The organism is Pseudomonas sp. NPDC089408, assembly GCF_044749445.1.
In the GTDB taxonomy this organism is placed as follows: domain Bacteria; phylum Pseudomonadota; class Gammaproteobacteria; order Pseudomonadales; family Pseudomonadaceae; genus Aquipseudomonas.
In genome coordinates, this window is the sequence record NZ_JBIVHY010000011.1 from 135,043 (window position 1) to 185,198 (window position 50,156).

Consider the following 50,156-nt stretch of genomic DNA (forward strand, 5'->3'; position numbering starts at 1 on the left):
GCCAACGACTACAACCTGCTGGTGCAGCTGGCCTTGGGCAACCAGGGCGTGGCGCTGGGCTGGCACCACCTGGTTGCGCCACTGGTTGCGCAGGGGTTGCTGGTCAGGCCGGTGCAAGAAGAACTGGTGCTCAAGGACACCTTCCACTTCCTGGCCTTCAATGAAGACAAGGAGCATGAGTCCAGTTGCCGGCGGTTGCGGGATTGGTTGCTGGATGAGTTTCGGCCGTTGCTGGAATCGTTGCGCAGCCGGTGATTTGCGGTTGCCTGGGCGGGCCTCTTCGCGGGTAAACCCGCTCCTACACAGGCACCACCGACCTTCAGGCTGGTGATATCCCAATGTAGGAGCGGGTTCACCCGCGAAGAGGCCCGCACAGGCAACCCACACCTCCCAGAAACAACTTGTTATCAAACCAACCCCGCCATTCGGCCACTTTCATCACAGCAAGCCGCGTACATCTGCTAAAAAAGCCCCCATGCCCACCCTCTTCCTCATCCACCTGCGCCGCCGCTGGCTCGCCTGGCTGTGCGCCACCTTGCTGGTCATCGGCCTGCCCACCAGCTGCGCCGTCCTCCAGCACAAGGAGCGCGAGCTGGTGTTCCGCGTCGAGCCCGGGCAAGCCAGCTGGTTCCGTGGGTTGCCCGGCGATGTGCAGGAGCTCGACCTGCGCCCGCGCAGCTTCAGCGCCAACCAGAGCCTGCACGCCTGGTGGTGGCCGGCCAAGCGCGCCAATGCCCCGGCTATCCTCTACCTGCATGGCGTGCGCTGGAACCTGACCGGCCAGCTGTTCCGCATCGAGCAACTGCATGCCATGGGCTATTCGGTGCTGGCCGTGGATTACCGCGGGTTCGGCCAAAGCCGTGGCGATCTGCCCTCAGAGGCCACGGTGTATGAAGATGCACGCATCGCCTGGGAGCGGTTTGCCCAATTGCAGCCGGATGCCGGCAAGCGCCTGATCTTCGGCCACTCGCTGGGCGGTGCCGTGGCGGTGGAACTGGCCAGTGAGTTGGCGGCTGAAGCACAGAAGAGCGGCGCCGCGGCACCGGCACGAGGTTTGATACTGGAGTCGACCTTCACTTCGCTGGGCGATGTCGCGGCAGCAGTGGCCAACACGTCCCTGCCAGTGCGCTGGTTGATGTCGCAGAAGTTCGACTCGCTGGACAAGATCAAGGATGTCGGCTTGCCCGTGCTGCTGGTGCACGGGCTGGATGACCGCTTCGTACCGCCGCGCTTCAGCCAGCAACTGTACGACGCCGCCCAACAGCCCAAGACATTGCTGCTGGTGCCGGGGGCGAGCCACAACAACAGCATGAGCCTGGCTGGGCAGCGTTATCGGAAGGCGATCCAGGCGCTGCTCTAAAGCATTCACTGGCCCTGTGTGTAGGAGCGGCCTTGTGTCGCGAAAGGGCTGCAAAGCAGCCCCGGCAATGTATCGGTGTGGCTGAGATCGTGGGGCCGCTCTGCGCCCCATCGCGACACAAGGCCGCTCCTACAAGGGACCGGTGTAACAGCTGAGGTCACTGCACAGGCAGGAAATTCATCAGCAGCAGACTCTGGGCATAGTTGAGCCCGATCCGCCGATACCGCTCATCCAGCAACTCGGCCAGCAAATCCAGCCGCGCCACGATCTTGCCGAACTCCACGGCAAAGCTCAGGTTGCTGCCCTCCTCCGAAATCTCGTTGGAGAACAGCAGCAGCACCCCATTGGCATCCTGCCGCTGGCTCAACATCCAGGTGGCTTTCTCGATATTGCGCGCGGCGTTGTTGATGAACAGCGGGTCAAGGGTGTCGGTCATGTAGAACTCGGTACGCCCGCCATGGGCGGTGATCAGCATGCTGCCGATGGCGTAGATGAACGCGCCGACGCGGTCACCGCGAAACTCCGGGCTCAAGGCGTAGCTCAACGCCGCCAGGTCGCGGCGGTTGCCCAGTTGCGGCAGCGGTTGGCGCTGTTCGATGGCGATACGGATCTGCCGCTCGGCGGTGGCGGCGTCGACGTAGCCGGACATCTTCCATTGGTTGGGGTTGCGCAGGTAGAGCTTGTTCATCAGCAGGTACAGGCTTTGCAGGTTGTCACGCATCGACAGCGTGGCCAGGCGGTCGACGCTGGTCTGGAACAGTTCGCTGGGTTTACCGTTGCCGAACTGGTCAAGCATGTCGCGGCCCTGCTCCTGAGTGCAGGCGCACAGGCATGTGAGGGCACCTGTCAGCAGCAGGCGGGAGAGGAAACGGGGGTAGCTTGCAACCATCGGCACCGGGTCGATATTCGGCGGCTGTACTGGGGATCAGAGCAGCCTGGCCAAGCATAGAGCCCGGAAATGGGAAAAAGTGCAGTGGTTGGAGATTCTGGATACCTGTGCGGGCCTCTTCGCGGGTGAACCCGCTCCTACAAAGACCGCCAGTTGCTGGCATATGTAGGAGCGGGTTCACCCGCGAAGAGGCTCGCACAGGCAACACAAAATCACATGGCGTGCCGCAACATCTCCACCACCTGCGCATGCAGCGCCGGGTCACCGCAGGCCACCACACACCCGCCATCCTGGGCACTGCTGCCATCCCAGGCGGTGATCACCCCCCCCGCCCCTTCGATGATCGGCATCAGCGCCTGCACGTCATACGGCTGCAAGCTTGCCTCGACGATCACGTCGACAAAGCCCGAAGCCAGCATGCAGTACGCGTAGCAATCACCACCGTAGCGCATCAAGCGCGCCTTGCCGGCCACTGCCTCGAACGCCGCCTTGCGCTCGGCCGTGTCGAACATGTCCGGGGTGGTGCACATGAGTGTGGCCGCGGCCAGGTCGGCGCAGGCACGGGTCTGCAGCGGCGTACCGCTGCGCCAGGCGCCCTCTGGGGTGCCGACAAAACGCTCGCCGGTGAACGGCTGGTTCATCACCCCCACCACCGGGCGCATGCCATCGTTCAGGGCAATCAATGTGCCCCACAGTGGCAGGCCGGTGATGAAGGCGCGGGTGCCGTCGATCGGGTCGAGTACCCAGGTCAGCGGGCTGCTGCCCACTGCAACGCCGGCTTCTTCGCCAAGAATGCCGTGCGCGGGGTAACGCGCCTGGATCAGCTCACGCATGGCATCTTCCGCGGCCTTGTCGGCCACGGTCACCGGATCGTACAGGCGCCCGCCCTTGTCCTCGACATCCAGGCTGGCGCGGAAATACGGCTTGATCGCCACAGCGGCAGCATCGGCCAGCTGCTCGGCGAAGGCGCGGAACTCGCCGATCTGTTCAGCACTAAGGGACATGGGGCGGGCCTCGTAAAAATGATGGGCCCGCATCATACCCGACACGCTGTGCCACGCCAGCCTGTGTCGGGTGCTCATGCAGCCCAGTGCAGTCTAGACTGAACAGGACCAGATTACCGGGGGGCTGCCACACGTGGAGGTGTGAGATGAGCCAGTTCAAGCGCTTGTTCGTCATGCTCGGCCCGCAGATGCGCCACACGCCAGCGCTGCAACGCGCAGCGGCGCTGGCGGAATCCAGTGGTGCATTGCTGGATATCAACGTGTTCGTCGACGACGTCGACACCTTTGGCCTGATGAGCGAGGACCGTGAACGTGAACGGCTGCTCAGCGACAACCGCCAGTGGCTGGCGGACGAGGCCGAACAGCTGGGCAATGCCGGGCTGGACGTGTCCACCGAGCTGTTGCTCACGCGTGACCCGCTGGGCAGCGTATTAGAGCGGGTGGAGCGGCTTGGGTGCGACCTGCTGGTGAAGGACGTGCAGCACGAACCGATACTCAAACGCCTGCTGGTCACGCCACTGGACTGGCAGTTGCTCAAGGACAGCCCGGTCGCCGTGCACTTGGTCAGCGACATCCGCCTGCCCCTGCCCCGGCAGATTGCCGCGGCAGTGGACCTGAACTGCCTTGGCGCAGGCGAGCACCTGGATGAGCAGGTGATTCACTGCGCCCATGCCCTGGCCCTGCAGTGCAACGCCGAACTGCATCTGCTGCATGTGTGCGACGCCAGCAAGACCCACATGGCCGATTTCGGCGCCGGCACGGTAACCATGCCAGGCTTTGAAGGCAGCGTGCGGACTGCACAGCGGGCGGCGTTCAACCGGCTGGGCGATCACCACCAGATCCCGCTGGAGCGTCGACACTTCATGGAAGGGGCGGCGATCAGGGCGATTGCCCAGTTCGTCGGCCATAGCCGGGCCGATGTGATCGTAATGGGTAGCCATCGACATGATGCGATGCAGACGTTCCTGGGCGGAACTACGGCGCATGTGCTGGAGCATCCGTTGTGCAATGTGTTGGCGATCAAGGCTGCACGTTGAGTACCTGTAACCTGGTCTGGCCTCTTCGCGGGTGAACCCGCTCCTACAAGAATTTGCGCAGCTTCAGGCCATGTAGATCCCCTGTAGGAGCGTGTTCACCCGCGAAGAATCCACCCCCGATATACCTGCTTGGTATCTGGTACACCAGTGCCACTTAAAACTAATGCATTTGATAATGATTCGTAGTAGTTTCACGGCGCTTTTGCACTCTTCCCCTCAGCGCCTTTACTCCAGGATCGTACCGTCGATGCGTCGAACGTTCGTTTCGCTTTGTGTGCTTCATGCTGTCTCCCCGCAGGCCTTCGCCGAGCCTGAACCGATCGGCGACCCTGCCCAGATCGAACTCCAGGCCCTGAGCATCACCAGTACCGCCGACAGCGAACGCGCGGACGGCCCGGTCGATGGCTACAAGGCCAGCCGTTCGGCCAGCGCTACCCGCACCGACACTGCACTGCACGAAACGCCGCAGTCGATCAGCGTGGTCCCCAAGGATGTGCTGCAAGACACGGGCGCCACGCGCCTGCAAGACGGCTTGGACTACGCCGGCGGCGTCGGACGCGCCAACAACTTTGGTGGCCAGGGCCTGACCACCTTCACCGTGCGTGGCTTTACCACCGGCGAGTTCTACCGCAACGGCTTCCCGATCAACCGCGGCTACCCCAACGCCCCGGACGCCAACACCGTCGAGCGCCTGGAAGTGATCCGTGGCCCGGCCAGCAGCCTGTACGGCCGGGGTGACCCAGGTGGCACCTTCAACGTGGTCAGCAAGCAACCGCTGGCAGAGCCCAAGGTCACCCTCGGCAGCCAGTTCGATGACCAGGGCATGCACCGCGCCACCCTCGACGCTACCGGCCCGCTGAACCAGGACGGCTCGCTGGCCTACCGCCTGAATGTGCTCGGCGAAGGCGGTGACAGCTTCCGTGATGACGTGGAGAGCGAGCGTTACGACGTTGCACCCGTGGTCAGCTGGCAGGTCAACGACAGCACGAAAATCGTCTTTGAAGGCGACTTCATGCGCAACAACCACCCGCTGGACCGTGGCCTGACACGCTACGCTACCCAGACCGGCAGCGCCTCGCGCGACACGTATATCTGGGAAAAAGGCAGCGACAACCTGCTGCACAACGACAACAACATGGCCCAGCTGCGTTTCGAGCACCTGCTCAACGACAACTGGACGCTGGCGGGTGGGTTCCAGTTCCTGGAGGGCTCGCTGAAGGGCAATGCCGTTGAAGCCGACGGCGCGCCGACAGATGGCCGCACGCTGCAGCGTAATTTCAACTACCGCAAGCTGGAATGGACCGACCGTGACTGGCAGCTGAACCTGACCGGGCATTTTGATACCGGCAGTTTCAGCCATACCTTGCTGACCGGTGTCGAGTACGAGAATTACGATTACAACTCGATCATCCAGCGCTCCTCGGCGCCCTATCCGATCGACATCTACAACCCGGTACTGGGCCAGCCGCGCCCGGCCCTGACCCGCACCACCACCTGGGACAAGGAAAACCTGCAGACCTGGGCGTTGTTCATTCAGGACCAGGTGGCCCTGACCGAGCGTTTGAAGGCATTGGCCGGTGTGCGCTTCGAGCGTTTCGAGCATGACTACGACAACAAGCTGAACGATGCCGGTGACTTCAGCAAGGGCGAGAACGGCGTCACCCCGCGCTTTGGCCTGATCTACGACCTGACCGACACGGTTGCGGTCTACGCCAACACGGCGCGTTCGTTCAAGCCCAACACGGGCACGCCTGCCAGTGGCGGTGGCTTCGACCCGGAAAAGGGCAAGTCCTACGAGCTGGGGGTGAAATGGGAAGCGCTCGACCGCCAGCTGAGCGTGGACGCGGCGATCTACCATATCGTCAAGGAGAACGTGCTGACGCGCGATCCGGCGAACATCAACTACAGCCTGGCCGCCGGTGAGGTACGCAGCCGCGGCCTGGATGTCAACATCGCGGGCAACATCACCCCTGAGTGGCGGGTAATCGGTGGCTACGCCTATGTCGACGCCGAGGTCACCAAGGACAACCGCCTGCCAAGCGGTACGCGCCTGGCCAACATCCCGCGTAACAGTTTCAGCCTGCTCAACACTTATGAGTTCCAGGGCGGGTTTGCCAAGGGGCTGGGGCTAGGGCTTGGGGTGAAATACGTGGATGACCGCAATGGTCAGACCGAGGCAGTCACCTACAACATGGACCCGTACACTGTGGTTGACCTGCTGACGTTCTACCAGGTCAATGAGCATGTGCGCCTGAATCTGGATGTGAAGAACCTGTTCAATAAAGAGTATGACGAAGGGGCGTTCAACCTCTACGCCTATCCGGGGGCGCCGCGGACAGTGCAGGCAGGGGTTTCCTATACCTTCTGAATGGTTGGGGCCGCTGCGCGGCCCATCGCGACACGAGGCCGCTCCTACAGGGGTATGCGATTCCCTGTAGGAGCGGCCTTGCGTCGCGATGGGCTGCGCAGCAGCCCCGGGTTTCAGAAGCCTTTGCTGTAGAACAGCGAGTAAGACTCGATGCCGTCGTTAGGCTCCTTGAGCCCGGCATTGGAATAGTGCATGGCACGGATTCCCACCTTCTGCTCCCCCGGCAACTTCAGGCCGAAACCGATACGGTCTTCGAAGTTGACAGACGAGCCCAGGCGCTGGTCGCCCACCTCGGTCTTGGAAAACGCCGCCAGGCCAATACCCGCTTCGATGTACGGCGTGTAGGTGAAACCGCTGAACTCATAGGTAAACACCGGGCTGAACGACAGCGAGTGCGCACCACTGGCGTCGCCACCTTCCCAGTAGGTGTAACCGGCCTCCCAGTAACCGGTCACAAAGCCGGTGTTGCTCTCCAGCCATTTCTTGTCCCAGTCGAACGACATGCCAAGACGGTAGGTCATGTCGCCCTGACTGGTGGCGCCTACAGCGCCGGACACCTGCGCAGCCTGGGCCAGGTTGGCTCCGGCAAGGGCCAGCACTGCAGCGGCCAGCGTTGCTGCTAGACGGGTTTTCATCAACGACTCTCCTGATGGTCTACACGGCAAGCGGGGGCTTTGGCCCCTCGACGTTATAAGGTGACCGGTGCATCCCGACCGGTCACACGAAGTAATAGTTTTTTGATTATTGTCCAGATAATCAGAAAGTTGAAAGTGAATTGCCACTATTGGCTAATTCACTGGTTAAAGATGTGCCTTGCCGTGCTTCAGGTTTTCAGTCTTATTCCGGCCCCTCTCGCCATCATCGCCAGTTCAGGTTCACCGTCGCGGGCGATTTGCCGTTCACGGTCACCGCTTGCTGCACGGTCTCCCCCTGGGAGGTGCCAGTGACCTTGTACTGGCCGGGAGGTAACTGCACATACAGCAGCGGCCCGACATCCGTGACACTCAGCACGGGTTGGCCCTGGGCGCTGTGGATGTCGACCGTGGCCCCGCTCTGGAACTTGCCTTCCGGGCCGGTCGAAAGCTCTACGTGCAGGTCATAACCCGGGGTCTTGCGCAGTGCATTGGCTTCGTCCTGGCCAATGCCGCCCTGCAGGTAGCGCACGCCGTTCTGCTCCTGGGGTTGCAACTGCACGGCCTGCATGTCGATGGGGGCATTGAGATCGGCGGCAGCCGCCAAGGTCCATGGCAGCGCCGAGGTGATCAACAATGCAGCGCCGAGGGCATAGTAATGGTTACGCATGGTACGACCCTCCTTTAGAGGATGGCTTACCTATTATCTGATCCTCCCGGCGAAGGGGTGTTCGGGCAGAAGCATGATCAGCTCGATGAAATTCGTTTCAGGAAAACCTTTTCTGATTTAAAACATTATGTTGCGCGCTCTTCCTCAAGCAATTTCACGAACATGCTCAAGCTGCGCGATACCGTACCGCGGCGCCAGACCAGCCAGGTTTTCAGATAGCGGAAGTCCTCCGACATCGGCCAGGCGCTGACCGTGCTGCACCCCGGCATGTTGTCGAGCATGCTGCGCGGCATCATTGCCAACCCGGCACCGGCACTGACGCAGGCCAGCATGCCGTGGTACGACTCCATTTCGTGGATCTTGCCTGGCACCGCCTGGTCCTGCACGAACCAGCTTTCAAAGTGATGGCGGTAGGAGCAGTTGGCACGGAAGGCATAGATACTTTCGCCGTTGACGTCCTGGGCGCGGGTTACCGGCGCGTGGTTGAGCGGCGCGATCACCATCATTTCTTCTTCGAACACCGGCATGCCTTCCAGCGTCGGGTGCAGCACCGGGCCATCGACGAACGCGGCCACCAGGCGGCCAGACAGCACCCCTTCGAGCATGGTCCCGGAAGGCCCGGTAGACAGGTCCAGGTCAACCTTGGGGTAGCGCTGGTTGTACGCTGCCAGCAAGGCCGGAATACGCACTGCCGCCGTGCTTTCCAGCGAGCCGAGGGCGAAGGTGCCCTGCGGGTCTTCGCCGGCAACGGTCAGCCGCGCCTCGTGCACCAGGTCGAGAATGCGCCGGGTGTATTCAAGGAAGTTCCAGCCTGCCGGCGACAGGCGCAGGCGGCTCTTCTCGCGAATGAACAGCTCCACGCCCAGGTCTTCTTCCAGTTGCTTGATGCGCGTGGTCAGGTTCGACGGCACCCGGTGGATGTGCTGAGCAGCGGCGCTGATGCTGCCCTGCTCTGCCACGGCCTTGAAGATCTCCAGTTGCACCAGGTCCACAGCCTTTCTCCAAACGTGAATGTTTCGCTCATTATTATTCAGTTTTCATTAAAGCCATAGCCCACTAGTCTGGCGCCACTGATTAACAACAACGAGAGTGCCCCGCCATGAGTGCGATCAGCAGCCTGACCCACGCCATCTCCCTAGACCCGTTCAGCGGCGAGCAGATTGGCGCCTACCCGTTCGACACCGACGCCGCACTGGAAGCGGCGCTGCAACGTGCCAGGGTTGGCTACCGCCAGTGGCGCCAGGTGTCGCTGGGTCAGCGCAGCGAGTACCTGCTCGCCCTGGCCAGCACCCTCGAAGCCAAGGCCGAAGCCTTTGCGCAAATGATCAGCCGCGAAATCGGCAAGCCGATCGTTCAGGCCCGTGGTGAAGTGGCCAAGTGCGTGGGCCTGTGCCGCTGGTACGCCGAGCACGGCCCGGCCATGCTCGCTGCCGAGCCGACCCAGGTCGAAAAAGCCCGTATCGAATACCGCCCGCTGGGCCCGATCCTGGCGGTGATGCCGTGGAACTTCCCTGTCTGGCAAGTACTGCGCGGCGCCGTGCCGGCGATTCTGGCGGGTAACACCTACGTGCTCAAGCACGCGCCAAACGTAATGGGCAGCGCCTACCTGATGGGCGAGCTGTTCAAGGATGCCGGCCTACCGGAAGGCGTGTTCGAAGTACTGAACGTGACCCCGGATGGCGTCACCCGCGCCATCAACGACCCGCGCATTGCCGCCGTGACCCTGACCGGCAGCGTGCGTGCCGGCATGGCGATTGGTGCCCAGGCCGGTGCCGCGCTGAAGAAATGCGTGCTGGAGCTGGGTGGTTCCGACCCGTTCATCGTGCTGGCTGACGCCGACCTGGATGCTGCCGTGAAGGCTGCGGTCATCGGCCGTTACCAGAACACCGGCCAGGTCTGCGCCGCGGCCAAGCGCCTGATCGTGGAAGAAAGCATTGCCGAGGAATTTACCCGTAAGTTCGTCGAGGCCACGCGCCAGCTGAAAGTCGGCAACCCACTGGAAGACGACACGTACATCGGCCCGATGGCCCGTTACGACCTGCGCGACGAGCTGGATGGCCAGGTCCAGGCGACCCTCGCCGAAGGTGCCACCCTGTTGCTGGGCGGCAACAAGGTCGAAGGCGTGGCCAACTTCTATGCGCCGACCGTGTTCGCCAACGTCACCCCGGACATGACCGCATTCAAGCAAGAGCTGTTCGGCCCGGTAGCCGCGATCATCACTGCACGTGACGCCGACCATGCGGTAGAGCTGGCCAACGACAGCGAATTCGGCCTGGCCTCGACCATCTACACCGCCGACTACGCGCTGGCTGAGCGCATGACTGCGGCGCTGGATACCGGTGGTGTGTTCATCAACGGCTACTGCGCTTCCGACCCCCGTGTGGCGTTTGGTGGCGTAAAGAAGAGCGGTTTCGGGCGTGAGCTGTCGCACTTTGGTGTGCGGGAGTTTACCAATGCCCAGACTGTCTGGCTGGACCGTAACTGATCTGAGCGCTTGGGGCTGCTTTGCAGCCCTTCGCGGCGGTTCGGCGCCCCGATAAACCCGCTCCTACAGGATTATGCGATTCCCTGTAGGAGCGGGTTTATCGGGGCGCCGAACCGCCGCGAAGGGCCGCAAAGCGGCCCCAAAACATCAATCGCGGACTTGGTCCTTGACCCAATCCAACATCCCCCCCGGCACGATCAGTTCATGCCGCGCCCGCGAACAGGCGGTATATAGCCCCGTCAGCATCCGCGCCCGTTCATTGCGGTTACCCGCCACCTGCGGCGCCACCATCAGCTCCGGCGACACCATCACCCGGGCAAACTCCATGTTCTTCACATCCCGCACCCGCCCCAGGAACAGCTTGGGCGCCTTGTCCCAGCGGTAACGGCTCTTGGCCTTGGCAAAGTGCTCCGGCGTGTAGCCCTTGCGCAGCATGCTGGCCACGGCAATAAACGCCTTGTCATCACCCTTGTCCTGCTCCAGCGCCTGCCAGCTGGGGTAACGGAACAGCATTGGGTGCCGTGCCCGGGTGCCATAGCGGTACAGCTCGATGCAGTCCTCGACGAACAGCTCGAAGTCCTTGCGGGCGCTTTTCAGCAGTATGAACGGCACGCCTTGGTGGGTCAGGCGCTGGAACCAGCCAAACAGGCCCCATTCATCATCGACGATCAGCGCCGTTGGCTGCTCCGGCACTGCCACCGCATCGAAGAAGCTGACCCGGGTGTAATGTTCGGCGCTGCCACTGAAGGCTGCCTGGATCGCCGCCGGGTGTGCCTGGATCAGCGGGTTAAGCACGTTGTCCATCGCCGGCCCGGCGCGCAACGAGTGATCGATGCAGCGCTGTCGGATGAAGCTGCCATGGTGCGGGCTGAGGCCGTTGAGGTTCTGCAGTTCGTCCCCCAGGGCGATGATCGACTGCGGGCTGCGGTCGAGCACGGCAAGCATCGGCGCCGACAGCTCGTGGGCCTCGTCGACGATGACGTGGGTGTAACGGTTGTCGATCACGTAGTCGGTCAGCGACAGCAGCTTGACCCGGTGGTAGTCGCGAACCGGCAGCTGGATTTCCCGCGCTGACGGGCGAATCAGCTCTTGCCAGTACAGCCGCGCTTTTTCCAGCAGCACTTCCTGGTCCAGCGGCGACGTGCCGGGCCCGGCCCATGGCAGGTGATGCAGCTGCAGTTGGGCGTCGGCACTGTAGCAAAACGTACGGACGGCGCGGATGCACAAGGCAACCACGTCGCGGGCAGCGAGCGGGCCGATGTCGGGGATGGCCAGCCAGCGCACCACCTGCGCCTCTTGTGGGCGCCATGACAGCTTGGTGCGGTACGGGTCGCGCAGGCGCCAGCCGTTGCTGGTGAGGTCGCGGTTGAGCATCTCGTCCGCCAACTGGCCGAAGGTCAGCGCGGTGTAGTCAGCGGCGTCCTTGACCCGCGCCTGCAGTGCGCGCAACTGGCCCTCGGTCAGGGCCAGCAGCAAGGTGCGCTGTGGTTCAAGCAGGCGGGCGAACTGGTGAATCAGGAAGGTCTTGCCGGTGCCGGCGAAGCCCTGCACGGCCACCGATTCGTCGATGCCACTGAGGAATTCGCGCAGCAGGCGGTTCTGCTGGTCGCTGAGCATCAAGTCACTGGCCAGCGACGGCAGGTACACCGGGTGCAATGGCGTGGCCCGCTGGCGGTAGGTCTCGGCGAACTGGAAATTCCACTGGCCTTCGGCATCCAGCAGTTCGTCAGCCTGGTATTCCACCTCAGCGGTCAGCAAGGCGATGCCGTTCTCGCCGAGCATGCCCAGGCCCATGGCGAAGGCTTCATGATCGAAGTGCTGCGCCACCTGGCCCTGAAAGCGCCCGGGGGCAGCGATTTCGACTTCGTTGGCGATGCGCACGATTTCGGCAAAGCGGCGCTCTTGTGCGTCGGCCGAGGCGGTTGCGGGCTGGCGGGGCAGGTTTTGCACGAACAGTACGGCAGCAGCTTCGAGCAGGTTGGCGGTGTTGAAGAAGTCAGTGGTGGGCGCGCTGGCGAGGCGGTCGGCCTGGTCGCTGGGCAAAGGCAGGTAGAACATCGGCACCTCGGGTGGAAACAGGGTGGCACGATAGCAATTTTCGGCGTTGGGTGCTGGGTTTCAGTGGTGCCTGGGGTGGCCTCTTCGCGGGTGAACCCGCTCCCACAAGGACCCACAATGGCTGAACCTGTGGTGATCCTGTGGGAGCGGGTTCACCCGCGAAGAGGCCGGCAGCCCCACCACCAACCTCAACCCCTACCCCGCTTCAAGGTCTCACTGGGAAACTCCTTGAACAACTGGCGGTAACTCTCTGAAAACCTTCCTAAATGCCAGAACGACCAACGCATCGCCACCTCGGCCACAGTCACCCCGCCACCGCGCAACAAATCACGCCGCGCACCGTTCAGCCGGCGCAAGCGCAACCAGTGCGCCGGGGGCATGCCGGTGAACGCCTTGAACGCTTGCTGCAACTGGCGCAAAGAAACCCCGGCCACTGCTGCCAATTCCACCAGGTTCAACGTCTCCTCCGGGCAATCGGCCGCCCATTCGCTGACCCGGCGCATGATCGCCCGTTCCTCGTCGCGCCGCCCCAACGCCACGCCCTGCAAGCGCTGGCAGGCATTGTCGAGGATGAACAGGCAGTCCTCCAGCAACTGCTCCGCCAGCGCCTGCCCCTGCAATGGGCAATCGGCTTCGCTCAGCCGGGTCAGGGTGGCGCTCAGCCAACTGCCGAACAACGCATTCTGCCCGCTGCCCAGCGGCACCATGAACAAACCGTCGAGCCGTTGCGGGTCCAGGCCATGGCTGGCAAGAAAAGCCTGGTCGAACACCACGGCCACTTCCTGATAGTTCTCTGGGGTGATCCAGATGTTGCGGCTCTGTTCATTGAGCAGATACAGGCTGTTTTCACTCTGGTCGAAGCAGAACGCCAGCGAACCGCGTGGCGCGCGGAAGAACTGCTCGACGCGGGTATTGAGCCGTTCCTCGTAAACCTCCACGCCATCCAGCCCCAGGCAGCGCAGCTGGCCGCTGAAGTGCCCGGGCGACATCTGCCGGTATTGCTGCTGCCAGCCTGGGGTGGCGCGGACTTGCTCGGTCACATCCGAGGTGTGGAAAGCTTGAACCTGCAAGGCATTGGGCGTTGTCACGCTTGGTCCTAGTTGCACTCTTTTGGTGCATTCATTATTGAAGAAAGTGGATAGATGGCTTTACGGGCCTGAGGCCAAGATAGTCGCCAGCGTGTCACCTGGGAAGCGTAATCCTTCGAGGCCCTGCAACGGCCTTCGCGGGTAAATCGGATCGCCGCACCGCCACCCCCCACAAAAAAACCCAACCAAGAGGTCTGTATGAACGCCCCCTTCGATCAGCTGTCCACCTGGCTGAAAGAACACCGGATCACCGAAGTCGAATGCGTGATCAGCGACCTGACCGGCATTGCCCGCGGCAAGATCGCACCGACCGCCAAGTTCCTCCACGAGCGTGGCATGCGCCTGCCCGAGAGCGTGCTGCTGCAGACGGTCACCGGCGACTACGTTGACGACGACATCTACTACAACCTGCTCGACGCCGCCGACATCGACATGGTCTGCCGCCCCGACCCGACCGCTGTGTACCAGATCCCGTGGGCGATCGAGCCGACCGCGATCGTGATCCACGACACCTTCGACAAGCAAGGCAACCCGATCGAGCTGTCGCCGCGCAACGTGCTGAAGAAAGTGCTCAAGCTCTATGCCGACAAAGGCTGGCAGCCGATTGTCGCGCCTGAGATGGAATTCTACCTGACCAAGCGCTGCGAAGACCCGGACCTGCCACTGCAAGTGCCGCTGGGGCGTTCCGGCCGTGCCGAAAGCGGTCGCCAATCGTTCTCGATCGATGCCGCTAACGAATTCGACCCGCTGTTCGAAGACGTCTACGACTGGTGCGAAATCCAGGGCCTGGACCTGGATACGCTGATCCACGAAGACGGCCCCGCGCAGATGGAAATCAACTTCCGCCACGGCGACGCGCTGGACCTGGCCGACCAGATCACCGTGTTCAAGCGCACCATGCGTGAGGCGGCGCTCAAGCACAACGTGGCGGCCACGTTCATGGCCAAGCCGATCACCGACGAGCCAGGCAGTGCCATGCACCTGCACCAGAGCGTGGTCGACATCGCCACCGGCAAGCCGATCTTCGCCAACGCAGACGGCAGCATGAGCCAGCTGTTCCTGCACCATATCGGCGGCTTGCAGAAGTACATCCCTAAGCTGCTGCCGATGTTTGCGCCCAACGTGAACTCGTTCCGCCGCTTCCTGCCGGACACCTCGGCACCGGTCAACGTCGAGTGGGGTGAAGAAAACCGCACTGCCGGCCTGCGCGTGCCCACCTCCGGCCCCGAGGCGATGCGCGTGGAAAACCGCCTGCCGGGCGCCGATGCCAACCCGTACCTGGCCATCGCCGCCAGCTTGCTGTGCGGCTACCTGGGCATGGTCGAGCAGATCGACCCCAGCGCACCGGTGCAGGGCCGCGCCTACGAACGGCGCAACCTGCGCCTGCCGATCACCATCGAAGATGCGCTGCAGCACATGGAAGACTGCGAGACCGTGCAGCAATACCTGGGCAAGCAGTTCGTTCAGGGCTACGTGGCGGTCAAGCGTGCCGAGCACGAAAACTACAAGCGGGTGATCAGCTCGTGGGAGCGTGAGTTCCTGATGATGAGCGTCTGAGTTTTCGCAGTACCTGTGTAGGAGCGGCTTTAGCCGCGAATGCGGTGGCACATTCAATGACGCATTCGCGGGTAAACCCGCTCCTACAGGGAGCGCATCGCGCTCCGAAACACCGAACTCGAAGAACAAGACCAACGAGGTGTCCCCATGCGTCATCTGCAAGCCCTGATCCCCGCTGCACTCACCCTGCTGTTCGCCACCACTAGCCACGCCAACCCCACGGTCAGCGTGTACAACTGGACCGACTACATCGGGGACACCACCCTGGCTGACTTCCAGGCCAGCAGCGGCATCAAGGTGGTGTATGACGTGTTCGATTCCAACGAAACCCTCGAAGGCAAGCTGCTGGCCGGGCGCACCGGCTATGACGTGGTGGTGCCCTCCAACCACTTTCTCGCCCGCCAGGCCCAGGCCGGTGCCTTCCTGCCGCTGGACCGCAGCAAGCTGCCGAACTGGCAACACCTGGACCCCAAGCTGCTCAAGCAGCTTGAACAGAACGACCCCGGCAACCAGTACGCCGTGCCCTACCTGTGGGGCACCAATGGCATCGGCTACAACGTCGACAAGGTCAAGGCGGCACTGGGCGTGGACCATATCGATTCCTGGGCCGTGCTGTTCGAGCCCGAATACCTGAAAAAACTCAAGCAGTGCGGCGTAGCGTTCATGGATTCGCCCGACGAACTGTTCCCCGCCATGCTCAATTACCTGGGCATGGACCCGCGCAGCGAGAAACCGGCCGACTACGCCAAGGCCGAGGCCCGCTTGCTTGAACTGCGCCCCTACATCACCTACTTCCACTCATCCAAGTATGTCTCCGACCTGGCCAACGGTGATGTCTGCGTAGCGTTCGGCTACTCGGGTGACGTATTCCAGGCGGCCAACCGCGCCGTGGAGGCGAAAAACGGCGTGAAGGTTGCGTACAGCATTCCCAAGGAAGGCAGCAACCTGTGGTTCGACCTGCTGGCCATCCCCAAGGACGCCAGCAACCCCGAGCAAGCCCTGGCCTTTATCAACTACCTGCTCGACCCCAAGGTGATCGCGAAAGTCAGCGCCACGGTCGGTTATGCCAACGCCAACCCGGACGCCAAGGCCTACATGGATGCATCGCTGGTGAACAACCCCGAGATTTACCCACCCCAGGCCGTGCTGGACAAGCTGTACATCTCCAGCACCCCGAGCCCGAAGATCATGCGCGTCATGACCCGCTCCTGGAGCAAGATCAAGTCCAACCGCTGAGTCGAGAACGCCCATGTCTTTCAATACCCAACACGCCGCCTCGTACTACGCCGCCACAGCGCGCGATGCGGCACCTTACCCCAGCCTGGACGCTGACCTCAGCGCAGACGTCTGCGTGGTCGGCGGCGGGCTGACCGGGATCAACACCGCCCTGGAACTGGCCGAGCGCGGCCTGTCGGTAGTGCTACTGGAAGGCCGTCGCATCGGCTGGGGTGCCAGCGGGCGCAATGGCGGCCAGCTGATTCGCGGCATCGGCCATGATGTCAGCGGCTTTGCGCGGCATGTCGGCCAGGATGGCGTGCGCTACCTGAAGCAGGCCGGCATCGACTCGGTAGAGCTGGTGGCCGAGCGCATCGCCCGCTACGGCATTGCCTGCGACCTGCGTTGGGGCTTCTGCGAACTGGCCAACACCCCGGCCCAGTTCGCCGCCTTCAAGGATGAGCAGGATGATCTGGCAACGCTCGGCTATCGCCATGAAACGCGCGTGGTCGACGCTGGGCGGCTGCACGAGATTGTCGCCAGCGACCAGTATGCTGGTGGGCTGGTCGACATGGGCTCCGGCCACCTGCACCCCCTTGACCTGGTGCAAGGCGAAGCACGTGCCGCCCACAGCCTGGGCGTACGCATCTTCGAGCAAAGCCCGGTAGTGCGCATCGAACACGGCCCCAGCGTGACCCTGCACACGGCACGCGGCAAAGTCCGCGCAAACAGCCTGGTACTGGGGTGCAACGCTCACCTCGACGAACTGGAGCCGCGCCTGAGTGGCAAGGTGCTACCCGCCGGCAGCTACGTGGTGGCCACCGAGCCCTTGCCCGAAGCCTTGGCCAGCCGCCTGATCCCGCAGAATATGGCGTTGTGCGACCAGAAAGTCGGCCTGGACTACTACCGCCTCACTGCCGACCGCCGCTTGCTGTTTGGCGGGGCCTGCCACTATTCCGGGCGCGACCCCAAAGACATCGCCGCCTACATGCAGCCCAAGGTGCTGAAGGTGTTCCCGCAACTGGCCAATGTGCGCATCGACTACCAGTGGGGCGGCATGATTGGCATCACGGCCAACCGCTTCCCCCAGGTCGGTCGCCTGAACCAGTACCCCAACGTGTATTACGCCCAGGGTTATTCCGGGCATGGCCTGAACGTGACGCACTGGACGGCGAAACTGCTGGCCGAAAGCATCGCCCTCGGCCACAGCCATGGCCTGGATGTGTTCAGTGCCGTACCGCACCTGACCTTCCCCGGCGGCAAGGCACTGCGCTCGCCACTGCTGGCGCTGGGGATGCTGTGGTATAGGTTGCGTGAAGCGTTGGGGTAACAGGTTGGCAATGTCTTGAGCGGGCTCCCATTCACTCGAGCCCGCTGCACTTGAACAGTTAATAAAGTTTTTTTAGTAACACTTCTATAGCGGTGATTTATATCGAGTTTTATGCGTTTCTAATAAACGACTTAAAGAAGAATACTCAAGCCTTTGCTTTGTATAACATTCAAGAGTTTTAAAGCAGGTCCCGAAGGACTTGTCTCGCCCTGTTCCCATTTGCGCACGGTCGATGCACTCGTGTGCAAATGCATCGCAAAAACTGGCTGGCTGAAGTTGAGCGCTTCACGCAAACGGCGTATGTCCAGTGCAGTGAAATCGCGTACTGGCGCAGGACACAATGCTTCATAATCCCGAAGCGTCACCTTGCCGATCGCACCGGCCTGATGCAGGGCTACAAGATCCTCACGTAACGATTCAATCAATTTGCTGCTCACAGCAGACCTCCATAAGCACACCCGCTTGCAACGCCCGACTGAGCGCTAACGTTGATAAATCCAGAAAAACCTTGCCCGCAAACCGCAGTGCTTTCTGCTCTTCGTGGGTGATATTGGCCTTGTCGCTTTTGGCAAAGCCATGCAGGAATACACATCGATTGCCAATACGGACAGACAGCAGCGTTCGATAGCCGCCGCGTTTGCCCGCCCCATGGGCTGCCACTCGCTTTTTGAATAATTCACCGCCAAGGCTTGCGTCGACCAACCCTCTACACATCTCATCCACTGCCTTGCAAAGCACTTCGTCACCGAGCCGGTGAGCGATTTGCCAACGCGCAAAATCCTTGCGCTTGAAGATTTCCATTACACAGCCTCAACTATACCCGTAACGGGCATAGTGTTCCAACGCGGGGCGCAGGTGGAAAGTCAGCGAGATCTCACACGGCTGTAAGACTTTTCGACTGAGGCCACGCATCGCCTGACACCGTTACGCAGATGAACCGCTGCCAGCCAGATAACTGGGCTATTCATGACCACAGATTGAACTCACATACTGGCCAACTGTCGCGCACCTGCTAGCGTTGTTGAAGCCGACCCATCATGGATGCCTCTTGATCATGAAATCATTGCCTCGCATCACCTTGTTGTGCGCCGCGCTGCTTGCCGTGGCCGCCTGCTCCAGCAATCGGGTGGACCCCAAGGATTACTCCGGCTTCCTCAAAGACTACAGCCGCCTGCAGGAAGCCAAGAGCCCGTCGGGTGCCCCGGTAATGCGCTGGATCGACCCCAAGGTCAACATCAACCAGTACAACCAGGTGTTCATCGAGCCCAGCCAGTTCTACCCCAAGCCGCAGCCGACAGCGGTCATCTCGCAGCAGACGCTGGGGGAAATCACCCGCTACTTCAACGAAGCCCTGCGCCGTGAGATGGGCAGCGTACTACCCCTGGCACAAGGCCCTGGCCCAGGCGTGGTCGTGGTACGCCCGGCCATTACGGCGGTGTCGACCAGCAACGAGGGCCTCAAGCCTTATGAAGTGATCCCGATTGCCCTGATTTCGGCCGGCGTGAACACTGCCATGGGTGGCCGTGACCAGGAAGTGGATGTCGGCGTGGAAGCTGCGTTCCTGGATGGCGCCAATCAGAAGGTGCTGGCCCAGGTGGTGCGCAAAGGCACCGGTCAGGAACTGGAGAACGATACCCAGAAGCTGACCTTGAACGACGTCAAGCCGGTGCTCGATGGCTGGGCCAAGGACATGCGCGCGAGCTTCCTGGCAGCGAAGCAGAAAGGCCGCTGACTGGCTGGCCTGCATCACTTTCAAGGCAGGCGCAGAACCTGTAGGAGCGGCCTTGCGTCGCGATGGGCTGCGCAGCAGCCCCAAGGTTTGCGCACAGATGCACAAATTGCCGGGGCTGCTTTGCAGCCCATCGCGACGCAAGGCCGCTCCTACAAGGGCCAGTGCTGATCAGTAAAGATATGCAAGACAATTGCTTCCACAGAACCACCGTATCTGCCGGAGAATTGGCTTAGCACTCGACAAACGCAACTGCCAAACCGCCACGCGAGGTTTCCTTGTAGTTGGCATGCATGTCCGCCCCGGTATCACGCATAGTGCGGATCACCCGGTCGAGCGAGATGAAGTGCTCGCCGTCCCCGCGCAACGCCATCTGCACAGCATTGATCGCCTTCACCGCGGCAATCGCATTGCGCTCGATGCACGGCACCTGCACCAGGCCACCCACCGGGTCGCAGGTCAGCCCAAGGTTGTGCTCCAGCGCAATTTCGGCTGCATTCTCCAGTTGCGGCGGTGTAGCGCCCAGCACTTGAGCCAGGCCGGCAGCAGCCATTGAACACGCCGAGCCCACTTCACCCTGGCAGCCCACCTCAGCCCCGGAAATCGAGGCGTTCATCTTGCACAGGATGCCGACCGCCGCTGCCGCCAGCAGGAAGTCCACGACATCGGCATCGCAAACGGTAGGGTTGAACTTCATGTAGTAGTGCAGCACAGCCGGAATGATGCCCGCGGCGCCATTGGTGGGCGCAGTGACCATACGCCCACCCGCAGCGTTCTCTTCATTGACGGCCAGGGCGAACAGGTTGACCCATTCCATGGCACTGAGGGTCGAGCCGATCACGTTGGGCTTGCCCAGTTCCTGCAGGCTGCGGTGCAGCTTTGCCGCACGGCGCTTGACATGCAGCCCGCCAGGCAGGATGCCCTCGTTGCGCAGGCCGTTATCAACGCAGTCACGCATCGCTGCCCAGATGCGCAGCAAACCTTCACGCACCACGGCCTCCGGGCGCCAGGCACATTCGTTCGCCATCATCAGTTGCGCCACACTCAAGCCATGGGCCTTGCACAAACTCAGCAACTGGGCGCCACTGTCGAACGCGTAGGGCAGTGCCACCGCGTTCATGGCACTGGCGGGTGCATCGATCTCCGCTTGTTCGACAATGAACCCGCCCCCTACCGAGTAATAGGTCTGGCACAACAGGCTGCCCTGCCCGCCCATGGCTTCCAGGCTCATGGCATTGGGGTGGTACGGCAGGTTCTCGTCCAGCAGCAGCATGTCACGGGCATACTCGAACGCCAGCGGGTGGCTGCCATCGAGCATCAGGCAGTGCTCCTGCAGCACCTGGCCAATGCGCGACTCGATGGTGGCCGGGTCGATGCGGTCCGGCCACTGGCCCATCAGGCCGAGCAGGCAGGCACGGTCGGTGGCATGGCCTACCCCAGTGGCAGACAGCGAGCCATACAGCCGCACTTCGACACGCGTCACCTGCGCCAGCAGGCCCTGCACTCGCAGGGCCTGGGCAAACGTCGCAGCCGCCCGCATCGGACCGACGGTGTGGGAGCTGGACGGGCCGATGCCGATTTTGAAAAGGTCGAAAACACTGATAGCCATACTAATGCCTGCCCGTACCCTGATCTGTATCCAACGTACGGTTATCTGGAGAAATTGAGCGTTGTTGCGATTTTGCGCGATACTGACGCTCTGGCTCACGAATGACCAACGAAACTTCCTAAGCAAGGCTTTAGTGGTACTAAACGATGCGACGACAACTCAACGGCCAGATGTTCGTCTGGCTGCATGTATTCGCCTGTGCAGCCCGGCACCTGTCCTTTACCCGCTGCGCCGAAGAGCTGCACATTACCCCGGGCGCGGTCAGCCAGCAGATGCGCCAGCTGGAGGAACGCCTGGGCTACCGGCTGTTCCTGCGCCGGGCACGCGGTGTGGAGCTGAGCGCCGAGGGACAACGCCTGGCCCAGACGGTGGCCGAGGCCTACGGCAGCATCGAGGCCGAGCTGCTGCGCCTGGACGCGGGTGAAATCCGTGGCACCTTGCGGGTGCGCTCGATCCCCTCGTTCCTGGCGAAGTGGCTCACGCCGCGCCTGCCGCGCTTTCAGCAACGCTACCCGGACATCGAACTGCGCCTGGTCGCCGAAGACAGTGCCCAGGCGTTGACCCCAGGCGACTTCGACCTGGCCATTGACCTGAACGATGGCAGCTACCCCGGTATGCTTTCCACGCCGCTGCTGGACGAGCAGATCTTCCCGGTGTGCTCACCCACCCTGCTGCGCGGGCGCCCACCACTGCACGGGCCGGCCGACTTGGCACACTACCCGCTGCTGCACGACATCACCGCCTGGCGTGGCAGTTCGGAATATGCCGAGTGGGAGTTCTACCTGGAGGGTATCGGCGCCAGCGGGCTGGATGTACGCCGTGGGCACACCTTCAACCGCAACCACCTGACCATCGAGGCGGCGATTGCTGGCATCGGCGTGGCCATCGCACGGCGCACGCTGCTCAATGATGAACTGGAGCGTGGCGCCTTGATCGTGCCGTTTGGCCTGCCGATCGCCAACCATAAGCGCTACGTGGTGCATTACCCGCCGGGTGGGCTGAACCAGCCGGGGGCGCGGGCGGTGCATGACTGGCTGGTGGAGGAAGCGCGGGGGTTCAGGGAGTTGCATCCGTTGAGCAAGGACTAACTCGACCTCTGTAATCGAATGCGAACACTGTGGGAGCGGGTTCACCCGCGAATACGATGGTGATTCAACCGGCGCATGCACGGGTAAACCGGCTCCCACAAGGCACCGGCTGCGCCGGTGTTCGCGGCTGAAGCCGCTCCTACAAGGACCGTGGCGCGCTTTCGAACGGCTAATACGCCTGTTTGCCGGTAAACGCATTTAACGTGCGAACCAGGATCACGAAGTCCAGCCACAACGACCAGTTGTTGATGTACTCGATGTCCGAGTCCACCCGCTGGATCATCTGCTCGATGTCCTTGGTTTCGCCCCGGAACCCGCGCACCTGCGCCAGGCCGGTCATGCCCGGCTTGATGTTGTGGCGGGCAAAGTAGTCAACGATATCCTGCGAATACAAGGTGTCATGCTGCAAGGCATGCGGCCGCGGCCCAACCAGTGACATTTCTCCGGTCAGCACATTGAACAGCTGTGGCAGCTCATCCAGGCTGGTGCGCCGGATAAAGGCGCCGACCCGGGTCAGCCGCGGGTCATTCTTCTGCGCCTGCACCACCACGCCCTGCTCCGGCTGGTGCACATGCATGCTGCGAAACTTCCAGATACGGAACGATTCGCCGGTCCAGCCGGTACGTTCCTGGCGGAAGAACACCGGGCCGCGGCTGTCAATCTTGATGGCCAGGGCAACCGCCAGCAGCACCGGTGATGCACACAGCAGAATCAACGCTGCCAGCACCCGGTCCTCAAGGTTTTTCAGGAACAGGCTCATGCCCGTCAGCGGCGTCTCCGACAAGGTCAGTACCGGGATGCCGGCAATTTCCCGCACGCTGTGGTTGATCAGGCGCAACGAGAATATATCCGGTACCCAGTTGACCGCAATGCACTTGTCGAGCAGCTTGAAGTACACATCGTTGATCACTTCGGAACCACCCAGCGGCGTTACCAGGTACACCGTTCGGATACCGTGCCGGGCCACCAGTTCGTCAAGGTCTTCGATATTGCCGAGTACGGGCAGGCGCTGCTTGCCTTCGGCATTCTCGCGTGCCGCCTCTTCGGCTTTGCCGATCTGCACGCAACCCAGCACCCGCTCGCCAAACCAGGGGTTGTTGCTGATTTTCTGGTATAGGAAGTTGGCCAGGTCGCCGTTGCCAATGATCAGCGCGTTGTCCAGGCGCGCATGGGCAGTAAAGCGTTTTTGCAATTCACGCACGGCAAAATGCAGGAACAACTGGGCAACATAGCCAATGACGAACAGCTGCACCATCAATAGCCGCGAATAGGTTTCGCTCTGTTTGGTCAGGAACGCCATGACCACCAAAAAGCAGAACGTCGCCGACCAGGCCTTGAACAGGCGAAAGGCCTTGATCGACAAACCGACGTTGGTGCGGTAGATCGCATAGTGATCATAAATGACTGCCAGTGCGCCAATCAGCAACAGCAGCATGATTACGTAATCGGAGGTGATGTGGCCGAACTGGTCGTAAATCAGGTACCAGGCAATACCGGTCACGGCAATACCATCAAGGCCTGCCTGGATGGCGTTACTGACACTGCTTCTTCTCTGGAGTAAGGAACGACTGCTTCTGGGTTCGAAAACCATTTCAGACCTCATCAATTGGAGCGTAGCAAGTGCCTTCCATCAAACAGCAAGTCTTGAAAACAGCTAAACCATTGATCTCACTGTAGCAGCCACCTGCCACCGGTGTGCCCGGAGTAAGCGCCGCTACCGCTTTTGGCCGATTCACACGGTGCGCCTGGCCGAAACCGCCGCACGCCGATACAACAGGGTGCGCAACAGGAAAAGCGGGTTGCCCACCACATAGCGCATGAACAAGCGCCTGGGCTCGCGCAACAACCGGTACAGCCACTCGCCGCCGATACGCCGCAGCCACCTGGGGGCGCGACTGACCTTGCCACCGAGAAAATCCAGGATCGCCCCGCCACACACGATCAAACAGGGCACGCCCACAGCTGCCAGCTCTGCCGCCAGCGCTTCCTGCTTGGGCATGCCCATGCCCAGCACGATCAGCTCGGGTTGCTGCTCACGGGCCAGCTGCAGATAGGTTGCACTGTTGGCAAAGCCATTGTGGACCGACACCGGCACCACACCGAACGCGTCGGCACAGCGCTGCACGGCCTGGTTCAAGTGAGGCTGCCGAGTGCCCCAAAACGCGACCCTGCGCCCACGGTAGGCATGCATGAGCCTGGGGATGAAATCGGTGCCGTTCATGTTCAGCCCGGACTCCAGGCCCAGGCACCGGTAAAGGATGGCCATGCCCGAGCCGTCACGCAGCAACACGTCGGCGGCCGACAGTGCCTGGCAATAAGCGCCATCGCGCACCACCAGGTTCATCGCATGGGCATTGACGAAGCCCAGCACGCAGACCGCCTCCGGCGCGGCCAGGCGCCCGAGCAGTTGCTGTGCTGCGGCCTCGTCGGCGACCACGTCAAGCTGGGCGATCACGCACGCCCAGCGTTGCTGCCATAGCCATTTGGCCATCAGTCGTCATCCCGTTTTGAGCGTACCCATTCAACCTGGCGCCTGATCAGAAAGCTCAGGTACAGGGGGATCTTCCTTGCCGCGTAGAACGGCGCGTACAGCAGCACCGAAAACGGTATCAGCTCTCGGCAGAAACGCGCCCAGGCCAACAGTACTGCAAGGCCAAGCAGCGCCAACCCGGCAAGGGCCAGCCACGCGGGCGCCGCCAGGCCAAACAACAGGTACGCCAGCCAGGTCACCAGGTTTAGCCCGAGCAAGGTCAGCACCAGCAATGCCAAAGGTGATACCACCAGGTCCAGGGTCATGGCCGCCAGGGCACCATTGCGCTGGGTAATGGCGGCCCGCGCCCGCTTGGGGCCATCGCCCAGCATCAAACCCAGATGCCCATGCTCCCAACGGGTACGCTGGCTGTTGAGGCCTTGCTGGCTGAGTGGAAACTGGCTGGTCACCACGGCCTCCGGGCAGAACAGGGGTGGCTTGCCTTGCTGGCAAAGGTCCAGGCCCAGTTTCACATCCTCGACCAAGTGACCGTTGGCCAGGTTGATCAGGCTGAGGTCGTGCCAGCCGAATGCCATGCCGGCTCCCATCAGTTGGCACGGCAAGCCCAGCCGCGCCCAGCCGCGAGGCCGTACCAGGTTCTTGACGCGCCAGGCGAACTCGGCAACCTGCACTTTCAGCCCGGCCCCGGCAGGTGCGCGCATCAGGTACAGCGACTGCACGGGACGTGCGCTTTCACGGCAACGTCGTGCCAGGATGTCGATTGCGCCCTCACCTACTTGGCAATCGGCATCTACCACAATCACCACGTCCGGCGGCCGGTGGGCCAGGTGCTGCACGCCAAAGTCCAGTGCATAGCCCTTGCCGCGCAAACGGGTATCGTGGCGCTCCACCACTTCGGCGCCGGCCTCGCGGGCCAACTGCGCCGTATCGTCCGAGCAGTTGTCTGCCACTACCAGCAAGCGGTCGCCCTCGAGCAACTGCGGGGTAATGCTCGCCAGGGTGGCCTTGATGATCGACGACTCATCGTGGGCCGGCACCAGCACCGCAACCCGGGGCCGGGCAGCGCTGCCCGGCTGCTGCACCCGTGGCGGCAGGCAGGCCAGCAGTACCTGTAGCAAAAATACCAACACCGGCACCAGGACGATGACCGTCAGCAGGCCCAGCAACCAACCCAATACACTAATCATGCGAATGCCTTGATATAGCCGGCCAACCTGGCCGCCTCGGTGTCTATGTCATGCCGTTGCAGTACGCGCTGGTAGGCTGCCTCGCCCATGCGCTGCAGTACCTCGGCAGGCTGTGCCAGGCAATCGGCCATGGCCGCCGCCAGCTCGTCCACCGCACCGGCAGGGAACAGCCAGCCATTTTCACCAGGCCGCACCAGCTCGGGGATACCTGCCACATAGGTGGTCAGCACAGGCCGGCGCAAGGCCATTGCCTCCATGATCACCACCGGCAGGCCCTCGGCGAAGCTGGGCAATACCAACGCGCGGGCGGCAAGCATTTCCTCACGTACCTGCGCGCTGCTGATCCAGCCGGTGATACGCACCTGCCGGTGCAGACCGTAGCGGGCAATCAAGGCCTCGATCTGACCGCGCATTTCGCCATCACCCGCCAGTACCAGCTCGAAGTCGATCGACTGGGCCGCAAGCGTGCGCGCCGCCTCCAACAGCAACAGCTGGCCTTTCTGCTCGCACAGGCGCCCCACGCACACCAGGCGGGGCAGCGACGGTACAGTGACCGCCGCCACCTCATGGAAACCTCGCTCCAGGCCGCAATGCACCACCTTCACCTTGGCCCAGTGCTCGTGTGCCACCCAACGGTACAGCTGGCTGCGCCCGTAAGAACTGACCGCCGCAACAAAGGCGGCGCGCCGCACCTTCTCACCCATGTGCAGGAACTGCGGTTTGTCGAATTCTTCCGGGCCGTGCACGGTAAAGCTGTAGGCCGGCCCGCCGAGGACATTGGCCAGCATCACCACCTCGGTAGAGTTGGTGCCGAAATGCGCGTGCACGTGTTTTGCCTCCCCGGCCTGCAACCACTGCAGCACCTGGCAGGCCTCGGCCAGGTAGACCAGGTGGTAGGGCCAGGCACGGTCAGCCCGCAGGCCAAGGCGCAGGGCCAGCCACGCTGCCTGGCCAAAACGCCGTGGCTGCGAGCGCAGCACCTGCCACGTCGGCCCTAGCAGCCCCTTCAGCCCGCCTTGCAGTACGTAGCGGGTCTTGTCCCGTTCAGCCACGTCCTCGGCGTCTTGCACCTCGGCGTCCCACCCGCGCAGTGCCATACGTTGCACTTCTACCCCCTGGCGCTCCAGCGCCAGGATCTCGCGTCGGATGAAACTGTGGCTGACCTTCGGGTACTGATTGATGAAGTAAGCAATGCGCATATGAATCCAGATCCAAGCCCGCTTGATGACCCACCTTGCGTGGCAACCTTCACTTCAGGCTGTCGACCACGGGCGGTGTGCCTACTGCCGATGCACTCGCAGCAAATGCATCCCCCTGTTTTCCTTGTAGTCCAAGGTTGCGACTGGCGCCTGGCAATGCTGCCTGCAAACCGGTAAAAACATCGTCGAGCAACGTCTGGCGGCGCCTGTACATGGCCCGCTTTTTCGCCGGTATGTCAGCATCTGCACGTTGTGCCGGCGCCAATGGAAGACTGAAAAAGTCCTCGCGGTTCGATGCCGTGGCGCCATGTTCCTGCCAGATGACGTCGTAGTTGGCCGCCAGATCCTGGCCCTTGTCGCGGCCAAAATACGGGTGACGGTGATGCCGACAGGCATCGCTCACGGCATACAGCTGTGTCACACCCAAGGTCCTGGCCAGGCATTTCAACGCTTCCAGCAGCAGGCTACGCGGGCGCAAACCCTCGAAGTCCTTGGTCAGGTCGCGGTAGATGGCCAGCGAGGTTTCGCTGTCGACGCCTTTGTGAATGCCCTGCACCGCACCGATGAACAGGCTCAGCCCGGCCTCGCTACGGCACAGGGTGAAGGCCAGGGAGGCCACGCGCAGGTCGCCCTGGAACAGGTTCAGCACCAGCTCGCCTTCGCGCTTGAACCACATCGGCCGGTCCAGCACCAGGTTGCAGCCCGGTGAATGGCTCGACAGGTCGCATAGCGTCAGGCTTTCATCGCGCCCCAACAGCAACAGCGTGGGGAACTGCCTGGCCACCAGTTCGAAGTGCGCCGCCACCACATCAAGGCGTTGCGGCGCCGCCCAGCACTGGCTGATGTAGGGCCATTGCACGACACCGATGCAGTCCACGCCCAGGCGCTGCAAGCCTGGCTGGCCCAGCGCCGCCGTCATCCGTTGCATGAAGCTGTGCAACTGCGGCCAATGCCTGGCCATCTGCAGGGTCAACTTGTATTTGTTGTTCAATGCCCGCAACGAGTAGCCCGGTTGCAAGGTAAACACGCTTTTCACGAGGGTGCCGAGCATCATGGGTTTCTCTCACTTGTACTCGATCAACGCCGATTTGCCGGCCGCCAGGCGGTGGCGCAGGAATTTCAGCTGGCCGAGCATTTCCGGGAACTTGCCCAACACCAGAAATACCGCCTGCAGCCAGTTCTCACGCGCGGTCTTGCCGCCACGGCGCGCCAGGCGCACGGCCTGCAGCGGGTAGATCAACAGCAGCAACAAGCCCCAGCCACCCAGCAGCAGGCAGGCTAAAACGATCACCAAGGGTATGCCCAAGCCCCACAACCAGGCCCGACGCGACTCGCGCAGCCAATGCCGTTCGGGGGGCTGGCCATGCAGATAGGCGCCCTCGGCATAGGCATGCCCGGCGCGCAGGCTGCGCCGCCACCATTGGCTGAAGCGGGTCATGGCGGCGTCGTGCAAGGTCATTTCGGCAGCCAGGCGCCAGATTTTCCAGCCGTTGGCGCGCAAGCGCACGCACAGTTCCGGCTCTTCCCCGGCGATCAGGTCGGGGCGAAAGCCCCCCACTGCAGCAAAAGCGTCTGCCCGCATCAGCGCGTCGCCGCCACACGCCTTGGCTTCACCGATGGGGGTGTCCCATTCCAGGTCGCACAGCAGGTTGTACACCGAGCGCTGCGGGAAGCGTTCGCGCCGCCGGCCACACACCACCGCCACTGCGGGGTGCCCGGCCAGAAAGGCCTGCGCTGTGGCCAGCCAGCTGGCATCCACTTCGCAGTCACCATCGACGAACTGCACCCACTGCAGCGCTGGCAACAGCCGCTGCAAGGCGGCGAAGCCTTCGTTGCGGGCGCGGGCCGCGGTGAACGGCATGCCCATGTCCAGCGCCAGCACTTCCACGCCCAAGGCTGCGGCCAGTTGCTGCGAACCGTCCGTGGAGCCCGAGTCGACATACACGACCTTGTCGGCCCCCTGCGCCAACGAACGCAGGCAGCGCTCAAGGCGCTGGCCCTCGTTGCGGCCGATCACTACCACGCCTGTCTGCGTCGCCATAAGCCTCACTCGACCGGCGCCGGGGCAACCGGTTGCCGGGCCTTGATGATCGCCGGCACCCCTACCGCCAGTGAATTATCCGGTACATCCACCAGCACCACGGCATTGGCGCCAATGATCACGTTGTTGCCGATGCGAATGCTGCCCAATATCTTGGCCCCGGTGCCGATATCGACGTTGTTGCCGAACACCGGCGCAATCGGTTCGTCGACATTCTTCAGGCCCACTACCACGCCGTTACGAATGCGGCAGTCATCACCAAAGCGGGCGTAGCCGCTGACCACAATGCCGCCAAAATGGTCGATGACAAAGTTGCGCCCGACCACTGCCTCGCATGGCAATTCCACGCCGGTAATGATCTGCACGAACTTGAACAGCACCTTGTAGATGAACGAACACAGCTTGCGCAGCAACGCCGGGCGCAGACCATAGCGCCAACGGCCAAAGCGGTATACCAGCAACACCCAGAAGCCCTGGGCGCCCCAATCGCCCCCGTGGGCCCGCAGGTCGGCACGAATATTCTCGAACATGGCTCCACCTACCTTGTCGGTTGGCTGGCGTACCGGGTCTTGAACAGCAGCGACCAGGTTGCCCGGCAATGACGCCAGCAGGCGTGTATTGCGCCCCAGCCGCGTCGCTTCAACAGTGCCTTGAGTGCCAGCACCAGGTCGCCCAGGGTGACCAGCAGCATGTGCAGGGCAAGCCCTGCCCGCCCGTGGTGCTTACGGAAATACAGCAACTCGCTTTCGATCTGGTAGGACGAGATCTGCCGGCTGGCCGCCTCCAGTTCGGCCACCGACTTGGAGCTTTCGCCGCCAATGTGCACCACCGTGGTGTGCGGGTAGAACACCACCTTCCAGCCCGCCGCCTTCACCCGTTTGCAGTGGTCGACTTCCTCGTAATAAAGGAAGTAGCGCGGGTCGAACAGGCCCACCTGGTCGAGTACTTCGCGGCGTACCAGGTAGAAGCAGCCGGGCAGCCAGTCGCATTCGCGCACCGAAGCGTGGTCCCAGTTCATTTCATCGACCATCTTCACACCTGGGAAAAAGCGCCCCAGGCCAGTACGCCCGACAAACACGTTGAGCGGCGTGGGGAAGTAACGGCAACTGGGTTGCAAGTCACCGTCACGGCCCTCTAGGCGAACGCCCAGTACCCCGCAATCCGGGTGGGCGTCCATGTAGTCGACGGTTTTTTGCAGGGAGTCTGCGGCCACGAAGGCGTCGGTATTGAGCAATAAGGCGTACTTGCCTTTCAGGTGCGCCAGCAACTGGTTGTTGGCCCGGCCAAAACCGACGTTCTGCCGGTTGCTCAGCAGCAAGGCTTCCGGGCAAACCTGGGCCATGCGCTGCACCGAATCGTCGGCCGACGCATTGTCCACCACCAGGTAGCTGGCCAGGCGTTCACTGTCAGCCCGGCGCAAGGCATCGAACATCGGCTGCAACAAGCCCGCGGTGTTGAAGTTGACCACCATCACATCCACGGGTTTAGCCATTGTTGCTGTCCCCGAAGAAATACTGTCGCCGTTGCGCCATCAGCATCGGCTCCACCTCCGGGTCATAGGCGCCGTTGCGCTGCTTGACGATGTCGATCCACGGATAGGCCTCGCAGCGGGCCTCCACCCGTTGGATCAACTGCTCGGTGGTGCAGATGAATGTTGCCGGGTTGCCGCCATACACGGTGCCAGGCGGCACATCCTTGGTCACCACCGCGCCGGCAGCCACGATCGATTCCGGGCCGATGGTGACCCGGGGCATGACGATCGCGCCATGGCCGATGAAGCAGTTGTCCTTGATGTCGATGAAACCGACCGAGTCGAGGTGCTTGCCGTAGCGGTGCTCGATCAGCAGTACCACACCGTCATGGCCGATCAGCGTGCAGTCGGACAGCCCCACACTATTGCCGATGCGCACCAGCGACGGGTCGGTGATGTTGCAGCCCTGGTTGACGTAGAAGTTGCTGCCCACCGAGTGGAAGCCTCCCCAGCGGGCCAGGTAGGCGCCCCACTCCAAGCCGGACGGGTTGCACAATTTCTTGTACAGCGAGCTGGCCTTTCCGGTTGCGTGCACGTAATGCGTCACTGCCCTGCGTATCCATCCCTTCATACTGCCTGGCCTCACGTTCAAAACGATCTGGACTGACCCTGAGCTGTATGCGGTCTCGTTCTTCTAGGTGCTGACCGCAGCACGCTCAACCCGTAAACAACTTGCATTACGCCGCAGCGCCGTTGGCTGCTCTCATCTTGCTATCAAGGTGGTCGGCCAGCCGCACGGCAAACTGCAACAGCGGCATGGTCGGGTTGGAGGCACCGCCCTTGGCGAAAATACTGCTGCCGGCGACATACAGGTTTTCGGTGCCGAAAACCTTGCAATCGCCATCGACAACGCCAAACTCCGGCGAGGCGGCCATGCGCGTGGTGCCCATATGGTGGGCGTGTGGTGCCATTTTCAGCGGTACGCTGGTGTCGTAGACAAACTCGTTGAGCTTGACGAAGCCCAGGTCCATGTCGGCGAACTGCTTGGCCAGCTCGCTGCCGATGCACTTGATGGTGTGCCGGTCATCGGCGCTTAGCGCCCAGTTGACATTGACCTTGGCCACGCCCAGCGCATCCTTCTCGTCCAGCAGCGAAATACGGCTGTGCAGATTGGGGAACTGCTCGATCATGGTGCTGATCACGCCGTCACCGGGGCAACTGAACTTGGCGACGAATTCAATCTTGTGGGCAAAGCCCATGTCGCACGCCATGTTCTCCAGAAAATACTTGACCTCGGCCGTGCGGCCGTAGGTTTGCACATCGGCCAGCAAGGCGGCGGTGACATTGCCTTTACCCGCCTTGTACTCGTTGATGAACGCATCGGTGGTGTAGTACTGGCGCGGCACCGGGTCCAGCCCGGATTTGAGGATGAAGGTGCCCAGGTCGATGTTCAGGTGTTCCATGAAACACCCGCCAACCAGCCCCTCCCTGCTCACCACCCCTGCCGCTACCAGGCTCTGGCTATTGAGCAGTTGCCGGGCATTCTCAATGGCGCCCGTGGCCAGGATGAAGTTTCGTGCCACCAGGCGCTGACGATTGCGCTGGTAGTCGGACAACACCACGGCAACCAGGTGGCCACTGGCCTTGTCGTACTCCAGGTCGACACAATTGCAGTTGATGAATACATCCAGGCCTTTGGTCTGTTCCAGCGCCGTAGCATATTTTTGCGCAAAGCGCGTCGGCGTGCTGAGCAGAAAGCGGTCGGCTTCGAAGTCGCCACCATCCAGCCCAGCGTTCATCGCCCGAAAATCCGAACCCGGCGGCAGGTCGACGATGTCCATGGCCGCCGGCAGGTAGCCCTCGATTTCCGAATAGGGAATCGGCCAGCCAGGCAAGTCGCCTGGCGGGGCCATGGCAAAGTCGGAGGGCGTAAAGGGGCGGCAGCGGCCTGCCCAGTGATTGGAAGTGCCGCCCAGGTAGCGCAGGCGGGTTTCCTCGGCGTACAGCTCCAGGCCTGTGGATGCGCAGGCGTACAAGCCTTGCGAATGCGCCGCATACTCGCGCCCACCGCCTTCGGCGAGCAGCACGTTCCAGCCAGCAGCCGCCAGGCGCAGGCCCAGGGTAATACCCGCCGGGCCAGCACCGATGATGCAGAAGTCGTAGTTGTCACGCAGCGCCTGATGCTGCTCGTAGTCCTGGATCATGCGGGTTCGTTCCGCAAGTAACGCGCAGGCAACACCCAGCCGTTGATCATCACGAACCCGGTTTCTGCGGCAGGCGTGCCGGCGATGGCGGCCGAGGCGCCAAACATTGCGCCGCCCACGCCGAGCAAGACACAACGCTGGAGAAAGCCTCTACGACCCAACTGCGCAGTACAAAAAGTGAGCTTCCCCATGTTCCCGTGACCTGTACCCTTGATAGTTACACCCAGCGCGTTGCCTTAGAACCAGTTGAAAAAGGCCGTCAGCAGCGCCCCGCACAGTGCCCCGACCAGCAGCATCGGCAGCACCACCAGCTCACGTTTGAGGCTGAACATACCCAGCTTGCTGTTCACATACACCACCAGCACCAGGGTGGGCACGGCGTGCAGGGCAACTCCCCAGATCGCCCACTCCACACCTCCTATCGCCAGCAGCAACGGCAACAGCCCCCAGAGCGAGACCAGGCGGATGATATTGTCCATGGCCTGGTATTTGGTCATGCCCAGCGCAATCCACACCTGATGTGCCAAGGTATAGCGCAATACCAGGAATGACAGTGAAAGAATTGCTAGCATCGGGCCAGCTTCCTGATAGCGATCGTCGTACATCCAGCCGATCAGCAGCGGGCTGGCGGTCAGGAAGCCGCCACAGATGAATAGCACCAGCAGGTCCACCAGCAGGCGAAAGCGGTGATACAGCGCTTTCAGGCGCTCCTTGTCACCGGCCCGGGCCGCCTCGCTGAAAGCCGGCAGCGCCACGGCACCGACAATTTTCGTCAGCGCAGTCTGTACGGCGCCGAGGATCAATACGGCAATCGAATACACCCCCAGCTGCGCCGCCGACATACTGGCGCCAAACCAGATGCGGTCACCGTACATGGCCAGTACGCCGACCATCGACGACAGCAGGATCCAGCGGCCGAACACGATCAACTCGGTCAGCGCCGTGCGGTCCCAACGCAGGTGGTTGTCAGGCCCTTCCAGCGCGGTGTGCCCCAGCACCGTCCAGGTTACCGCCGAAACCAGCCCGGATACGACCAGCGACCAGATCGAATGGGTCATCAAGCCCAGCACCAGCATTACCACCAGGCCGGCGGCCTGTGACGCCAGGTCGACCAGCACCACGCGCTTCTGTTGGAAAGTGCGCACGGCCACATCTATCTTGGTGGACTGGAAGCCCCAGATGAGCGCCGACAGCCCGGTCACCGCCAGCACCATCGGCAGTACCGGTGCGGCATAAGTGGAGTCCGCCGGCCACAGCTCTTCGTACTGGGCCACCCAGGCCGCCAGGGCCAGCAGCAGGGTCAGGGCGAACAGCAGAAAGCCACGGATGATCTGCACGGTCCAGGCCGTATTGAGAAAGTCCGGGTCGTCACCGCGGTGGCTCTGGATGATGTTCTGGCGCAAGCCGACATCGGACAACAGGTGCAGGAGGACCGAAACAGTGGTAGCGATGACCATCACCCCGAACATTTCCGGCAGCAGCAAACGGGCCATGATCAGATTGCCGCCAAGGCGCATCACCTGCGACGCCACCTGCGAAACCAGGTTCCATGACCCGGCTCTCAGGGCCCGCTTGCGCAGGCTCGCGGCGGCTGACACATCAATCGACGGCATGAATTCAATCTCTGACTGATTAGCTAAAAGTCACTATAGTTTCAATTAGCCACGATGCTAGCCGTTGCCCACCGAAGGAAAGGTGTACATAGCCGATGCCTGAACATTTTCGTGCGTTGATCGTCATCCTGTTTTTGGCGAGTGTGGTGTTTCTGCTGGCGCGGCGACCTGCCACCGACCTTATTCCGCTTGGCGACTACAAACGCCGGCGCAATTTGTGGTTCCTGCTTACCGTGCTGGCCTTCGTCTCGCACAGCTTCTGGCTGTACCTGGGCGCAGGGGCGGTGATTCTGTTGCTGGCCGGGCGCCGCGAGCACAACCCGATGGCGCTGTTCTACATGCTGCTGTTCCTTATCCCGCCAGCAACGGTGCAAGTGCCCGGCTTTGGCGTGGTCAATTACCTGGTCGACCTCAACCATATCCGCCTGCTGACCCTGTGCGTGCTGCTCCCGGCCGCGCTGGAACTGCGCAGGCAAGGCGATACCCTGCGCTTTGGCCGCACCTGGGCCGACCGCTTGCTGGCTGCCGGCCTGGTGCTGATGAGCGTGCTGTACCTGCGCGAGACCACCCTCACCGATACCTTGCGCCAGGCGCTGTACCTGTATGTCGATGTGTTCCTGCCGTATTACGTGGCCAGCCGCGGCTTGCGCCAGGTCAGCGACTTCAAGGACGCCATGCTGGCGTTCGTGCTCGCCTGCTTCGTCATGGCGCTGATCGCCGTGGCCGAGTATGTGCGCCACTGGCTGCTGTACAGCGCCCTGGTCGACGCCATGGGCGTGCAGTGGAGCATGTCCGGCTACCTGAGCCGTGGCGGCGCGCTGCGTGCCAGTGTCACCACCGGCCAGGCAATTGCCCTGGGCTACGTGATGAGCGTGGCCATCGGCCTGTTCCTGTTTGTGCAGGGTTACGTGCAGCGCCCGCTGCACAAGGCCATGGGCGCTCTGCTGCTGGCGGCCGGGCTGTTTGCCCCGTTGTCTCGTGGGCCGTGGATCGGTGCGCTGGTCATCGTGGTGGTGTTCATTGCCCTGGGCAAAGGCGCGGTAAAGCGCCTGGCGCTGCTGGGCGCTGCCGGCATGCTGGCACTGCCCTTGCTGACCGTGGTGCCGGGCGGCGACAAGGTGCTGGACCTGCTGCCCTACATCGGCAATATCGAAAAAGAGAACATTACCTATCGCGAGCGGCTGATGGACAACTCGTGGATTGTTATCCAGCGCAACCCGCTGTTTGGTTCGTTCGACTTCCGCAACACCCCGGAAATGCAGTCGATGATCCAGGGGGAAGGCATCATCGACATCGTCAACACCTACATCAACCTGGCACTGCGCGTCGGCCTGGTCGGGCTTGGCCTGTTCGTGGCGTTCTTTGCCGTGGTGCTGCAGGGTATCCGCAAGGCCATGCGCAGCATTACCGACAAGGACGACGAGCGACGACAACTGGGCCGCGTGTTGCTGGCCACGCTGATCGGCATCCTGGTCATCATTTTCACCGTCAGCAGCATCACCTTCATCCCGGTGGTGTATTGGTCAATCGCCGGGCTGGGCGTGGCCTATATCCAGATGGTGCGCCGGCTGCATGACAGCCAGGCCACGGAACTGGCCGAACCCGACCTTCAACCTAGGTAATGTCAATGAATGTGCTCGCCCTGCGTCAGTTCGTGCGTCTTTCGGCCATTACCGGCCTGGCTTTGTTGCCCTTGAGCGGTTGGGCTTCAGACTGGCAGGTCAGTGTCGATGAGCACAATGGCCTGCCCACCGTGACACACGGCGGCGGGCCAGTCATGAAAGCCAAATTCGATTTCTGGGCTGCCAACTGGAGCTGGACCGGCTTCTACACCGATTTCAAGGTCAATGGCCCCTACCAGTACACGCTGCGAGGCAAGAACAAAGAGCTGGACTTCGACCTGGCCGCCGATATCCGCAAGGAGCAGCCGCAAACCCTGAGCTGGGCGTTCGACCTTGACGCCCACAGCCGTCAGGCCGGGGTGATGGGGGGCGGCATGGTTTTCCAGTTCGACCCTGCGCAAATCGCCGGGGCCATGGGCGCCCCGCAGTTGCTGCCCGACAACCGCGGCTGGGCGTGGGGCAACGCCGACGAGGGCCGGCGCATCGAAATGCGCTTCGACCCGCCATTGGCCAAGGTCTATTTCGAACGTGGCAACGCGTCCGAGCTGCGGGCGTTCCTCTATAAAGACCCGATCAACGCCGGCAAGCAACAGCTCAAGGCGGTGCTCAACGTGACCGGCGACATCGACCTGGGGCAAACCCCTACCGAGCGCTTCGGCCTGGCCGACCCCACCGGGTGGCCTGATGACCAGCTGGACTGGCGCACGTCACCGGTGGACCTGTCGTTTCTCAATGCGCCAGAAAAGCCAGCCGGCAAGCGCGGCTTCGTCAAGGCGGTCGGTGACCAGCTGATGTTCGCCGACAACACCGCGGTACGTTTCTGGGGCACCAACCTGTCTGCCTATTCACTGTTCAAAAGCCCCGACGAAGAAATCCGCCAGCAGGCCAAACGCCTGTCGGCGCTGGGCTTCAACCTGGTGCGCCTGCACCACCACGACTCGCCCTGGGTAAGCCCCAACGTGTTTGGCGACGGCACGCTGGTGCGCGATACCCAACAGCTCAGCGCCGAATCGCTGCGCAAGCTGGACCTATGGATCAAGGCACTCAAGGACGAAGGCATCTACATCTGGCTGGACATGCACGTGCAGCGCGCACTGACCGTCAACGACAACATCGACGACTTCAAAGAACTGGCCAAGGGCGAACAACGCATCGACCTGAAAGGCTACGCCTACGTCAACAGCAGCATCCAGAAGGCCATGCAGCGCTTTGCCGAGCAATACCTGACCCATGTGAACGAATACACCGGCCTGGCCTACAAGGACGACCCCGCCATTGCCGCCGTACTGATCACCAACGAGAATGACCTGACCCAGCACTACGGTAACGCCCTGATGCCGAACAAGGACGTGCCACGCCACAGCGAACGCTACATGGCAGCCGCCAAGGCCTTTGCCAAACACTATGACCTGCCCGCCGACCTCACGTGGCGCGCCTGGGAGCACGGGCCATCCAAGCTGTTCCTCAACGAACTGGAACAGCGCTTCAATGCCGACATGATCGCCCACCTGCGCAGCGTGGGCGTTAAAGTACCGATCGCCACCACCAGCACCTGGGGCGGCAATGGGTTGAGCGCGCTGCCGGCGCTGAGTGTGGGTGATGTCATCGACGCTCACAGCTATGGCGACATCGGCCAGCTGGAAAAGAACCCACTGACCAGTGACGGCATGATCGACTGGATAGGCGCTGCCCAGGTGGTTGGCAAACCGCTGACGGTTACCGAGTGGAACGCCGAACCCTTCCCTTTGCCCGACCGCCACTCACTGCCGCTGTACGTAGCCGGCACCGCCAGCCACCAGGGCTGGGACGCCCTGATGCAATACGCCTACAGCCAGCAGGGGTTCAACCCAGGTTGGCGCACGGCAGACAACTGGCACGCCTATAACGACCCGGCGATGCTCGCCACCCTGCCCGCTGCCGCCCTGCTCTACCGACGCGCCGACGTAAAACCGGCAACCACCGACTACGTGTTCGCACCGACACCGGCCACCCTGTACAACCAGGAGATCACCCCACGCAACTCCGCACTGTTGCGCACGGCCATGGAAAAGGGTCGCCTGCAGATTGCCCTGCCACAAACACCGGAGCTGCCGTGGCTGAAACCGGCAGCCATCCCGGCAAACGCGCAGGTATTGCACGACCCCGGGCAATCGCTGCTGCCCGCCGATGCGAGCGAGGCAGTGACCGACACCGGCGAGCTGAGGCGCAACTGGCAACAGGGTATCTACACCATCGACACCCCGCTGACCCAGGCCGCCACCGGCTGGCTGGGTGGCCGCTCGATCAGCCTGGGGGCTATCCAGGTGCAGGCGAAAACGCCTTACGCCAGCGTCGTGGTGCAAAGCCTGGACAACCAGCCATTGGGGCAGTCGCGCGAACTGCTGCTCTCAGTGGGCACCCGTGCCGTACCCAAGGCCGATGACAAGACACCGTTCAATGTCGAACCTCTTGAAGGCAGCCTGACCATCAAGGCGCCTGCCGGCCTGAAACTGTTTGCCCGCGATGCACAGGCGCAGCTCAAGGCCCTGCCGGCAGTCTACAAAGATGGGCATTACACAATCAGCTTCGACCGCAGTTACATGTCGAACTGGCTGTTCTTGAAATAGGGCATATGGCCATCTACGCTCAGTTCACCTGTAGCTGATCATCCCACCTGCACGTATCAGGGAGCGTTCACTGCGTCTGTAAACAGCAGATTCCACGAGGTGGGGATGAAATTTCTGGTTGTGGGTGGCGCGGGCTATATAGGCTCGCACATGGTCAAGCACCTGCTCGCTGGTGGCCATGAAGTGGTGGTGGCCGACCTGGTCTGGCCTGGCCCTGGCATCCAGTGGGCCAAGCTCGACATTGCCGACGAAGCCGCACTGGATGTGCTGTTTGGGGTTTGCCGCTTCGATGCGGTGTTCCACTTCGCCTCGTTCATCCAGGTGGGTGAGTCGGTCAGCGCACCCGGCAAGTACTACCAGAACAACGTCGCCGCCACCCTTGCCCTGCTGCAGGCCATGGTCAATGCCGGTATCAGGCACCTGGTGTTTTCATCCAGTGCCGCGGTGTATGGCAACCCGCAGTATGTACCCATCGATGAAGCCCATGCCAAAGGGCCGATCAACCCTTACGGGTTGAGCAAGTGGATGGTCGAGCAGATCCTCGAAGACTTTGACCGGGCATATGGCCTGAAGTCGGTGAGCCTGCGCTACTTCAATGCGGCGGGTGCCGACCCGCAAGGCCAGTTGGGCGAGTGTCATGAGCCGGAAACCCACCTGATCCCGCTGATCTTGCAGGCCGCTTCAGGCCGGCGTGATGCCGTGACTGTATTTGGCCGCGACTACGACACCCCGGACGGCACCTGCATACGCGACTACGTACATGTGTCGGACCTGGCGACAGCCCATGCGCTGGCGGTGGATTATCTGATCGCGGGGGGCGAGAGCACCGCGTTCAACCTGGGCAATGGCCTGGGCTTCTCGGTGCAGCAGGTGATCGACACGGCCCGGGCAGTGACCGGGCGGCAAATCAACACCCTGGACGCAGACCGCCGCGCTGGCGACCCACCACGGCTGGTGGCGGATGCGGGCAAGGCGATGCAGGTGCTGGGCTGGCAGCCTGACTTTGCTTCGCTGGAGCAGATCGTGCGGCATGCCTGGCAGTGGGAGTTGCAGTATCCCTGGGCCAGGCGTCAGATTTGAGAATTTGGGGGCGCTCTGCGCCCCTGTGGGAGCGGCTTTAGCCGCGAAGAATCCAACGCGGTGCATGGCACCGGCTGCGCCGATGTTCGCGGCTGAAGCCGCTCCCACAGGGGGCGCGAGATCTGCCTAGTAATAAGTCCGCGGCTGCTCGTCAGCCTTGTTCAGCACCGTGCCGATCAGGTTCACCGTTGCCAGGTGATGCAGGCAATCCTCGATTTCCTTCTTGTTGTTCATGCCATTGGCCACCACCAGCAATACACAATCGAACTTGGGTATCACGGTGATCGCATCGTCCGAGCTGAGCAGCGGCGGCAGGTCGAAAATGCAGATGCGCGACTCGTAACGGTTGCGCAAGTCGCTGATCAGGTTGTTCACCTTGGGCGAAGACAACATTTCCGTCGACAGCGGCACCGGCGCCCGTGTCGGCAACACCACGAAACGCGGCAAGGTCGGGTTAACCAGGCAATCCTGCAGCTCGGCCTTGTCGGCGAGGAACTCGTTCAGCGCCTGCTCCATGGGCAGGCCCAGGGTGCTGCCGACCTTGGGCCGGCGCAGGTCGAAGTCCACCAGCAATGCGGTCTTGGTGGTGTGGTGGGCAATACTCATGGCCAGGTTGACTGCCAACACCGTCTTGCCGGCTTCGGGTGTGGGCGATGTGATCCCCAGGGTACGCCAGCCATTTTCTTCCATTAACCTCAGCACCTGCGTGCGCAGCAGGTCGATGGGCCCGTTCATGTTCGAGTTCTTGTTGTAGGCCACGATACGGTGGCGCTCCAGGTGGTCGGCGCGCAGCGGTACCACCTTGGTATTGACGTAGTCGAACTGCCCCGGCACTTCCGCCAACGCCGTACCGGGTGCGGGAGACAATGCCTGTGGGGTACCCGGGGTCACTTGGTGAATACTGTTGCCAGCCGCCGCATTGGTCCTGTCCATTACTGCTTTCCCTATGCAAACCGAGATATGACCTTGAACAACAGCACATCCAGTGGCATGTAGAACACGTGCACCAGCACTATCATGATAGCCGCCAGTGCCAGCGCTGCCAGGATCAAGCGGTTACGCCAGCGCTTGCGCCTGGCTACATCGGCCCGGGTGTCTATATAGGGCAATGCCACCAGCACCCGTTTGCCCAGCAGGCTTTCCAGGGCGCCAACGCCACGCACACGCTGGTTGAGCATTTCCAGCAGCATCACCAGCGCACCGCCACCGGCCGGTGCAAGCACCAGGCCCAGCGCGGCAATTTTCTTGCGGTTGGGCTTGATCGGCTTTTCTGCCAGCAGCGGTGGCTCCAGCAGCACAAAACGTTCGGCCTTGTTTTCCTGCTCCAGGCTTTCGGTAATTTTCGCGCCCATTTCCTTGGCGCGGATTTCTTCATACTTTTTGCGCGCGTTATCGTGGTCACGCATCAAAGTCACCAGGCCACGCTCCACCTGGGGCGCTTCGAGGATTTCGGCCTCGTAACCTTCCATCTTCTTGGTCAGCTCGCGCTTCTGCTCGGCCAGCGACGTGATGCGTTCCTGGGCGGCGCTCATCTTGGCCCGCACACGGGCCACGTCGAGGCTGACCGAGGAAGCAGTGGCCGTGCGACCACCAGTGGCCTCCAGGGCCTGGATCTTGCGTTTGACTGCGACCACATCCGGGTGGGCTTCCTTGTAACGGGTCAGCAACCGGGCGTATTCGGCCTTCAGGCTGGGCAGGTCCTGGACTTGGTCGGCACTGGCTGGTCGGGAGCCTTCGGTCGCCTTGGTCGCCAGGCCGGCATTGGCCGCGGACAGTTCCAGCTCCAGGTAGCGCAGCTCTTCCTGGGCGGCCTTGTAGTCGCGGTCGACCTCGCGGAACTCCAGTTCCGAGCGCGACAGCATGTTCATGCGCAGGGTCTGGTGCTCGGGCAAGGCATTGGCATGGGCCTGCTTGAAATCGGCCAGCTGGTTTTCCAGGCTGGCCAGCTCGGCGCCCAGTTTGTTGGCTTCCTGGGTGAGGAATTCAGTGGTTTCGTTGGCCCGCTCAGTACGCTGCTTGAGGTTTTCGTTGAGGAACAGCGTCACCAGTTCGTCGGCGACTTCCTTGGCCACTTGCGCCTGCTTGTGCTCGAACGACACATTGAACGCCACGGTAGCTTCGCCACGGCCACGCACAAAGGTGGTAAGGGTTTCGACCACGATGGCGTTGCGCATTTGGTCGATCTTGTCGCTTTCGCTAAGGCGCTTGTCCGCGAACAGGTCGTACTTGCCGATGATGCGCAGCAGGTTTTCGCGGGTCATGACGCGCTGGCGGATCACCTCGATACGCTCATCGGCAAAGCTGGTGTTGTTGGTCGACACCAGCTCGGGGGAAATCTGCTGCGACTCCACCAGGATGGTGCCGGTCGACTGGTAGATCGGCGGCACCATCAATGCGACCGCCACGGTCGCGGCAAGAATGACTGCGGCACTCACCCCCAACACCAGGGCCCTGTCCTTGATTATGGCGATGTAATCTCTGAGGGATAGCTCGTAGTCAGACTTCATGGGGCCACCTGGCTGAAGTTCAGATGTCGGGGTACCTGTACGTCAATGTCAAACCCACAATCGTTGCGGTTGCATCAGGTACATGGTCCTGCTGGCGTTCCTTGTACATCAGCGACAAGCGCAAGTCCCAGTATGGCGAAAACTCGCGGCTGGCCCATACACTGTAAGTCTGCAGCGTGTTGGGTGACTGCCCCTTGCTGTCTTGCCAGGCGGCGTCGGCACCCACCCGCGTCAGCTCGGTAACCGCGTAGCTCCACACACCCCGCACCTGGTCCAGTTCGGCAAAGCCACCTTCGGCGCTGGCCACCGTGCTACGTTCCGCGGTAAAGCTGGCATCGGCACGGGTACCGGTGTACAGCAATGCCACCCCGCCCTCCCCGCGCCGGCCGCCTTCGTCGCCAGACACTTTGTTGACGCCAATGTGCGCATCTGCGCTCAAACCTTCGGCGAGCTGGTACTTGATGCCGACTGCCGGGCTATAGCTGTTGGAGGCGACCGCGGTCTGGTCCTGCTCGGGCTCATAGCGCCGGGCACCGAAGCGGGTATACAGGTCAGCCCGCTCGCTCCAGTTGTAGGTCCAGGTAAATACGTTGGCCAGTTCCTCATAACCCGTCAGCGAACTGATGTCATAACGGGCCCGGTTGTACGTGGTCTCGTTACTCAAGGTACTGCGTGCGCTAACCGCCTGGCTCCAGTTGCCGGTCAGGGTGTAGAGCTTTTGCGTACCGTCGGTGGTGATCACACCGGTATCCAGCACCGTTCCCGACAACGTCGAACTTTCGTTGTAGCGCGCCACCAGGCCGAAGCGCCCCCGTTCGGTGGTGCGCTGCCAGCCCAGGCTGATATCGGGGTCTTCACGGTCATCGACCACGTCGGTGTCGGATGAGCGCAACACATTCACGCCCAGCCCCAACCTCAGTTCGTCACGGTCGAAGGTGCCGATCAAGGTGTAATCGGGCGCGATGATCGTGCGCGTTATGCCCTTCTCCCCCGATGTCAGCAACAACGGGTTGCTGTCGTACTCGACAGAGGTCGGCACCACCACCGTTGACTGCCAGTTTGCCGCCAGGACCGGGGCCGTACACGGCAAGACCAAGATTGCCGTTGCAATGCTAGTTGTTCTAAGAAGAGGCATTAAATGTTCTTATTAAAGGCAAGATCAAGGAACGACCAGCGTGTCGCCAGCCTGAAGTTGGATGTTGGTGGACATATCGCGCCCAGACACCAGGTCTTTATATCGCACGGGCAGGATCTTTTGGGAAGCGCCTGCGCCGCGGACTACCTTGATTTCGCTTTCGTCGGCAAACTTGTCCAGGCCACCCGACATGCTCAGGGCCTGCAATACAGCGGTGGGCCCGGCCATTTGCACCGGCCCGGGCTTGATCACTTTGCCTTGGACATAGACCATGTTGCCGGCGATGCTCTTGACGACAACGCTGACGTTCGGGTCGGGAAGGAATTTTTCCAGTTTGGCGGCCACTTGCTTTTCGACTGCCGTTACATCCAGCCCGGCGACATTGATGCGCCCGGCCAGGGGGAAGGTGATGCTGCCATCCGGAAGAACGGTGGCTTCTTGACGCAGGCTGTCTTCCTGCCACACCGAAACCATCACCACATCGCCGGGGCTGAGCAGGTAGGCGGCGTTGTTCTGGTCGGCGTTGCCGGCAGTGGACCACACTGTCAGCATGCAGAAGGTGGCAAACATTGAACGCAGCATGAGGGTCCCTCCGGCCAAATGGCCCGACAAAGAGCACTGAATGAGAACAACGCACCAACTCTCGCTCCGCTTCGCGACGTACCATTGTCGCGATGGCCTCGACCTCCTGGAGGCCCTTACCTTGACACTGTGCAGCCTGGGCTGCGGTGCCCGTGAACATTGACTTTCACAGGCTAATGGCAATATAGCAACGGTTGGGAAATTGACAAGCCAATGGCGCCCGGCGCTATGCCGAAACGCCAGCGCTGTCTTCAGATCTTTCTTCTATTGGCCACGGCCACGAAGCCGACTACTGCAAAGGCAAAGAACCAGCCGGCCGTTGAACCAGGAATGATACTGTTCTGATTTATATACGAATCAGCCGCGCGTGCCGCCCCACTTAGCAGCACCAACAGGAACATCGATTTGATGATCAGAGCCGTGCGCATACGCCCCCTCCTTAGAATAGGAAAATCAAATAGTTATTGGTGTGGTGGTGCGGGAATTGTGTCGCTGTTGAATTGAGCTTATGGGCACAATGACACTACGTCAATGATCCGACACCATAATAAAATTCAATGGGTGATGGGGCGATTCGTCAAAATATCGGCATGCAGAATATGCACAGTAGGAGGATGCTGTTGGCTGTAGCGTTTCACTGCTGAGAAAGCCTGGAGCCGCCTTACGGCTCCGGGCGATTCATTCGTCGCCGTGGTGCACCACGACCAGCAATTGTGCAGGCCGCTCCCCTACCGAGCGCAGCCGGTGCGGGGTCTGTGCATTGAAATGCAGGGCATCGCCTTGCTCCAGCAGCACCCGCTCGTTCATGAAATCCACTTCCACCTTGCCGGCATGCACGAACAGGAACTCTTCCCCTTGGTGCTCCTTGAAAGTGGGGTCGCTGAACTCGGACGGTGGCTGGATCAGGAACGGCAACAGGCTGCGCTGGCCGACCTGGCTGGTCAAGGCAGCGTAGCCCGGGCCCTGCCCGTCCCCGACCAGGGCCTGACGCTCGCCATGGCGCACCAGGCTATAGCGGCTCTGGCCGGCCTGCTCTTCGGCAAACAGTTCTTCGACATTGACGTTCAAGGCCCGCGCCAGTTTCAGTGCGGCGGCAATCGAGGGCGTGTTGAGGCCGCGTTCGACCTTGGACAGGTAACTTTTGGTCATGCCGGTCTTTTCGGCCAGCATTTCCAGGGTCATCCCCAGTTTCTTACGCAGCAGTTTCAATCGGATAGACATGTGACGCGGGTTTCCCAGGCGAAGGCAGCCTGGCCATGATACGTGGACTGCCGAGGAAATGCTGGGGCTGCTGCGCAGCCCCCGCTTTTACGGCATCACCGGTGGCACGTACTGCAACGTGGTACCCAACGCCCACAGCAACACCAGCACCAATGGCACATGCACCAGCAACTGCACGAACGAGAAGCCGATCAGGTCGCGCGCCTTGAGCCCCAGCACGCCCAGCAGCGGCAGCATGTAGAACGGGTTGATCAGGTTCGGCAAGGCTTCGGCAGCGTTGTAGATCTGCACTGCCCAGCCCAGGTGGTACTGCAGGTCGTTGGCCACCAGCATTACGTAGGGCGCCTCGATGATCCACTTGCCACCGCCCGACGGGATGAAGAAGCCGAGCACCGCCGAGTACACGCCCATCAGCAAGGCATAGGTGTCATGGGTGGCGATCTGGGTGAAGAACAGCGAAATATGATGCGCCAGGGTCTGCTCGTCGACGCCCTTCACCTGGGTGAGGATGGCCGCGATCGAACCGTACAGCGGGAACTGGATCAGTACACCCGTGGTGGTCGGTACCGCACGTGCCACCGCGTCAAGGAAGCTGCGCGGGCGCCAGTGCAGCAAGGCACCGAGCATAATGAACAGCAGGTTATAGGTGTTCAGGCCGGAGATCGCGGTAATCGCCGGTTTGGTGGCGAACTCCTGGTACAGCCAGCCGGCAGCCAGGGCCACCAGCAGCAGGATCAGGATCGGGCTGTGTTCCAGCCACTCACCCGGGCGGGTGCGCTGCGGCGCTGGCGGTGCGGTGAAGCTGGGGTCGATACCGCAGTCTTCAGCGCTGCGCGCGCTGTTCGGGCCTGGGGCCGTGGCGTAGGCAATCACCAGCGAAACAATCACCAGCGCCGCCAGCATCACGCCAGACTGCCAGAGGAAGATGGTTTCGGTGAACGGGATGACTCCGGTGATCGACAGGATCGACGGCGGCAAGCTGGCCGGGTTGGCCTGCAACTGCGCCGCAGACGAAGACAGGCCCAATGCCCAGACGGCACCCAGGCCCAGGTAGGCGGCTGCACCGGCAGCGCGGTAATCCATCTTCAGATCGGTACGCCGCGCCAAAGCACGCACCAGCAAGCCACCGAACACCAGCGACAGGCCCCAGTTGAGCAGCGACGCCAGCATCGAGATCAGCGCCACCCAGCACACGGCCGAACGGCCATTGGCCGGGATACGCGCCAGGCGGTCGATCAGCCGAGCCGCGGGCGGCGAGCTGGCAACTACATAGCCACCAATGACCACAAAGGCCATCTGCATGGTGAACGGGATCAGGCTCCAGAAGCCATCGCCAAAGGCCTTGGCGGTGTCGGTCGGCTTGGCGCCCATGGCCAGTGCGCCGATGCACACCAGCAGCACCGCCAGTGCGGCGAATACCCAGGAGTCGGGGAACCAGCGTTCGGCCCAGTTGGAGCAGCGCAAGGCAAAGCGCGCGGAACGGCTGTCTTGGATTTCAGCGGCCACAGTGGCATTCCTTTTATTGGTTTTATCGGACAATTCGGCACAAACGCAAAACCCCTGTAGGAGCGGGTTTACCCGCGAATGCGCCGGTGGATGTACCGACGCATTCGCGGGTGAACCCGCTCCTACAGGGGTTGCGATAGCCTGTTAGAAAGTCATTTCCTTCACATCATCCGGCACGATCAACTTACCGGCGGTTTTCTCGATGATTTCCTCAACGCTCACACCCGGCGCGGTCTCGCGCAGGATGAAGGCGCCGTTTTCGATTTCCAGGTAGGCCAGGTCGGTCAGTACCTTGCGGATGCAGCCGGCACCGGTCAGCGGCAGACTGCACTGTGCCAGCAGCTTGGATTCACCGTCTTTGGACGCGTGGGTCATGGTGACGATGATATTGTCGGCGCCAGCCACCAGGTCCATGGCACCGCCCATGCCCTTGACCAGCTTGCCCGGGATCATCCACGAGGCGATGTTGCCCTGGACGTCCACCTCGAACGCGCCGAGCACGGTCAGGTCGACGTGGCCGCCACGGATCATGGCGAACGACTGCGCCGAATCGAAGATCGAGGCGCCGCGGCGGGCGGTGACGGTTTGCTTGCCGGCGTTGATCATGTCGGCATCAAGGGTGCTTTCGGTGGGGAATTCGCCCATGCCGAGCAGGCCGTTTTCCGATTGCAGCATGACATCCATGTCGGCGGGTACGTAGTTGGCCACCAGGGTCGGAATACCGATGCCCAGGTTGACGTAGTAGCCGTCCTTCAGTTCACGGGCGACGCGTTGCGCCATCTGTTCGCGGGTCAGTGCCATGGTCAGGATCTCTTTGTTGTTCTGGTGGATGGCGCTCAGGCCTTGACGGTGCGCTTTTCGATACGCTTTTCAAAAGTGCCGACGATAACGCGGTCCACATAGATGCCCGGGGTGTGGATTTCGCTGGGCAGCAGCACGCCAGGCTCGACGATCTCCTCCACTTCAACCACGGTGATCTTGCCGGCAGTGGCCGCCAGCGGGTTGAAGTTTTGCGCGGTGTTGCGGTACACCACGTTGCCGTAGTGGTCGGCCTTCCAGCCCTTGACGATGGCAAAGTCACCGGTAATGGATTCTTCGAGGATGTACTTGCGGCCCTTGAACTCGCGCACTTCCTTGCCGTCGGCAACCGGGGTGCCGTAACCGGTGGCGGTGAAGAAGGCCGGGATGCCGGCACCCCCTGCGCGCATTTTTTCGGCGAGGGTGCCTTGCGGGGTCAGTTCCACCTCAAGCTCGCCACTGAGCAGTTGGCGTTCGAACTCGGCGTTTTCACCCACGTAGGAGGCGATCATCTTGCGGATCTGCCGGTCTTCCAGCAGTACGCCCAGGCCGAAGCCGTCGACGCCGCAGTTGTTGGAGACCACAGTCAGGCCCTTGACGCCACGGCGCTTGATTTCACTGATGAGGTTTTCCGGGATGCCGCACAGGCCGAAACCACCGGCCAGTACCGTCATGTTGTCGGTCAGGCCTTCAAGGGCCTGTTCATAGGTTGCAACGCGCTTGTCCAGTCCGGCCATGCTGATCCGCCTTTTGTAGTTGTTGAACCGACGAGGCTGTCGGTGAGCGTGTGTAGACATCTTCACCGCAAGCGACTGATTTGTTAATTTTGTTTTCATCATCAATTGATAACTTTTACAAAACAAACGATAGGCCCGACATGAACGTCAAGCAACTGCGCGCCTTTGTCGCCGTGGCCAAGTACCAGAGCTTCGCCCAGGCGGGCGAGCACCTGCATGTTTCTCAACCGGCCCTGAGCCTGACCATCAAGGCGCTGGAAGAAAACCTTGGCGGTGCCCTGCTCAGCCGCACCACCCGCAGCGTCAGCCTGACCGCCGAGGGCGAAGTGCTGCTGCCACTGGCGCGGCGCCTGCTGGCCGACTGGGATGACACCGAAGAAATGCTGCGCCAGCGCTTTACCCTGCAACTGGGGCGGGTTTCGGTGGCGGCCATGCCGGCGTTTGCCGGTAACCTGCTGCCGCATTCGCTGAAGGTGTTTCGCCAACGCTACCCCAAGGTCAACGTCACCGTGCATGATGTGATCAACGAACAGGTACAGGAACTGGTGCGCCATCGCCGCGTCGAACTGGGCATCGGCTTTGAGCCGGACAACATCGACGGCCTGGATTTTCGCCCGCTGTACATGGACCGTTTTGTCGCGGTGGTACCTGCCGATTCGCCCTTGGCGCTGCTGCCCCAGGTCAGTTGGGCGCAACTGATGGCCGAAGATTTCGTCGCCTTGCAACGCCCCTCGGCGGTGCGCCTGCTGATGGAGCAGAATGTGGCCGCCCACCACGGCAAGCTGACCGTGGCGTTCGAGAGCCACCAGTTGGCAACCATTGGCCGCATGGTCGCCAGCGGCCTGGGGGTCAGTGCCGTACCCGCGCTGTGCATCAACCAGATGCAGGAACTGGGTGCCCGCTGCGTGCCTTTGGTCGAGCCCTCGGTCGAGCGACGCATCGGCGTAATTGCCCTCAGCGAACATAAGCTTTCCACTGCAGCGCAAGCGCTGCTTGAGGTTCTGCTTTCCAACACCCGGATCCCGGAGGTGACATGCGTTACATGAAACTGGCAGGTTCGAGCGTTCCGGCCATCGGCCAGGGCACTTGGTACATGGGCGAAGACCCTGGCCGCAAGGCTGCGGAGGTGGCGGCCCTGCAACAGGGTATCGAGCTGGGCATGAGCCTGATCGACACCGCCGAGATGTACGCTGAGGGCGGCGCGGAAGCGGTCGTTGGCCAGGCCATTGCCGGGCGCCGCGACCAGGTGTTCCTGGTCAGCAAGGTCTACCCGCACAACGCCAGCCAGCGCGGCCTGCCGGCGGCTTGCGAACGCAGCCTGGCGCGGCTGGGTACTGATTGCATCGACCTGTACCTGCTGCACTGGCGCGGCCAGCACCCGCTGGAGGAAACCGTCGAGGCGTTCGAGCGCTTGCGCGAGCAAGGTAAAATCAAGCGTTGGGGGGTGTCCAATTTCGACGTCGATGACCTGCGCGAACTGCACAACCCCGACTGTGCCACCAACCAGGTGCTGTACAACCCGGCCCAGCGCGGCATCGAGTTCGACTTGCTGCCGTGGTGCGAACAGCGTGGGTTGCCGACCATGGCCTACTGCCCACTGGCCCAGGCCGGGCGCTTGCTGCAGCACCCGGTGCTGACAGAAATTGCCGAACGCCATGGCGCCACACCGGCCCAGGTCAGCCTGGCCTGGGTAACCCGCAATGACGGGGTCATCGCCATCCCCAAGGCCGTGGCACCTGAGCATGTACGGCTGAATGCGGCAGCCGGCGCGCTGACCTTGACCAGCGAAGACCTGCGCGCGATCGACCGGGCGTTCCCGGCGCCGACGCGCAAGCAGCGGTTGGCGATGGTTTGACCGCTCGCACAAATTGATTTTTTGTGGGATCGGCCTGCATCACCCTGAGGGCAGGCACAGAACCTGTAGGAGCGGCCTTGCCGGGGCGCCGGACCGGTCGGATGGGCTGCGCAGCAGCCCCAGGATTTCCGCACAGATGCACAGATTGTTGGGGCTGCTTTGCAGCCCATCCGACCGGTCCG

The 50,156-nt window shown here is 62.1% G+C and carries 45 protein-coding genes (1 of these 45 running past the window's edge); 15 read left to right on the top strand and 30 right to left on the bottom strand.

Annotated elements, in window-relative coordinates:
• Both ACIP02_RS18410 and ACIP02_RS18415 read left to right on the top strand, forming a co-directional pair.
• Positions 1 to 255: the end of a LysR family transcriptional regulator gene (locus ACIP02_RS18410; RefSeq protein WP_400618857.1), read on the top strand. Its footprint begins 726 nt before the window's first position; 255 of the gene's 981 nt are visible here — the last part of the coding sequence; the start codon falls outside the window, past its left edge; its stop codon occupies positions 253 to 255.
• A 220-nt stretch (positions 256 to 475) separates the two neighbouring features.
• Entirely contained in the window at positions 476 to 1,360 is an 885-nt protein-coding gene (locus ACIP02_RS18415) for an alpha/beta hydrolase (protein WP_400618860.1), read from the top strand.
• Positions 1,361 to 1,517: 157 nt separating this feature from the next.
• Here ACIP02_RS18415 and ACIP02_RS18420 read toward each other — a convergent pair whose 3' ends face one another.
• Positions 1,518 to 2,249, bottom strand: a complete 732-nt coding sequence (locus ACIP02_RS18420) for a hypothetical protein (RefSeq protein WP_400618863.1) — start codon at positions 2,247 to 2,249, stop codon at positions 1,518 to 1,520.
• Between the two features lie 212 nt (positions 2,250 to 2,461).
• Positions 2,462 to 3,253, bottom strand: a complete 792-nt coding sequence (hisN, locus tag ACIP02_RS18425; RefSeq protein WP_400618866.1) for a histidinol-phosphatase — start codon at positions 3,251 to 3,253, stop codon at positions 2,462 to 2,464.
• A 146-nt stretch (positions 3,254 to 3,399) separates the two neighbouring features.
• On the opposite strand from hisN, the gene ACIP02_RS18430 reads away from it, so the two are divergent.
• Both ACIP02_RS18430 and ACIP02_RS18435 read left to right on the top strand, forming a co-directional pair.
• Positions 3,400 to 4,290: a universal stress protein gene (locus tag ACIP02_RS18430; protein ID WP_400618869.1), complete on the top strand. Its 891-nt coding sequence runs from the start codon at positions 3,400 to 3,402 to the stop codon at positions 4,288 to 4,290.
• 247 nt (positions 4,291 to 4,537) lie between these two features.
• Positions 4,538 to 6,658, top strand: coding sequence for a TonB-dependent siderophore receptor (locus ACIP02_RS18435; protein WP_400618872.1), 2,121 nt, complete (start codon positions 4,538 to 4,540; stop codon positions 6,656 to 6,658).
• Between the two features lie 113 nt (positions 6,659 to 6,771).
• Here ACIP02_RS18435 and ACIP02_RS18440 read toward each other — a convergent pair whose 3' ends face one another.
• The 3 genes from ACIP02_RS18440 to ACIP02_RS18450 all read right to left on the bottom strand — a co-directional run bounded on the left by ACIP02_RS18440 (position 6,772) and on the right by ACIP02_RS18450 (position 8,952).
• Positions 6,772 to 7,293: an acyloxyacyl hydrolase gene (locus ACIP02_RS18440; RefSeq protein WP_400618875.1), complete on the bottom strand. Its 522-nt coding sequence runs from the start codon at positions 7,291 to 7,293 to the stop codon at positions 6,772 to 6,774.
• 223 nt (positions 7,294 to 7,516) lie between these two features.
• Entirely contained in the window at positions 7,517 to 7,960 is a 444-nt protein-coding gene (locus ACIP02_RS18445; RefSeq protein WP_400618877.1) for a carboxypeptidase regulatory-like domain-containing protein, read from the bottom strand.
• 125 nt (positions 7,961 to 8,085) lie between these two features.
• Positions 8,086 to 8,952, bottom strand: a complete 867-nt coding sequence (locus ACIP02_RS18450) for a LysR substrate-binding domain-containing protein (protein ID WP_400618880.1) — start codon at positions 8,950 to 8,952, stop codon at positions 8,086 to 8,088.
• 107 nt (positions 8,953 to 9,059) lie between these two features.
• Here ACIP02_RS18450 and ACIP02_RS18455 point away from each other — a divergent pair, with 107 nt between their 5' ends.
• Positions 9,060 to 10,445 carry an aldehyde dehydrogenase family protein gene (locus tag ACIP02_RS18455; RefSeq protein WP_400618883.1) on the top strand — a complete coding sequence of 462 codons (1,386 nt, stop codon included), beginning with the start codon at positions 9,060 to 9,062 and terminating at the stop codon, positions 10,443 to 10,445.
• A 147-nt stretch (positions 10,446 to 10,592) separates the two neighbouring features.
• On the opposite strand, the gene ACIP02_RS18460 is transcribed toward ACIP02_RS18455, so the two are convergent.
• Both ACIP02_RS18460 and ACIP02_RS18465 read right to left on the bottom strand, forming a co-directional pair.
• Positions 10,593 to 12,503 carry a hypothetical protein gene (locus ACIP02_RS18460; protein WP_400618886.1) on the bottom strand — a complete coding sequence of 637 codons (1,911 nt, stop codon included), beginning with the start codon at positions 12,501 to 12,503 and terminating at the stop codon, positions 10,593 to 10,595.
• Between the two features lie 188 nt (positions 12,504 to 12,691).
• Positions 12,692 to 13,591 (bottom strand): helix-turn-helix domain-containing protein, encoded by a 900-nt coding sequence (locus tag ACIP02_RS18465; protein WP_400618889.1) that lies wholly within the window; start codon positions 13,589 to 13,591, stop codon positions 12,692 to 12,694.
• A 198-nt stretch (positions 13,592 to 13,789) separates the two neighbouring features.
• Between ACIP02_RS18465 and ACIP02_RS18470 the strand changes: the two genes are divergently transcribed.
• From ACIP02_RS18470 to ACIP02_RS18480, 3 genes are all read left to right on the top strand, one after another.
• The gene (locus ACIP02_RS18470) at positions 13,790 to 15,148 is read left to right on the top strand and encodes a glutamine synthetase family protein (RefSeq protein ID WP_400618892.1); all 1,359 of its coding nucleotides are present in this window, start codon (positions 13,790 to 13,792) and stop codon (positions 15,146 to 15,148) included.
• Between the two features lie 147 nt (positions 15,149 to 15,295).
• Positions 15,296 to 16,384 carry a polyamine ABC transporter substrate-binding protein gene (locus ACIP02_RS18475; protein WP_400618895.1) on the top strand — a complete coding sequence of 363 codons (1,089 nt, stop codon included), beginning with the start codon at positions 15,296 to 15,298 and terminating at the stop codon, positions 16,382 to 16,384.
• A gap of 13 nt (positions 16,385 to 16,397) precedes the next feature.
• Positions 16,398 to 17,693 carry an NAD(P)/FAD-dependent oxidoreductase gene (locus ACIP02_RS18480; RefSeq protein WP_400618898.1) on the top strand — a complete coding sequence of 432 codons (1,296 nt, stop codon included), beginning with the start codon at positions 16,398 to 16,400 and terminating at the stop codon, positions 17,691 to 17,693.
• 131 nt (positions 17,694 to 17,824) lie between these two features.
• On the opposite strand, the gene ACIP02_RS18485 is transcribed toward ACIP02_RS18480, so the two are convergent.
• Complete coding sequence (locus ACIP02_RS18485) at positions 17,825 to 18,130, bottom strand: helix-turn-helix domain-containing protein (RefSeq protein ID WP_400618901.1); 306 nt, start codon at positions 18,128 to 18,130, stop codon at positions 17,825 to 17,827.
• Complete coding sequence (locus tag ACIP02_RS18490; RefSeq protein WP_400618904.1) at positions 18,111 to 18,494, bottom strand: type II toxin-antitoxin system RelE/ParE family toxin; 384 nt, start codon at positions 18,492 to 18,494, stop codon at positions 18,111 to 18,113. Before ACIP02_RS18490 ends, ACIP02_RS18485 begins: the two co-directional genes overlap by 20 nt.
• A gap of 253 nt (positions 18,495 to 18,747) precedes the next feature.
• Between ACIP02_RS18490 and ACIP02_RS18495 the strand changes: the two genes are divergently transcribed.
• Positions 18,748 to 19,425 carry a DUF3313 domain-containing protein gene (locus tag ACIP02_RS18495; protein WP_400618907.1) on the top strand — a complete coding sequence of 226 codons (678 nt, stop codon included), beginning with the start codon at positions 18,748 to 18,750 and terminating at the stop codon, positions 19,423 to 19,425.
• Between the two features lie 229 nt (positions 19,426 to 19,654).
• Here the strand turns inward: ACIP02_RS18495 and ACIP02_RS18500 are convergent, their stop codons facing one another.
• Entirely contained in the window at positions 19,655 to 21,031 is a 1,377-nt protein-coding gene (locus ACIP02_RS18500; protein ID WP_400618910.1) for an L-serine ammonia-lyase, read from the bottom strand.
• Positions 21,032 to 21,177: 146 nt separating this feature from the next.
• Between ACIP02_RS18500 and ACIP02_RS18505 the strand changes: the two genes are divergently transcribed.
• Entirely contained in the window at positions 21,178 to 22,119 is a 942-nt protein-coding gene (locus ACIP02_RS18505) for a LysR substrate-binding domain-containing protein (RefSeq protein WP_400618913.1), read from the top strand.
• 169 nt (positions 22,120 to 22,288) lie between these two features.
• On the opposite strand, the gene ACIP02_RS18510 is transcribed toward ACIP02_RS18505, so the two are convergent.
• The 11 genes from ACIP02_RS18510 to ACIP02_RS18560 all read right to left on the bottom strand — a co-directional run bounded on the left by ACIP02_RS18510 (position 22,289) and on the right by ACIP02_RS18560 (position 34,325).
• Positions 22,289 to 23,710 (bottom strand): undecaprenyl-phosphate glucose phosphotransferase, encoded by a 1,422-nt coding sequence (locus ACIP02_RS18510; RefSeq protein ID WP_400618916.1) that lies wholly within the window; start codon positions 23,708 to 23,710, stop codon positions 22,289 to 22,291.
• Positions 23,711 to 23,851: 141 nt separating this feature from the next.
• Positions 23,852 to 24,610, bottom strand: coding sequence for a WecB/TagA/CpsF family glycosyltransferase (locus ACIP02_RS18515; RefSeq protein ID WP_400618919.1), 759 nt, complete (start codon positions 24,608 to 24,610; stop codon positions 23,852 to 23,854).
• Positions 24,610 to 25,797, bottom strand: coding sequence for a glycosyltransferase family 2 protein (locus ACIP02_RS18520; RefSeq protein WP_400618922.1), 1,188 nt, complete (start codon positions 25,795 to 25,797; stop codon positions 24,610 to 24,612). The genes ACIP02_RS18515 and ACIP02_RS18520 overlap by 1 nt, the downstream gene beginning before the upstream one ends.
• Positions 25,794 to 26,996 carry a glycosyltransferase gene (locus ACIP02_RS18525; protein WP_400618925.1) on the bottom strand — a complete coding sequence of 401 codons (1,203 nt, stop codon included), beginning with the start codon at positions 26,994 to 26,996 and terminating at the stop codon, positions 25,794 to 25,796. The genes ACIP02_RS18520 and ACIP02_RS18525 overlap by 4 nt, the downstream gene beginning before the upstream one ends.
• Positions 26,997 to 27,045: 49 nt before the next feature.
• Positions 27,046 to 28,050, bottom strand: coding sequence for a VirK/YbjX family protein (locus ACIP02_RS18530; protein WP_400618928.1), 1,005 nt, complete (start codon positions 28,048 to 28,050; stop codon positions 27,046 to 27,048).
• Positions 28,051 to 28,059: 9 nt separating this feature from the next.
• Positions 28,060 to 29,037 carry a glycosyltransferase family 2 protein gene (locus ACIP02_RS18535; RefSeq protein ID WP_400618931.1) on the bottom strand — a complete coding sequence of 326 codons (978 nt, stop codon included), beginning with the start codon at positions 29,035 to 29,037 and terminating at the stop codon, positions 28,060 to 28,062.
• A 5-nt stretch (positions 29,038 to 29,042) separates the two neighbouring features.
• Entirely contained in the window at positions 29,043 to 29,567 is a 525-nt protein-coding gene (locus ACIP02_RS18540; RefSeq protein ID WP_400618934.1) for a serine O-acetyltransferase, read from the bottom strand.
• Between the two features lie 8 nt (positions 29,568 to 29,575).
• Complete coding sequence (locus ACIP02_RS18545) at positions 29,576 to 30,529, bottom strand: glycosyltransferase family 2 protein (RefSeq protein WP_400618936.1); 954 nt, start codon at positions 30,527 to 30,529, stop codon at positions 29,576 to 29,578.
• Positions 30,522 to 31,139, bottom strand: a complete 618-nt coding sequence (locus ACIP02_RS18550; RefSeq protein WP_400618939.1) for an acyltransferase — start codon at positions 31,137 to 31,139, stop codon at positions 30,522 to 30,524. Before ACIP02_RS18550 ends, ACIP02_RS18545 begins: the two co-directional genes overlap by 8 nt.
• A gap of 106 nt (positions 31,140 to 31,245) precedes the next feature.
• Complete coding sequence (locus tag ACIP02_RS18555; RefSeq protein ID WP_400618942.1) at positions 31,246 to 32,712, bottom strand: FAD-dependent oxidoreductase; 1,467 nt, start codon at positions 32,710 to 32,712, stop codon at positions 31,246 to 31,248.
• 236 nt (positions 32,713 to 32,948) lie between these two features.
• Complete coding sequence (locus ACIP02_RS18560) at positions 32,949 to 34,325, bottom strand: oligosaccharide flippase family protein (protein ID WP_400618945.1); 1,377 nt, start codon at positions 34,323 to 34,325, stop codon at positions 32,949 to 32,951.
• 95 nt (positions 34,326 to 34,420) lie between these two features.
• Here ACIP02_RS18560 and ACIP02_RS18565 point away from each other — a divergent pair, with 95 nt between their 5' ends.
• The 3 genes from ACIP02_RS18565 to galE all read left to right on the top strand — a co-directional run bounded on the left by ACIP02_RS18565 (position 34,421) and on the right by galE (position 39,633).
• Positions 34,421 to 35,947: an O-antigen ligase family protein gene (locus ACIP02_RS18565; RefSeq protein ID WP_400618948.1), complete on the top strand. Its 1,527-nt coding sequence runs from the start codon at positions 34,421 to 34,423 to the stop codon at positions 35,945 to 35,947.
• Positions 35,948 to 35,952: 5 nt separating this feature from the next.
• Positions 35,953 to 38,553 carry a cellulase family glycosylhydrolase gene (locus ACIP02_RS18570; RefSeq protein ID WP_400618951.1) on the top strand — a complete coding sequence of 867 codons (2,601 nt, stop codon included), beginning with the start codon at positions 35,953 to 35,955 and terminating at the stop codon, positions 38,551 to 38,553.
• A gap of 105 nt (positions 38,554 to 38,658) precedes the next feature.
• Positions 38,659 to 39,633, top strand: a complete 975-nt coding sequence (gene galE, locus ACIP02_RS18575) for a UDP-glucose 4-epimerase GalE (protein ID WP_400618954.1) — start codon at positions 38,659 to 38,661, stop codon at positions 39,631 to 39,633.
• 126 nt (positions 39,634 to 39,759) lie between these two features.
• On the opposite strand, the gene ACIP02_RS18580 is transcribed toward galE, so the two are convergent.
• From ACIP02_RS18580 to ACIP02_RS18620, 9 genes are all read right to left on the bottom strand, one after another.
• On the bottom strand, positions 39,760 to 40,566 hold the full coding sequence (locus tag ACIP02_RS18580) for a CpsD/CapB family tyrosine-protein kinase (protein WP_400618957.1): 807 nt from the start codon (positions 40,564 to 40,566) through the stop codon (positions 39,760 to 39,762).
• Between the two features lie 11 nt (positions 40,567 to 40,577).
• The gene (locus ACIP02_RS18585) at positions 40,578 to 42,140 is read right to left on the bottom strand and encodes a GumC family protein (protein ID WP_400618960.1); all 1,563 of its coding nucleotides are present in this window, start codon (positions 42,138 to 42,140) and stop codon (positions 40,578 to 40,580) included.
• Between the two features lie 19 nt (positions 42,141 to 42,159).
• Entirely contained in the window at positions 42,160 to 43,275 is a 1,116-nt protein-coding gene (locus ACIP02_RS18590) for a hypothetical protein (protein ID WP_400618963.1), read from the bottom strand.
• A gap of 24 nt (positions 43,276 to 43,299) precedes the next feature.
• The gene (locus tag ACIP02_RS18595) at positions 43,300 to 43,857 is read right to left on the bottom strand and encodes a polysaccharide biosynthesis/export family protein (protein ID WP_400618966.1); all 558 of its coding nucleotides are present in this window, start codon (positions 43,855 to 43,857) and stop codon (positions 43,300 to 43,302) included.
• Positions 43,858 to 44,108: 251 nt separating this feature from the next.
• Positions 44,109 to 44,285 (bottom strand): EPS-associated small membrane protein EppA, encoded by a 177-nt coding sequence (eppA, locus tag ACIP02_RS18600; RefSeq protein ID WP_400618969.1) that lies wholly within the window; start codon positions 44,283 to 44,285, stop codon positions 44,109 to 44,111.
• 250 nt (positions 44,286 to 44,535) lie between these two features.
• Complete coding sequence (locus ACIP02_RS18605; protein ID WP_400618971.1) at positions 44,536 to 45,078, bottom strand: helix-turn-helix domain-containing protein; 543 nt, start codon at positions 45,076 to 45,078, stop codon at positions 44,536 to 44,538.
• A gap of 87 nt (positions 45,079 to 45,165) precedes the next feature.
• Positions 45,166 to 46,584 (bottom strand): short-chain fatty acid transporter, encoded by a 1,419-nt coding sequence (locus ACIP02_RS18610; protein WP_400618973.1) that lies wholly within the window; start codon positions 46,582 to 46,584, stop codon positions 45,166 to 45,168.
• A gap of 144 nt (positions 46,585 to 46,728) precedes the next feature.
• Positions 46,729 to 47,385: a CoA transferase subunit B gene (locus ACIP02_RS18615; protein WP_400618976.1), complete on the bottom strand. Its 657-nt coding sequence runs from the start codon at positions 47,383 to 47,385 to the stop codon at positions 46,729 to 46,731.
• 35 nt (positions 47,386 to 47,420) lie between these two features.
• Entirely contained in the window at positions 47,421 to 48,119 is a 699-nt protein-coding gene (locus tag ACIP02_RS18620) for a CoA transferase subunit A (RefSeq protein ID WP_400618978.1), read from the bottom strand.
• Positions 48,120 to 48,259: 140 nt separating this feature from the next.
• Between ACIP02_RS18620 and ACIP02_RS18625 the strand changes: the two genes are divergently transcribed.
• Together ACIP02_RS18625 and ACIP02_RS18630 are read left to right on the top strand one after the other, a co-directional pair.
• Positions 48,260 to 49,165, top strand: coding sequence for a LysR family transcriptional regulator (locus ACIP02_RS18625; RefSeq protein ID WP_400618981.1), 906 nt, complete (start codon positions 48,260 to 48,262; stop codon positions 49,163 to 49,165).
• Positions 49,153 to 49,974 carry an aldo/keto reductase gene (locus tag ACIP02_RS18630; protein ID WP_400618983.1) on the top strand — a complete coding sequence of 274 codons (822 nt, stop codon included), beginning with the start codon at positions 49,153 to 49,155 and terminating at the stop codon, positions 49,972 to 49,974. Before ACIP02_RS18625 ends, ACIP02_RS18630 begins: the two co-directional genes overlap by 13 nt.
• The last annotated feature ends 182 nt before the right edge of the window (positions 49,975 to 50,156 follow it).

What these genes read in the sequence shown, in the direction of transcription:
- ACIP02_RS18605 (WP_400618971.1), bottom strand. Translation starts at nt 45,078, where the DNA reads ATGTCTATCCGATTGAAACTGCTGCGTAAGAAACTGGGGATGACCCTG.
- ACIP02_RS18560 (WP_400618945.1), bottom strand. Translation starts at nt 34,325, where the DNA reads ATGCCGTCGATTGATGTGTCAGCCGCCGCGAGCCTGCGCAAGCGGGCC.
- ACIP02_RS18495 (WP_400618907.1), top strand. Translation starts at nt 18,748, where the DNA reads ATGAAATCATTGCCTCGCATCACCTTGTTGTGCGCCGCGCTGCTTGCC.
- ACIP02_RS18630 (WP_400618983.1), top strand. Translation starts at nt 49,153, where the DNA reads ATGCGTTACATGAAACTGGCAGGTTCGAGCGTTCCGGCCATCGGCCAG.
- ACIP02_RS18580 (WP_400618957.1), bottom strand. Translation starts at nt 40,566, where the DNA reads ATGGACAGGACCAATGCGGCGGCTGGCAACAGTATTCACCAAGTGACC.
- ACIP02_RS18420 (WP_400618863.1), bottom strand. Translation starts at nt 2,249, where the DNA reads ATGGTTGCAAGCTACCCCCGTTTCCTCTCCCGCCTGCTGCTGACAGGT.
- ACIP02_RS18545 (WP_400618936.1), bottom strand. Translation starts at nt 30,529, where the DNA reads ATGGCTAAACCCGTGGATGTGATGGTGGTCAACTTCAACACCGCGGGC.
- ACIP02_RS18510 (WP_400618916.1), bottom strand. Translation starts at nt 23,710, where the DNA reads ATGGTTTTCGAACCCAGAAGCAGTCGTTCCTTACTCCAGAGAAGAAGC.
- ACIP02_RS18585 (WP_400618960.1), bottom strand. Translation starts at nt 42,140, where the DNA reads ATGAAGTCTGACTACGAGCTATCCCTCAGAGATTACATCGCCATAATC.
- ACIP02_RS18415 (WP_400618860.1), top strand. Translation starts at nt 476, where the DNA reads ATGCCCACCCTCTTCCTCATCCACCTGCGCCGCCGCTGGCTCGCCTGG.
- ACIP02_RS18620 (WP_400618978.1), bottom strand. Translation starts at nt 48,119, where the DNA reads ATGGCCGGACTGGACAAGCGCGTTGCAACCTATGAACAGGCCCTTGAA.
- ACIP02_RS18590 (WP_400618963.1), bottom strand. Translation starts at nt 43,275, where the DNA reads ATGCCTCTTCTTAGAACAACTAGCATTGCAACGGCAATCTTGGTCTTG.
- ACIP02_RS18595 (WP_400618966.1), bottom strand. Translation starts at nt 43,857, where the DNA reads ATGCTGCGTTCAATGTTTGCCACCTTCTGCATGCTGACAGTGTGGTCC.
- ACIP02_RS18535 (WP_400618931.1), bottom strand. Translation starts at nt 29,037, where the DNA reads ATGGCGACGCAGACAGGCGTGGTAGTGATCGGCCGCAACGAGGGCCAG.
- ACIP02_RS18550 (WP_400618939.1), bottom strand. Translation starts at nt 31,139, where the DNA reads ATGAAGGGATGGATACGCAGGGCAGTGACGCATTACGTGCACGCAACC.
- ACIP02_RS18555 (WP_400618942.1), bottom strand. Translation starts at nt 32,712, where the DNA reads ATGATCCAGGACTACGAGCAGCATCAGGCGCTGCGTGACAACTACGAC.
- ACIP02_RS18540 (WP_400618934.1), bottom strand. Translation starts at nt 29,567, where the DNA reads ATGTTCGAGAATATTCGTGCCGACCTGCGGGCCCACGGGGGCGATTGG.
- eppA (WP_400618969.1), bottom strand. Translation starts at nt 44,285, where the DNA reads ATGCGCACGGCTCTGATCATCAAATCGATGTTCCTGTTGGTGCTGCTA.
- ACIP02_RS18525 (WP_400618925.1), bottom strand. Translation starts at nt 26,996, where the DNA reads ATGCGCATTGCTTACTTCATCAATCAGTACCCGAAGGTCAGCCACAGT.
- ACIP02_RS18520 (WP_400618922.1), bottom strand. Translation starts at nt 25,797, where the DNA reads ATGATTAGTGTATTGGGTTGGTTGCTGGGCCTGCTGACGGTCATCGTC.
- ACIP02_RS18615 (WP_400618976.1), bottom strand. Translation starts at nt 47,385, where the DNA reads ATGGCACTGACCCGCGAACAGATGGCGCAACGCGTCGCCCGTGAACTG.
- ACIP02_RS18470 (WP_400618892.1), top strand. Translation starts at nt 13,790, where the DNA reads ATGAACGCCCCCTTCGATCAGCTGTCCACCTGGCTGAAAGAACACCGG.
- ACIP02_RS18490 (WP_400618904.1), bottom strand. Translation starts at nt 18,494, where the DNA reads ATGGAAATCTTCAAGCGCAAGGATTTTGCGCGTTGGCAAATCGCTCAC.
- ACIP02_RS18505 (WP_400618913.1), top strand. Translation starts at nt 21,178, where the DNA reads ATGCGACGACAACTCAACGGCCAGATGTTCGTCTGGCTGCATGTATTC.
- ACIP02_RS18440 (WP_400618875.1), bottom strand. Translation starts at nt 7,293, where the DNA reads ATGAAAACCCGTCTAGCAGCAACGCTGGCCGCTGCAGTGCTGGCCCTT.
- ACIP02_RS18445 (WP_400618877.1), bottom strand. Translation starts at nt 7,960, where the DNA reads ATGCGTAACCATTACTATGCCCTCGGCGCTGCATTGTTGATCACCTCG.
- ACIP02_RS18435 (WP_400618872.1), top strand. Translation starts at nt 4,538, where the DNA reads ATGCGTCGAACGTTCGTTTCGCTTTGTGTGCTTCATGCTGTCTCCCCG.
- galE (WP_400618954.1), top strand. Translation starts at nt 38,659, where the DNA reads ATGAAATTTCTGGTTGTGGGTGGCGCGGGCTATATAGGCTCGCACATG.
- ACIP02_RS18460 (WP_400618886.1), bottom strand. Translation starts at nt 12,503, where the DNA reads ATGTTCTACCTGCCTTTGCCCAGCGACCAGGCCGACCGCCTCGCCAGC.
- ACIP02_RS18515 (WP_400618919.1), bottom strand. Translation starts at nt 24,610, where the DNA reads ATGGCCAAATGGCTATGGCAGCAACGCTGGGCGTGCGTGATCGCCCAG.
- ACIP02_RS18480 (WP_400618898.1), top strand. Translation starts at nt 16,398, where the DNA reads ATGTCTTTCAATACCCAACACGCCGCCTCGTACTACGCCGCCACAGCG.
- ACIP02_RS18625 (WP_400618981.1), top strand. Translation starts at nt 48,260, where the DNA reads ATGAACGTCAAGCAACTGCGCGCCTTTGTCGCCGTGGCCAAGTACCAG.
- hisN (WP_400618866.1), bottom strand. Translation starts at nt 3,253, where the DNA reads ATGTCCCTTAGTGCTGAACAGATCGGCGAGTTCCGCGCCTTCGCCGAG.
- ACIP02_RS18475 (WP_400618895.1), top strand. Translation starts at nt 15,296, where the DNA reads ATGCGTCATCTGCAAGCCCTGATCCCCGCTGCACTCACCCTGCTGTTC.
- ACIP02_RS18430 (WP_400618869.1), top strand. Translation starts at nt 3,400, where the DNA reads ATGAGCCAGTTCAAGCGCTTGTTCGTCATGCTCGGCCCGCAGATGCGC.
- ACIP02_RS18565 (WP_400618948.1), top strand. Translation starts at nt 34,421, where the DNA reads ATGCCTGAACATTTTCGTGCGTTGATCGTCATCCTGTTTTTGGCGAGT.
- ACIP02_RS18500 (WP_400618910.1), bottom strand. Translation starts at nt 21,031, where the DNA reads ATGGCTATCAGTGTTTTCGACCTTTTCAAAATCGGCATCGGCCCGTCC.
- ACIP02_RS18530 (WP_400618928.1), bottom strand. Translation starts at nt 28,050, where the DNA reads ATGATGCTCGGCACCCTCGTGAAAAGCGTGTTTACCTTGCAACCGGGC.
- ACIP02_RS18455 (WP_400618883.1), top strand. Translation starts at nt 9,060, where the DNA reads ATGAGTGCGATCAGCAGCCTGACCCACGCCATCTCCCTAGACCCGTTC.
- ACIP02_RS18570 (WP_400618951.1), top strand. Translation starts at nt 35,953, where the DNA reads ATGAATGTGCTCGCCCTGCGTCAGTTCGTGCGTCTTTCGGCCATTACC.